Source organism: Thalassospira profundimaris WP0211 (assembly GCF_000300275.1).
Taxonomy (GTDB): domain Bacteria; phylum Pseudomonadota; class Alphaproteobacteria; order Rhodospirillales; family Thalassospiraceae; genus Thalassospira; species Thalassospira profundimaris.
Window position 1 is genome coordinate 230687 of the sequence record NZ_AMRN01000006.1, and the last position, 55026, is coordinate 285712.

Genomic DNA, 55026 nt, shown 5'->3' on the forward strand with positions numbered 1-55026 from the left:
TGATTTGATCATTGATACTCAGCGACCCCGGCAGGCCACGTTGAAGCCGCGACAGGTTGAATTCAGCTGCGTCCCGCAACGGGCGCGGCTGTGTGCCCGTTGCCGAAGACATCAGAACCGTACCGGGCGGGTTCATCGCGATCAGTGTTTCATAACCATCGCGCGCCCGATCCGGGCGGTTGGTATTTTGATAAAGAACGGACCGCCACAACATTGCATGGCCATCCTGGGGATTTTTGCGCAGTGCCTCGTCAAAATACTTTTCCGCAGATGCATAATCACCGCTGGCCAATTGTTGCAGGCCAAGGGCCGTGTAGTTGTCATCGGCAAAGGACGTTGCCTCGTCCCAGAAGTCCTGATCCAGCAGCGGCGCACAGGCCGACACCCATGAAACCATACCGATCACAGCAATACCCTTGCCGATTTTCAGCCAGTTCCCGGTCCGCTTTGCGGATACCTGCATGGCGCCAATCCCCTATTCCATAAAACCCGTTTCGGAAATCATGCTGTAGTGCCGGTTCATATTCCAGCAAAACCCGGCATGGACTTCCCCCATACAGCCTTGATTTTGCACCCTGCTTGCCAACAATTCGTTAAAGCAAATTAATCACTGTTTTTGACGCGACACTTGTCCTGCCATACGTATAGTTTCTATACATAGAATAGTGCTAAAGTGAGTGTCTCAACCATTAACCAGACCTTCAGAACATTATGATTTGATCAGACTTCGGTCTTCGGTGTATTCAACCGGCAAATAACCACTCAAAAAAACGTTTTCTCTTTCAGGGGTTTCGGCGTGATTGAACCGCAGCAATATGGCCAACAGGCCCTTCAGGAATACCTGTTGCTGGATTATGTGCAACGGCTGGAGACCCGTAAATACGGGCACCGGGCTGTACATATTCACCTGTCGCGCCTAAAACCGTTCCACCGCCGCGATTATCATATCCGCGTTGCGACCAATACCTTTGAAAGCTATGTCAAACTCTATGTCGGCCGTATCTTTGTTCTGACCAACAATGATCTGATCTTTGTCTGGAAAGACAAATCGATTGCCGATGTCGAACCGGCTGTTGATACGCTGCGCTATCTGTTCCGCGATGATCCGCTGTCACAGGACGACAGCGAGGAAACCGGTTTTTGCACCTGGTACAACCTTAATACCGAGTTCCAGGAATTCCTGTTGCTGTGTCAGCACCTTGATGAGCGCGCCAAAAAGCTTCAGAAAAGCTTGAACATGCGTAGTGCCATCCAGCGTGAAAAAGACAACAACGTTCTGAACCCGATCACGGCCGAAAACCTCGGCGAACTCGAAGAAACCATTCACACAGCCGATCTGTCCGAACATATTCGCCAGCAACCGGTCTGTGTCTTTGCCCATGGCAGTTCCAAGGAACTGCATCCGGTATTTGACGAGTTCTTTGTCTCGATCACCGATCTGCGCAACGCGCTGATGCCCAATATTGATCTGGCGTCAAACCGTTGGCTGTTCCAGCACATGACCGAGACACTCGACAAACGCATGCTGAACTATCTGTGCAAGCGGACCTTCAAGACGCATGCAAGTTCGTTCTCGATCAACCTCAATCTTGGCACCCTGACGTCGAAGGATTTTGACAAGTTTGATGAAACCGTGCGCCGCAACTGGCAGGGCAACGTGATCATCGAGCTTAATCAGGTTGATCTGTTTTCAAACCTTGAAACCTATCTCAGTGTGCGTGACGACTTTCATGAACGCGGTTATCGCATTCTGATCGACAACCTGACGGTCGAAGCCCTGTCCTTTGTTGATCGTAAACGCCTTAAGGCAGACTTCATCAAGGTCGCATGGCGCGAAGAGATGACTGATAATGTCATCCGCAAAAAATATTCGGAAATGGACAGTCTGGTGAAAAACTCCGGCCGGGAACGCGTGATCCTGTGCCGTTGTGATTCGCCCACCGCGATCAAGTTCGGCCAGTCGCTTGGCATCACCCTGTTCCAGGGGCGCTATATCGACAACATGATCGCCCGGCAGCGCCGCGCCAAGCGCGACGCCAAAAAACCCGTCAGACCTGCGCCGACAAGACCAACCGACGACAAGCCGACGCGATAACCGACCGCTGCCAGACATCCTCCTGACAAACCGGTCAGGAGCCTTGGTTTACCGGCAACCACCTTCATTTCACCCCTTGGCAACACGGGAACAAAAGCAGTACAAATAAGCATGTTGTACGCGCTGTGCCCGGATTGCCATCACAAATGGCGACTGCATCTTGACCGACCGCTCCCAAAAAGCGGTAGCGGGTCCTATGTGCCCTGCCCGGTCTGTTCCTGCAAGCGCGCCATCGCCCACCCGGAACTGCCAGAGCTTGCGATTGGTCATCTCGATTGCGATGCTTTTTATGCGTCGATTGAAAAGCGTGACCGCCCGGAATTGGTCGATCAGCCCGTTATTATTGGCGGCGGTCATCGTGGTGTTGTTGCGACATGCTGTTATGTTGCGCGCAAATATGGCGTGCGGTCCGCCATGCCTGCCTTCAAGGCACGGGAACTCTGCCCCGATGCGGTGTTTTTGAAGTCCGATATGAAAAAGTATCAGCGCGAAGGCTATCGCATTCGCGACATGATGCGCGCGCTCACCCCCGATATCGAACCGCTGTCGATTGACGAGGCCTTTATGGACCTCACCAACGCCATGGAAACCCATGGCAAATCGGCGGCAGAATGCCTGATCGACCTGCAAAACACGATTAAACGCGAAGTCGGCATCACGGTCTCGATCGGGCTTTCCTATAACAAGTTTCTTGCCAAGATCTCATCCGATCTCAACAAGCCGTTTGGCTTTTCCATGATCGGGCGGCGTGAGGCGCTTGATTTCCTGGCAGACAAGCCAGTGCGCATGATGTGGGGTGTTGGCCCCGCGATGGAGCGCAAACTGCATGCAGATGGCGTTACAACCATCGGGCAGCTGCAGGAAATGGACATCCATACCCTTCAGGGCCGTTATGGCAGCATCGGCAAGCGGTTCTTTTACTTTTCCCGCGGTGAAGACAATCGGCGTGTGGAGCAAAGCACGGAACGCAAAAGTCTGTCTTCGGAAACCACCTTCAACGAAGATATCGCAAGCCTATCCGAGCTTTCCGAGATCGCCGCCCGCCTCACCTCAAGGGTCGCCAGCGATCTGGCGCGCAAGGAAATCGCCGGGCACACCGTGATACTCAAACTGAAATCATCGGACTTCAAGCTCCGCACCCGCAACATGCGCCTGACCTATCCGACATTGCGTGAAGACGTCATTCTTGATGCTGCGCTGACGTTGCTTAAAAAGGAAATCGATGGCACGCGCTATCGGTTACTTGGCGTCGGAGTGGCCGACCTTTACGACGCCGACATGGCCGATCCGGTTGATTTGTTTGCCGGTGATATCGCCGCCATCACCGATGATGCCGCGCAGTCAGACGCAATCACACCAGAAACCCCGCGCACGGTCATCGACCTGCCCCGACCGACTGCCGAACAATTGCGCGAAAGCCTGACACGGCGTTATCGGCAGCATAAAAAGAAGATAGCACGGCAGCAGCGGTTTAGGTTCTAGCTTTTCCTCAATAGACGGTTTAGGTGCCCCAAACCCTCGACTTGAATCCCAATACCATGCGGCACATTAATCTCGCAGTCCGAAGTCTGACCTCGAAACCGTAGCCCATTCGCAACTAACTCATAAGTCCCTTCGGTTGACAGTTCACAGTCTGGGTCATTAGCCCACAGAACAATACCAGAGAGATTCCGTTGTGAGAAAAATTCTAAAACCTCTTTGATCAAATCGCATGCATCCTCAATCAATTCAGCTCCCTCAAAGCACAAGGCTTCAAATTCCTTTATTTTCCCAGAAAAAGAATGATTTGTCAGATCTCCCCACTTGGTATCCACCAAGATTTTCTTTGCATGCCATAGTTTTTGCTGACCAGATTCAAGAAATCGTTTTGCCTTCATAGGAGACCTCGACAACGCCTCCACTCCCATTACCCTATGCAATGTAAATTCTTGAATCTTCTTTCCGGAACCGCTGCCCCCTCTCTCAATTGCTTGATAGTCGACAACACGCCTTAGAACGCTTAAGCGGCCATCTCTGCTACGCGCAATCTGAAGTTGTCGCCACAAACTTGACATTCGCCTCTCAAATTCCACTGGGTATCGATCCACAAAATCCCATGTTTTGGGTGCTGCAAGAACGAGCTTTAGTGAATCGTTTATGTCTTTGAGAGCTTGAGGATACTCGACAGATAGACTCTTGAATTTTTCTTTCCGTTCAAATTGCCGGTACTCATCCTTCGCCCCATGCCATTCATCATCAGCAATATGCCTTTTCCAACAATCCTCACCAATCAACCTTAGCTTTTTGTCCTCACAATAAACTATTTTCCCGTCCATGAACTTGTTGTCGACCTCGCAATAAGAGCATCGATACCAGTTCTCTCTGGACTTACTGACTAGCTTTGGGGCACTAGCGATGAATGCGAATTTCGTCCCGTGTTCTGGTGCTTTGGCATCAATCGACAATCCATCAATGCACTTGTGCTTTTGTAAATGATGCCTTGTATGAACTCGGACTTCTTCAAGCTCTTCAGTTTTATTCAAACTGAGTTTAGCCATCCTGCACACCACCTATAATTGACGCCAGAACAATACTGTTCAATTATATAACAAGTGGTCTGCACGACAAAGAATCAACTGGCATAAACATACATTGAAGACGACCCAACTAAGTTGGCCCGCGACCAAGCATAGTGTACGCTCAAAACCACACAAACCCCATCATGACGCTGCAGGAGTTGAGTGAGAAACTTTATTATCTGGAAAAGATGGCGTCCCCTAGGGGATTCGAACCCCTGTTGCCGCCGTGAAAGGGCGGTGTCCTAGGCCTCTAGACGAAGGGGACACAGGCACAAGCATTTATGTGCGAATGTCGTGACTTTCGGTTGGTGGCGTCCCCTAGGGGATTCGAACCCCTGTTGCCGCCGTGAAAGGGCGGTGTCCTAGGCCTCTAGACGAAGGGGACACAGCGCGTTAACGAGGCCGGTTTTTAGCGATTGGGTGGGGTCAGGTCAAGCGGCTTTTTCGCCCCTGTGACGTTTTTTTTAATCCCTTGGCGTAAATGATGCCATTCCCGACCAAATACTGAAAAACCTTGGCACACTGTTTAACCAGACGGTTTATTGGCTATGGCGTCGGGTTCCAATCCAGAAACTGATCCCCGCCACAGCAAGACCACAGCCCAAAAAGACAAACATCGCCTTGTAACCGGTATCCGGGTCGGCCTCATAATGGCCGACAATCAGTCCGGCAATGCCTTGCAGGACGAACAGACCGCCAAAGGTCGCCAGATTGATCGTGGTCAGCGCCCGGCCAATCTGATGTTCGGCCACCGCCTTGCGCGATGCCGCGTAATTGAGCGTCGCACTGCTGCCAAGGAAGCCGTGCAGCAACATCAAAACCATGGCGATGCCCGTCCCCATTGGCCCGACAAAGGCCTGCATCAGGCAGGCAACCGCCCCGACCAGCACGGCAAAGACAATCAGACCACGGGTATTGTCAGGCATCATGCGCGACAGTTGCCCATAGGTCGGCGGACCAATGATCATGCCAATCGTCATGACCAGAAGGATATTACCAACCTCGACAGCGCCCAGATCAAACACGTCATGCAAATAAGGCCCGCCCCAAAGCCCTCGGACTGTCAGGATCGTCGGATAGCTGAAAAACGCCACGCCCGACAGCAACCAGACCTGCCGGTTTGACCAGACCGACACCATACCGCGCAGGACATCACCGACACTTTCGCCGCGCTGGGCATGGGTTGCATGGCCCGGCGGGTTGTCGCGGACCAGAATGAAATCAAGCACAACCGCAATCAACGCAATACCGGCAAGGCCGTAATAAACCGCCCGCCAGCCATAGGCCTCAACCAGTGTGGCAAGCGGCGTTGCCGATGCCAGAACGCCCATCAAACTGAACGAAACGATCAAACCGGATGCAGCGGCAAACTTTTCGGGTGCGGTCCAGCGCGCGGCCAGAACCAGTGCCGACATGAAGGCCGCCGAACAGCCAACGCCAATCACCGCCTGGCCCGCCATCAGGCCCAGCACGCTTTGCGCATTGGCAAAGATAAAGACACCGGCAACGGTGACCATGGTCAGAAACCCGTTGGTCAGGCGCGGCCCATACCGGTCGAGCAGCACCCCGACGGGGATCTGCATCAGAGCAAAGGCAAAATGGAAGCTACCCGATATCAGGCCAAGCTGTTCGGGCGTAACGGCAAGCTGTTCACGTAGCGGCCCGGCAAGCAGCGCCTGGGCAGAACGGAAAAACTGACTAAGCGAAAAGGCCAGCATGATCGGCATCAGAACGATCAAAAACGATCCGAGGCCATGCTTGGGCGTCGCAGAGGTGGGTGTGGGGCGCGAATTTTGTGTCATGGTGTCTTCAGGATTAGTCTGATCGAACCATAACGGCAAGCATTTGCAGCATCATAGCTGCCCTGCCCGGGGTCACGTCGCTAGACCGGCAAGGCCACATCATCAATAATCAGTTGCACACCATCACGCCCCTGCCAGCTATCACGGCGCAAATGCCCCAGAACATGCAACGGGCGCCCACCATGTTTGATCAGGGTCTGGCCCATATCATTATCAAGGCATCTGAACGCAATTGCCTTAAGCCGCCCCTGCCCGTTTGACCCGGTCAGGATACAGCGCACATGATCCTGTCCGACAACATCGGCCTTGACCGCCCGGCAATCGACAAAGGCAAATCTGGGCTCGGCATTGCCCGCACCAAAAGGCCCCAGCTTTTCAAGTGAGTCGATAAGCTCAAGTGTCGCACCCTTGGCATGAAGCGCCCCATCGACCGTGATCGTCGGGCGAATATCATTTTCGGCGATGATCTTGGCAAAGCGTTCTTCAAGGAAGGCCTCGAACGCGTCAAGCTTTTCGGGATCAAGTGTAAAGCCCGCCGCCATATGGTGCCCGCCACCATTGATCAGAAGCCCGGCCTGACGCGCCGCAATGATCGCATCGCCCAGATCAATCCCGCGCACAGAACGCGCAGACCCCTTATAGACGCCGTCAACCTTGCCCATCACAAGCGACGGCACGTGATAGCGATCCTTAAGCCTGCTTGCGACAATACCGATTACGCCCGGATGCCAGTCTTCGCCACCAACCAGCACCATGGAGCCGACCTTTGACCTGCCCTCGACCGCGCTGATGGCCTGATCAAGGACGATATCCTCGATCGCCTTGCGCTCACGGTTATATTCATCAAGTCTGCGGGCGATATCCTGCGCCTCTGCGGGGTTCTCGCCCGAAAGCAGGGTGGAGCCCAGAAAACTCTCGCCAACGCGCCCACCGGCATTCACACGCGGCCCAAGGACATAACCCAGGTGATAGGCACTGGGCACTTCGTTGACGCCGGCAATATCGGCAAGTGATGTCATGCCGACATTGGATCGGTGCTTCATCACCTTAAGGCCCTGGGTCACAAACGCCCGGTTCAATCCGCGCAACGGCACCACATCACACACCGTACCAAGCGCTACCAGATCAAGCCAGTTGCGCAAATCGGGTGCGCGAACGCCCTTCTTTTCAAGCCAGCCACGATTGCGCAATTCGCGCAGCAACGCCACACAGACCAAAAAGGCCACACCTGCTGCACAAAGATGCCCAAGCCCGCTTTCATCATCAAGCCGGTTGGGGTTCACGACCGCCACGGCAGGCGGCAATTCCGGCTCTGCTGCATGGTGGTCGACAACAATGATCTCGATCCCGGCATCGCGGGCTTCTTGCAGCGGCGCATAAGCAGTCACACCGCAATCAACCGTCAGGACCAGCTTGGCACCCTTGCGTTGCAGCTCCAGAAGGGCGGGCGCATTCGGGCCATAGCCCTCTTTCATGCGATCGGGAATATGGACAGGAACATCAACACCAATGGCGCGGAAAAACCGTTTCAACAACGCCGTACTGGTCGCGCCATCAACGTCATAATCGCCAAATACCGCAATCCCCTCGCCCGCCTCAATCGCATCGGCGATGCGCGCGGCTGCCTTGTCCATATCCTGCAAGCTGGATGGGTCAGGCATCAGGTCACGCAGTGTCGGTGACAGGAAACTTTCGGCGTCATCAAGGTCAATGCCGCGTGCGGCCATTACCCGGCCAACAATCTCGGGCACGCCGAAACGCTGGGCAATCGTGGTTGCCAGTCGCTCATCATTTGCGCGTTCCCGCCACCATTTGCCGGTGACGGATCGCTCAATGCCCATAAAGGTCTTTTCTTGTGAATGCTCTGTCATGCCCTATGGAATAGCGCAATCTCGGGCGGTCTGAAACCGGATATTTTGCCAATCGATCAAACCGCACCGAGACATGGCAATCCCTAGCCGGCCGGGTTTTCCCCGCACCATTTCAAAACGTTCTCGGCATCTGCGGCCGGATCATCGACGGGATAGAACACCTTGGTGATCTTGCCATCGTCAATGACCATGGTCAGACGCTTGAACAGGCGCATGCCATCGGCCTCGAAATCGGGCATCGCCATGGCTTCCTTGAAGCGATGATCAGCATCCGACAGCAATGCAAATGGCAGATGAAGGCGCTCGGCTGCTTCTTTTTGATAATCGGTTGTCTGGCTTGAAAGCCCGAACAGGCTTTCGACACCGACCGCGCGCAATTCCGCTGCGTGATCACGGAACGAACAGGATTGTGGCGTACAGCCCTTGGCACCGGGAATTTCGTTCCAACCTTCCGGGGACGGCACGCCGGGCTCCGCCGTGCGCGGATAGGCATAGACAACCGTGCGGCCCGACAGTGTCGACAAATCAACGGATGCGTCATTGGTTGCAGACAAACCCATCGCAGGCAGGATCTGCCCCGTCAGGCGTTCAATCACATGTGCGTCGCTTTCTGAACTCATCATGATCCTCCCAGGATACAAGAGCGGGCTTTTATCACGAACAAGGTTCGGCCCTTTGGCTTTCAAGATAAGTCTGAACCCAAGGCTTAAAAAGAAGCATCGATTTCGTATTGTGAAAAACATTTTGCTGCATCACACCATTTGCCTGCGCGGCAAAGCTGTGCAAACTGGTGCGATAACAAAAATGGATACGCGCAATGCCCCAGAAAAAAGGTCTCAGGATCGGATTATCCATCCTGTCCATACTTACTGCCCTGATGTCGATGCCAATGGTGATGTTTTCACCAATGATGTTTGACGCACCGGGATCAGATGAAAATGTCTACACCCAGTTCCTGTTTTTCAGCGTCCTGGCATTTCCGGTGCTCTGCCTGATGGGCGGCATTCTTCCGTGGATATTCAAACGCCACCCGAAATCAATCTGGCTTTATGGGCTCAGCGGCCTTGCCATCGGGCTTGTCATTCTCGCAGTCGTGCTGCTGTCGGTTCAGTGCGGCGGTGACTTCGCCTGCTGATCAGACGATGCCTTCGTCCGCCGCGATCAGAGCCAACCCGTGTGCCACCGACAGGAACGGCTGGCCGATTTCGATGCGGTCCTTGCCAAAGCGATCTTCGAACAGCTTGCGCACGGCGGGGACATAGGATGTGCCGCCGGTCATGAAGACCTTTGAGACATCACGTGCATCGACACCAGCCTGATCAAGGCAGTTTTTGGCTGCCAGTTCGATCTCGGCCATGTCGGGTGCAATCGAGGCTTCGAAATCGGCACGGGTCAGTTTTTCTTCGATCTCCACCCCGCCGTGGGCGAATTGCAAGATGGTGCTGTCTTTTTCAGAAAGCTCTGCCTTGGCCTTTGATACCGACTGATAAAGGTGGAAGCCCATTTCGTCTTCGATGATCGCCACCAGATCCTCGATATCATCGGGCTTGGTTGCGGATCGGATCAGACCTTTGATTTCGTTAATGGTTTTGGGTTGGTTCATCATCGCCAGTTCGTGCCAGCGCGAAAACGCCGTGTAATATTGCCGCGGAACCGGCAGGGTCGCGCCCATGGATTTGTATTCGGATCCAAAGCCCAAACGCGGCCAAACGGCCTTCTGGATGATGCGATAATCAAACCGGTCACCCGCAACGCCAAGACCCGTGTGCGAAAGCGGCTGCACCCCGCGAATGCCCAGTCCCGGTGTAAAGCGGATCAGCGAAAAGTCACTGGTACCACCGCCAAAGTCGGCGACCAGAACGGTTTCGGGTTTATCGAGCTCTCGCCCGTAATAATAGGATGCTGCCAATGGTTCGAACACCATGGCCTCGACATCAAAACCGGCCTGTTCATAGGCCGCACGCAAGCGCATTTCGGCAAAGTCGTTGTCCGGGTTATTCCCCGCAAAGGCGACAGGCCGCCCGGAAATCACCCGCTGTCCCAGCCAGCCAAGGCTGTGTTGCGCGAAGTGATGGATTTGCGTCAGGAACGTACCAATCAGATCTTCGATGGAATAGTTGGTCCCGAAGATATCCGTGCCGTCGAAATCCTTGGCCGCCAGATAGGATTTCATCGACTGGATCAGGCGGCAGTCTTGGCTTTCCTTAAGGTATTCCTCAATCGCGAACGGGCCGGAACAGCTTTTGGTGTGGCTTGGCGCATTTGGCGCCTTCAGATCCTGATCTTCCCAGAAATACAGAATGGTCCGATAGGTATCGAAGCTTTTGGTGCCGACCTCGAACGCGGCGGATTGCACGTTTCCTGCACTGTCTGCCACGGCAAGAACAGAGTTCGTCGTTCCGAAATCAAGGGCAATAATTTCCGACATCAGGCAGGCTCCGGCATTTGGTGTTGGTCACAGGGGGCGGAGGATGTAACGCAGTCCACCTGCCCCTGCAAGCCATTAAACGAAAAAAGGGAGTGCCGAGAATTACATCAAGGCACTCCCTTTTCGAAATTTGAGAACTGGTCGCTTATTTGTACCAGATTTTCCGGCTGAAATCGTGCACGGCGCGGACATAACGTACAGTACCGGATTGCGAACGCATCACGATGCTTTCGGTTTCCGCCCCATTGGCAAAGCGGCGCACGCCGCGCAGCATCGCGCCATCGGTCACACCGGTTGCCGCAAACATGACATTGCCCTTGGCAAGTTCGGTCAGCTTGTATTTGCGGGTCAGGTCTTCGATGCCCCATTTTTTCGCGCGCGCGATTTCGTCATCGTTGCGGAAAACAAGACGGCCCTGGAACTGACCACCGATGCAACGAAGGGCTGCCGCGGCCAGAACACCTTCCGGCGCGCCGCCGGTACCCATGTAAAGATCGATGCCCGAAGTTTTCTGAGAAGTCGCGATCACACCGGCAACATCACCATCCCCGATCAGCATGATGCGTGCACCGGCTTCACGGGTTTTGGCAATGATTTCCTGATGGCGCGGACGATCAAGAATACAGACGACCAGATCGGCAACATCGCAACCCTTGGCTTTTGCAAGGCTTTTGAGGTTTTCGGCCGGGCTGGCATCAAGGTCGACAACATCGTCCGGAAGACCACCGCCGACGGCAATCTTTTCCATATAGGTGTCCGGCGCATTCAGGAAGCCACCCTTTTCGGCCATGGCAACGACGGCCAAAGAGTTCGGGCCGCCGGTCGCGCAAATGGTCGTACCTTCAAGCGGATCAAGCGCGATATCGATTTCCGGACCTTCGCCGGAGCCAACTTCTTCGCCGATAAACAGCATCGGGGCTTCGTCGCGTTCGCCTTCGCCAATCACGACCGTGCCTTTGATATCCATGCTGTTAAGCGCATTGCGCATGGCGTCCACGGCGGCCTGATCGGCTGCCTTTTCGTCGCCGCGTCCCATCAGGCCAGAGCACGCAAGTGCCGCCGCCTCGGTTACGCGAACCGTTTCAAGCGCAAGATTTCGATCCATATCTTCTTCCTCGTATTGCTGATGTGGGGTCTGGGGGCCCCATCTCATTGTTGTCTTTTTATTTTTATGCTCGGTTTTCTGTCCAAGCTATACAACATCGCCCCGCATCATGGCAGATACGGGGCGAATATGTGTTGTTCATTTTGTTAAGATGCGAAGCTTTCAATCCGCATCAGAACCGGCGGCTGTGAATTGCTTTCAAAGGCTGCAATATCATTTACCGCACCCGACATGGCGGACTCAGTCGTTTCGTGTGCCACGATGACCACCGGCACAACGCCGCCTTCGGTTTCGGCGCGGCCATGCTGGATCATGGACGCCATCGACACCCCATGCTTGGCAAGGGTTGCGGTCACCTCGGCCATGACACCCGGGCGGTCCCAAACCATCAGGCGCAGGTAATAGGCGCCAACATGCTTTTCGAGCGACGCACGCACGTTTTTCTTAAGGCGATCTGCCGGCAGGCCAAACACCGGTGCCGCACGACCAGCCGCGATATCGACGATATCGGCAACCACCGCCGATGCGGTCGGACGTTCCCCCGCCCCGCGGCCCTGCAGGACCACCGGACCGACATAGTCGCCTTCAAGGGCCACCGCGTTAAACACGCCCTCGACCTTGGAAATCTGGGTCGCACGATCGACCATCACCGGGGATACGCGCTGCTCGATGCCCTCGGCCGTCTGTTTGGCGATACCAAGCAGCTTGATGCGATACCCAAGTTCTTCGGCAAGCTGGATATCAAGGGCCGAAACGCTTCGGATGCCTTCGACCGCAACCGCGTCAAAGTCGACTTCGACCCCAAAGGCGAGGCTTGCCAGGATCGCAAGCTTGTGCGCGGCATCAATGCCATCGACATCAAAGGTCGGATCGGCTTCGGCATAGCCAAGTTTCTGTGCCTCTGCCAGAACGTCGGCAAAGTCACGGCCCTGTTCACGCATGGTGGTCAGGATATAGTTACACGTGCCATTCAAAATGCCGGTCACGCGCGAAATCTCGTTACCAGCCAGACCTTCGCGCAGCGCCTTGATCACCGGAATACCGCCAGCAACCGCCGCCTCATAGGCGATGGTGACATTATTGGCATCGGCAATCCGTGCAAGTTCCGCCCCCTTAAGCGCAATCAGTGCCTTGTTGGCGGTCACAACGTGCTTGCCGTTTTCAAGAGCGGCCTTGCAGGTGTCATAGGCAATGCCATCTGATCCGCCGATCAGTTCGACAAGGATGTCGATATCCTTGTCCGCTGCAAGATCACGGGCATCATCATACCAGGTCAGGCCTTCGGTGGAAAAACCACGATCGCGAGTTCGATCACGCGCCGATACCGCTGTGACGACAATCTGGCGACCCGAACGGTCTGTCAGAAGGTCGCGATGTTCACTCAGCAGTTTAACGGTTCCGGCACCGACCGTACCCAGGCCTGCCACACCGATTTTGACGACGTCTTTCACGATAACTCCTTGTCGCGTGGTTACATCTTTGGCTTCGCCCGTGATCAAAAAAGATCACTGCGCCCTGATAACAGAACGCCCGGGACATGTCCCGGGCGAAACACAGAATGCTTTATGAGATATCAGACGGATTTCTTCAACAGTTCACGTGCAGATTCTGCATCGGGGCACTTGGCAAAGAACTGTTTGATGTTGCGATTGGCCTGACGAATGCGGTGCTTGTTTTCCACAAGCGCGATACGCACATGGCGATCACCATACTCGCCAAAGCCAAGACCCGGTGCCACGGCAACACCTGCTTCCTGCATAAGCAGCTTGGAAAAATCAAGCGATCCCAGTTCGGCAAAGGCATCGGGGATCGGTGCCCAGGCAAACATGGTTGCCGCCGGGCTTGGGATTTCCCAACCAGCACTTTGCGCCCCTTCGATGAAGATATCGCGGCGTTCGCGGTACAGGTTCCGGAATTCCTCGACACAGTCCTGCGGGCCGTTAAGGGCGGCGGTTGCCGCGACCTGAACCGGGGTAAAGGCACCGTAATCAAGGTATGACTTGATGCGGGTAAGTGCGTTGATCAGCTTTTTGTTGCCGGTGGCAAACCCGATCCGCCAGCCCGCCATCGAATAGGTTTTCGACAGCGAATAGAATTCAACGGCGATATCCTTTGCACCCTTGCACTGCAGGATCGAGGGCGGCGGATTGCCATCAAAATAGATCTCGGAATAGGCAATGTCCGACAGCACATAGATTTCATGCTTGCGGCAGAAATCGACAACTTCCTGATAGAATGCCAGATCCACCACAAGGGCGGTCGGGTTGGCCGGGAAGTTAAGTACCACCGCACTTGGTTTCGGGACCGAGTGTTTCACCGCGCGATGAAGCTGATCCATAAAGCTTTCGGTATTGAACGTCCCCTGATCATCGTGACCAATCGGGATATGGCGCAATGCGGCCCCGGCAATGATGAAGCCGAATGCATGGATCGGATAGGACGGGTTGGGCACCAAAAAGATATCGCCGGGGCTTGTGATCGCCGCAGCCAGGTTTGCCAAACCTTCCTTGGAACCAAGGGTCACAACGGTTTCGTTTTCGGGATCAATATCGACACCAAAGCGACGGCCGTAATAGGCCGCCAATGCCTTGCGCAGGCCGGGAATGCCGCGCGACATCGAATAACCATGGGTGCGCGGGTTCTGGACCGTCTCAACCAGCTTGTCGACGATATGCTGTGGGGTCGCCGGGTCCGGGTTGCCCATGCCGAAATCGATAATGTCCTCCCCCGCTCGCCGCGCCGCCGCCTTCATCGCATTTACTTCTGCGAATACATAAGGCGGTAGACGTTTTATGCGGTGGAAGTCCTGCGACATTATCCTGTTTCCTCGTCAAATCACTGAAATTCGAATTTTATGCGAAAAGCATATCCTCGATTTCTCGAAAGTTGCGTTTAGACCCGATATTTAGGCCATTAATAGCGTACAATTCGAAGGATGTACCTTTTCTTGAAATCATACTCAACGAATTAATGCGCGGAAAATACGCATAAATGCGATTTACGGCGGGGAAAGGACCGGGTGACGTCGGCCTGACGGCAAAAACCCGACCATTTCGGCACGCCCGACGCTCCAAACACAAAAAAAAACGCGGAAGGATTTCTCCCTCCGCGTTTTGCTGTTTGGTTCTGAACTGTTCTGATCGACGTGATCAGTAATCCAGATAAATCTCGACACGGCGGTTGCCGGCTTCGCCCGCCGGAACGCCTTCGTAGTAGCGCGGATCGGCCGAGCCATCCGCACCGACAAAGATCGCATTCGGATTGACGCCAAGCTCAATCAGGCGCGACACGACGGCCGCCGCACGGCCCTCGGATACGCGGCGGTTAACCGCCAGGTGCTGCTCAAGCGACATGTTGCCTGTACGCATCGACGCATGACCAATCACGCGGATAAAGCCGCTGGTCTGCTGCCAGGTTGCGGCAACCTGTTCAAGCACGTTGTAATCGGCACCACCAAGGTTGGTCGAACCGTGCGCGAACTGGATCTGTGCGATCTGCACTTCACTGACAGCCGGGCCAGCCTGATCAATCGACTGCACGCCAAGACGCGATGCCAGCGCATCGTTGCTGACCGTCATGTCATAAGATGCGGAGTCGCCATACATCGGCTCCGCCCCGCCCAACTGGCTTTCATCGACGATCACCGAACCATTGTCGGAATACATCGAATAATCAAATTCCTGCGTCTGCACTGGCGCCGGTTCATTGGCAAAGACGCCCTGACCTTCGGCCAGACGACGCTGATACTGATCCATGACCGGATCACCAGACGATACAGGAGCACCCGCACCCGTCTGTTGTGCAGACTGCCCACTTTGCGCTGCCTGTGCTGCCTCATAGGCTGCGAGCTGCTGGGCCCGGGCATCTTCACCCTGTGCCGCAGTCGGTGCTGCAGGCGGGGCTTCCGGTGTCGGAACCGGGCCACTGGAAGGTGATTTTGCATTCCATTCGTCGGCAATCTTGGAGCCGCTTGGCGCAGAGGTGACCGCGCTCGTGGTGGCAGTTGCGGCCGCGGAACTGCCGGTATCGGCCATCGAACTGCTGGAAACCGGTGTTGTCGGTGCCGGATTGATCGCGGGTTGCGACGCCGGTGCTGCCGGTGCGGCTTGCAGCGCGTTCACAGGCGGGCTGCTTTGACGGCGGCCACCCTGCTCATACTGGGCATTCTGGCGGTCTGCGGCCAGGCCGGCAACCAGTGCATCACGTTCTGCATCGCCGGTGACAACCGGTTTGGCGGGCGTGTCGGAAAGGTTCGGGTATTCGCCATCCTCACCCGGAATGGCTTCGTCGGATTTGACAGCGCGCTCTTCATCTTCGCCATCAAACATGTCACCGACGGATTTGCCCCACTCGACCGGATTGATCGCATCGGGAACCGAAGAACAGGCGCCAAGTGTCAGCACCACAGCCAGGGCCGAGCCCGTCTGCAGCAATACCCGCAGCTTCCCCCTTGCAGTCTCCTGCCAAGCCCCCTGCCCGGTGGTCGATTTCAGAACGCCCATTTCTTTTCGCTGCTCCAAATTCAGTTGGACGACGTCTGCATTAAATCAATCCGCAAAAACGTCACCTTATAATTCTTGTACTACCCCTAAACGACGCGCTAGGCTAAGGCCATGATAAGCTTGGGATCAAGCAAAGTTTCAACCCGGAACGTCAATCGGATACCCGGAACATAGAACGTCAAAAGTCTTGCGATATTGCAAAGACGCAAAAATGTTCTGAAGTTACCTTGTATCCGCGGCGGTATCATAAGGGAATGCCCCATGAGCGATCAACAGGCCATCGAAACTGAAAACAAACATCCGGATCCCGAAAAGCTCTCTGCCGCTATGGCAGAGATTGCTGAGAAAAGTCAACGACTTGTGTCTGAATTCCTGGCAAAGCAGGCAGAAGATCCGGAAATATCCGACCCGGACCCGCTTAATATCGGCTCTGCCTTTGCCGAATTGACCACGCACATGATGCAAAACCCGGTCAGGCTGGTCGAAGCCCAGATGGAGCTTTGGCAGCAATATTATACGCTGTGGCACAACACCACCCTGCGTATGATGGGCGAAGAAGCCGAACCGGTTGTCTCCCCGCAAAAGGGGGATCGTCGATTCCGCGACGAGGCGTGGGAAAACAATGAACTGTTTGATTTCATCAAGCAGTCATATTTGCTGTCTTCTCAATGGATGCAAAATGTTGTCCACGATGTGGACGGGCTTGACGATAAAACCGCCCAGAAAGTCGAATTTTACACCCGCCAATTCGTCGATGCGATTTCGCCGACCAACTTCCTGATGACCAATCCGGAAGTCATACGGACCACAATCGAATCTGGTGGTGAAAACCTGCTTAAGGGGTTGCAAAACCTTCTGGAAGACCTTGAACGCGGCAAGGGCAAACTGCAAATCCGCATGACCGATCTTGATGCCTTCAAGGTTGGCGAAAACGTCGCCACCACCGAAGGATCAGTGGTCGGCAAAACGCCGTTAATGGAACTTCTGCAATATAAGCCAAGCACCGACAAGGTTGCAAAACGCCCGCTTGTGATCGTTCCACCGTGGATCAACAAATACTACATTCTTGATCTGCGCCCGGAAAACTCCTTCATCAAATGGGCGGTTGATCAGGGCCACACGGTGTTTGTCCTGTCCTGGGTTAACCCGGACAGCGAACTTGCCGAAAAATCGTTTGAAGACTACGCCAAGGAAGGCGTTCTTGCCGCCCTTGACATGATCGAACAGGCCACCGGCGAGAAAGAAGTCAACGCCATCGGCTATTGCCTTGGCGGTACGCTTCTGGCCTCGACACTGGCTTATATGGCCAAAACCGGGGATGACCGGGTTAAATCCGCGACCTTCCTGACCACGCTGACCGATTTTGAAAAGTCGGGCGAACTTTCGGTCTTTGTTGATGACGAACAGATCAAAAGCCTTGAACACAAGATGTCCAAAGAGGGCTACCTTGATGGGCGCGATATGTCGATGTCGTTTAACATGCTGCGCGCCAATGATCTGATCTGGTCGTTTGTTGTATCCAACTACATGCTGGGCAAGGATCCGTTCCCGTTTGATCTTCTGTATTGGAACTCCGATTCCACCCGCATGCCCAAGGCAATGCACAGCTTCTATTTGCGCAATATGTATAACAAGAACCTGTTGCGTGAACCGGGCGGCATCAAGATCTTTGGCGAACCGATTGATCTGCGTGACATCAAAATCCCGGTCTATTTCCTTTCCACCCGCGAAGACCATATCGCACCGTGGCAGGCAACCTATGCCGGGACGCAGTTGATGTCCGGTCAGGTCAAATTCGTCCTCTCTGCATCGGGCCATATTGCCGGTGTGGTCAACCCGCCGGCGGCCAAGAAATACTGCTATTGGACCTATAACCGCAATCCGGCCAATCCCGAAGACTGGATGGCCAAGGCCGCCCAGCATGAAGGATCCTGGTGGACCGATTGGCAAAACTGGGTCGGCCGTCGTGCCGGTGGCAAGGTCGATGCCCGCAAACCCGGCGATGGCAAACTTAAGGTCATTGGCCCGGCCCCCGGCGAATATGTCAAAGTGAGCTTGTCCTGATCTGATCGCAGACCACCCTGACACATTTTCACGGTCTGCCATCGCGGCAGACCGTTTTCTTTTATCCGAATAGATCCAAGGGAATAATGATGGCCCACACAATCGGCTTTCTTGGCGCTGGCCGCATGGCATCGGCGATGATCAAACGCCTGCTTTCAAAGGGATATGACATCAAGGTCTGGAACAGAAATAAAACCAAACTTGAACCGCTTGTTACCCTTGGCGCAGTCGCCTGCGACACACCGGCAATGGCCGCCAAAGATGTCGATACCGTGATTTCATTTATGTCTGATGACGCAGCAGCACGATCTGTTTGGCTGGGCGATGATGGTGCGCTGGCCGCCATGAGCAAAGACAGCATTGCGATTGAATGCTCCACCCTGTCGCACGCCTTTGTGCTTGAACTTTCAAAAACAATCGAGGCTGCGGGTGTTCGATATGTTGATAGCCCGGTAACGGGCATTCCCGCCGATGTTGAGGCGGGCAACACCATCTTTTTGATCGGAGCCGCGCCTGAAACCCTTGACCGCATCACCCCGATCCTCAATGACACCGGCAAAAAGACCATTCATTTCGGCCCGATCGAATCCGGCACGGTTTACAAGCTGATGCACAACTTGCTCGGCGCTGTTCACATTGCCGCCGCCGCCGAATTGGTTGCGGTCGCGCAAAAGGCAGGGCTCGATGGTCAAACAGTTGCAGATACCTTTGCCATTGGCGCAAATGCCAGTGGCTCCGGCCTTATGACCGTTCCCGGTATGGTCAGTGGCAATCATCACGAAAACATCCACTTCACCAATGCCTTGCGCGCCAAGGACGCATCCTATGCCCTTGCGCTTGTAAAGGCCCTCGGCATGTCGACACCCGTTGGCCAAAGTGCGTATGACGTCTTTGAAAAGGCAACAAAGTCCGGCCTTGGCGACCTGGCGCAAAGTGCGGTGATTGAAACGCTGAAAGCCTAGTTTGCTTTGGCCGCCTGCTGCTGTTCCAAAAGCGGTTCATAGCGCGTGTCGGTCAATGTCTTGAGGAAGGCGACAATGGCATCGATGCGCTTTTCATCAAGGGCATCGCCCTGCTCAAGCTCTTTAAGTGAAATGGTTTCGGCCACTTCCGGCTCGCCCCACGGCTTGTCGGTTTCCGGGTTGGTCTGATTGATCTCGGACTTGCTGTTATATTTGTTATAGAAGCGAACCACCGTCTCAAGATCGGCAAAGACCCCGTTATGCATATAGGGCCCTGTCACCGCGACATTGCGCAGTGACGGGGTTTTGTATTTGCCGCGATAGGCCGGGTCGTCGATGGCGGCGTTATCGAGCAACCCGTTATCGGTAAATCCGACATCCTTGCGGACCGCATCGCGCGTTACGACATTGCGCGGCACGCCGATATTGTGGAATTCGTAATTGGTGAAGGTCTCGCCTTCGGCTGTCGGGCTGGTTTTCATCATGTGGCAGGTATTGCAATTGGTAAATTGCTGCGAAAAGAACAGGACACGGCCCAATTCTTCCTCGGGCGTCATTTTGTATTCGCCGCGCAGGAAGCGGTCATATTTGCTATCGAACGGTGCGAACTCATCACCTTCTTCAAACGCGGCAATCGCCTTTGTCATCGCGCCATATGCATCATCCGCATCCGACCAGACATCATCACCGAACAACGCCTTGAAGCCTGCGACATAGTCGTCGTCCTCGCGCAGACGCGCAACCACACTGGCCTTGTCCGGCATCCCCATCTCAATCGGATTGAGCGGCGGGCCACCGGCCTGCTCGGCCAGATCCATCGCCCGCCCATCCCAGAACTGGCCCCCAACCGCAACACCATCTTCGCGCACATGAAATGGCGGGGAGAATTTGGCATAGCTTGCGGTCGGCGCATTACGATCGCCAAGGCTTTCGCCATCATCGCCCAATGAAAACGCCCCGCTTGCAACATCAACCCGCGGATCACGGAACCCCGTTGATGGATCGTGACAGGTGGCGCAGGACATGGTGCGATTGGCTGAAAGGTTGGTATCGAAATAAAGTGCCTCACCCAGGCTGGCCAGATTGTCAAAGGGTGACTGCGCCACGGCGGCCGTCGCAACTTCCGACACCCTTGCCGTGTTGCGATGTCCTGCATCGGCAAGCCGATGCAGCATCGCCGACGCATCTTCCGCCAAGGCGGAACTGGCCGCAAAGCAGCCCACAAGGGCGAAAACAGAGGTTAGATGCAGTGACGAACGAAGATTGTGGGGCATCGAAAACACTTTGATTTGGTCAATTATCGGATGAGGGTCAAGCAATCGCTCAATCGCGAACGCTTTTCATTTACACCCACACAATTGCTCCTTGCCTTGATCAAAGTCAATGGCTGGCTGCCTTTGGTTTCCTTCACATTCGTTTATTCAAACGCGCATCGACCAAAACCGGCATCCCAGGACATCAGTCCAGATGATCGCTGACCCGCGTGCATTGCTGATGGATATTATGCCAGGTCCTCGGGGACTGATTTGACATATTCCTGCGCCAGATCGGCATAGCGATCTGCCGACACCTTGAAGAACTCGATTTCTTCCTGCGTCAGATTCCGCACCTTGCGCGCCGGAACACCGGCCCAAAGTTCGCCGGCTGGAATGCGTTTCCCCGGTGCCAAAAGCGCATTGGCACCCAGCATCCCGCCCTGCTCAATCACGCAACCATCCATCACGGTTGCACCCATGCCGACAAAGCTTCGATCTTCAAGCGTGCAGGCATGAATGATCGCCGAATGGCCAATGGTGACGTCATCGCCGATATAGGTGCCGAACTTGCCCTTGGCGACATGCACCATGGTCAGGTCCTGAATATTTGTACGCGATCCAATACGGATTTCATGTACATCGCCACGAATGACACAGCCAAACCAGATGCCGGTTTCAGCCCCGATTTCAACATCACCAATGATCGTCGCATTGGGGGCAATGAAGGCGGTTTCATCAATGGTGGGCTTCACCCCGCGATAGGACAAACGCATGCTATGGGACCTTTCACAAACTGGCATTCAATGAGTTGCCCTCAGTTTAAAGTTGATCCGGCCGACATGAAAGCCCGCTTTGGCAAAATTCGGCCATTGCCCGATAAGCTTAGCCGATAACGAAAAAGGCGGAACCAGATGGCTCCGCCTTTAACTTATTGTTCGCCGGTTCGCTTACGGGAAAAGCGGCTCGATCTCAAGCCCCATGGTTTCGGGCAAGCCCAGCATGACGTTCATGTTCTGAACCGCCTGACCGGATGCGCCTTTGACAAGGTTGTCTTCGACCGCAACAATAATCACACGGCCCGGCACACGATCCTTGACCACGCCCATCAGGACATAGTTGGATCCACGCACATGTCGGGTCTGCGGCGTGACACCGAATGGCAGAACGCGCACAAACGGCTCATCGGCAAACCGCTTTTCAAGGGCGGCCTGAATGTCCTCGGCCGTGGTGCCGTTGGTCATTTTGACGTAGATGCTTTCAAGGATACCGCGGCTCATCGGCATCAGGTGCGGTGAAAAGTTCACCACAACATCACTGCCGCACGCCCAGGCAAGGCCCTGCTCGATCTCTGGCGCATGGCGGTGCCCACCGGTGCCATAGGCATGAATGCCTTCGGTGACTTCGGCATAAAGCGTCATTTCCTTGGGCGAACGGCCGGCACCCGTCACACCGGATTTGGCATCAATGATGATGTCTTCAGCATGGACAAGCTTGCCTTCCAGAAGCGGCGTCAGTGCAAGCTGCACCGGTGTCGGATAACAGCCCGGATTGGCAACAACGCGTGCCTTTTTGATCTTTTCACGGTGCAGTTCGGTCAGGCCATAAACCACTTCTTTCTGCAGGTCCTGTGCGGCATGTTCCGCGCCATACCATTCCTTGTAGGTCGCCGGATCAAACAGGCGGAAGTCGGCCGACAGATCGACGACCTTTACATGCTCAGGCAGACCGGCAATGACTTCCTGTGTCGTGCCATGCGGCAGCGCACAGAAAATCAGATCGACGGTCGACCAGTCAGCCTCGGCTATCGAGATCATGGTCGGCAGTTTGATGTGGGCAAGATGGGGGAAAACTTCCCCGAACGGACGTCCGGCACGTCGGTCTGCGGTCAACAGGGTAATTTCCGAAGCTTCGTGATGCGCAAGAATGCGAACCAGTTCCGCCCCGGTATAGCCACTGGCACCGAGAATTCCGACTTTGACCTTAACGTCGCTCATTTCAATTCCTACTCCATATTTAGCACCTGCTCGAAAACAGGCATTGATAACGCCCGGATGTTGGCAAACAAGCCCCGCAGATGCAAGCAATTAGGAGGAAAATACCCCTTTACGATTTGCAATATTCCCATGCGCTTTGGTCATGGTTGCAAATCATTGCACCCTATTTCTTCCGCGCACGGCGTACGGTATCGGGACAGGCGCGCGCATCCTCGGGCAAAACGGTATAGAATTTCTCGATCTTCTCGTATGCCGTGGGGCTTGCAACGGGATAGCTTGCAACGTAGCGCGCGTCAGACAGCCCAAAGTCACTGGCCTTTAGCCCGGATCGTTGTAGCCACATGCGCCGATGAGCATCCGACACAACGACATCCGGGTCATCAACCAGAAAAATTGCATCGCGCGCCAGCCGGTCATTGTATTTGTGATGCGTTGGCAACCATGCGGCCAGTTGTTTGCGCAGCTCACCCGGGCTTGGCACATTGCGCGTGCGGGTGACGAATTTTGTCATGCGATCAACAAGGTCGCTGATATCGCCGGGTGGCACCGATCCATGCGTTGCACGGTCAATGAAAAAGGCCAGATCAATCTCGGTCGGATCGCGATTTATCACCGGTTTCAGGGCGTTATACAATTTGAAAAATCGCGCTATTTTACCCCCATCGGCATTGGCCGCGTCATATACCCGGTGGTAGGCCGCCTGCACCTCATACCGCGCGCCATAGTCGGCAAAGCGTTTTTCGAAGGCAGTACGCTTACGCTCATTGACCCAAATCGCGCAAAGTATATCAAACGCCGCGTCATTGTTGCCAAGTGCCAGGCGATGCATATCCTCGGTAAACGGGCCAAAGACGTTTTGCAGCAATCCGGGATTGGCGCGCTCGGCGGCAAACAGAATTTGCTGGATTTCCGCCCCTGCCCCGGCAGTTGCCCCGCGTGGTCCCCATGTCAGATAGGCGCGCGGGTCATTGGTATGGCAATAAGGATCACCTTCCAGAAAGGTCTTGCCGCTGCGGGGATTTCTCGACTGACAGAAATTGAACTGGATGACGTCGTAGTCCGTGCCCTCCAACGCAAAGGTCAGGTGGTTAGCCCGCGTGATCGCATCAGGTGGTGGCAGCTGGGCTGGCATCAATAACCGCCAAACCCCGACCGTGATTGCCCCGTAACTTTCGGCCCCGACTGCAGCCCGAACAGCCGCATTTAGGCAAGGTTGCAGATCAATGATCGCCTGCCGCGTCTTCGTCCCGACAACCCCGTCCGGCGCGCCATAGCTACCGGCCGATTTGCCCGCACAGTTTGCCGCCTGCGCAAAAAGCCGTTCCTGAAACACCGCCGCCGCGCCATATCGCCCCAAGGTCAGCGCCCGGTTTTCAAACCGGTACAGGACCTGTGACAGGTTCTCAGCTGTTGCCGGAAGCACAGCCCCAAAGGCAATGATGCAGACAAGCGCAAACATGGCACCGGCACGGCACGCTGCAACGTTGATACGCGTGTGTGCTCGGAGCATGTCGGTAAGCCTTAGTGAGTGAATTCCAGAAGGGGTTTGGTGAATTCGACCTGCGGATATTTGATGAGGCTGTTTAACGCGCGGCGCTGCAATGCCTTGCGTTTGGTCGTGTCGGCAACCAAGTCACACACCGCATCCACCAAACCGGCATAGGGCACATCGATGACCCCTTTGCGGAAACGATCCTCAATCACTGTTTCCGGGTTTACTTCCGCGACGACCGCCTTGGCATTGGTCAAAAGGTAGGAGACACGGACGATTTCAAAAATCTGGCTCTCATAGAAGTGGTGGTTCAGGATGACTTTTGACCGCGCGATCCACTGATCACGTTCCTTGCCATAAACCCCCATCAGGACCTTCAGGTTAAGCCCCTTGGCTTCAATCTGGTTTAGGATGTCGCGCCGGCGCTCATTAATCGACCCATAGAACAGAACGTCAATATCCTGTTCGACAGTAATATCGATCCGCTGCAGTTCTTTCTGGAAGCCAATCGGCAAGTAGCGGACCTTTTCAGCCCCCAGCGCCTTGATGACCTCGATATTGGCCGGGCTGTAGTCCCAGATTTCAAGACCAGACTCAAACCAGCCTGTCAGTTGCTCCCGCCATTTCTCTCCAACACCTGTGAGCTGCTCGGTATTAAGGATAATTGTTCCCTCTGGCACGGCGCGCAGAGCCGAAACATCAAGCAAATGCGCCCCGACAATCACGTTCACGCCACCTTGCACAAACTGATTGGTCTGGATCTGCGCCGGATGCCCCGCCTCGCGGATCGAATACATCAAAAGCTCGGCCAACTCCGCAAACGCCAGTGAATGAATGTAACCCGGAGGCTGGACGATGCAGACATTGTAGAGTTTCTCAGTATTCATAACCAAAAATCTTTTCTGTTTAAATTGTTAGCTTTAGCTGGCTGTGCGCTTGAGATATCCATCCGGCGCAACACTAATCAGAATCTTGTCTGAGATGGCCTGGTCGATTTCAAACTCGGGGTGAGTTTTCAAATATTCCCAAACCGCTGTTTTCGGATTGTCCCCAACACCCCAAGGGCGATCAGGAAATGCATCATTTGAGAGATCTTCAACCACTGTATCAAAGACGACGCAGTAACTCTCGACACTAACCAGCGGCGCGTAAAGTTTTAGTTCTGATAAAACATGGTCATGGGTATGGTTGCTGTCGAGCACAACCAGAATTTTCGAATAGTTTGCAGTGACCTTCTTTACCTTGGAGAAGATTTCATCCGAAATACTGGATCCTTCCAGCATTTCAATCCTTGGATACATGGGATGTGCTTCGATGGCCTTACGGTTATGGGCACGAATATCAATATCAACGCCCAGAACTTTTCGCTTTGGCTTGGAAGGATCAAGCATCTCACCGTTCAGTACTGCTTCCGACATTTCCAAAAGCGCCAACATTGAAGCGCTAAAAATCAAGGACCCGCCGTGTGCAATGCCGGTTTCAATGATCAAATCCGGCTTCACCGTCCAAATCAACTCCTGCAGGGCACATATATCCTGCGGATACTGTATGATCGGCCTTCCAAGCCATTCAAAATTATAAGAATATCGTTCCGATATAGACTCCCGCATAAACACATCAGCAGCATTTTTCAACGTATTGGATTTTTCCATTTTTGCGGACCCGCCTCTATTTTCTGGTATCTGTTTCAATAAGGTTGAACCTATCCGATGTTATCCGGCGAATTTCATCAGTGTAATTAGAGTTCATCACATAGACATCAGACCCTTGCTGTAGTGACGCCATCGCTTCATCCGGAGAAATCACCGGCACACCAGTTACGGGCAGGTATTTTCCCTGCTTCGCCGGGTTAATATCAACCGCTGCCTTCACATTGTATCCAGCACGCATCATCAATAATGCAAAGATAACGCCTTTTGATGCACCACCCCAAATAACGATATTTTTTTCAGGGTGTGTTGGAATATTCAAAAAATCTTCAGGAAAGGGCAGTCGCTCATCTGAACCTATTTCAGGTGTTCCAAGCGAAGCCAGGTCTGCAACGACATAAAGATACTGCCCACCGAAAAGTCGCCCCTTCTCCAGGATGCGGCCAAATATTCGGTCAAAATCGCTTAGACGGAAATAATTAACATGCTCATAGAAAATATCGAACCAAACCTTGTTTTCGCAAATCCAGTCAAAACACGGAACTTCGATATAAATGAGCCCCTTTCCACCGTTCGCGACCTTAAGCTGTTCAAGAAACGAAACGGGGTCAGGAATATGTTCCAATACATGTCTCAGAATCAGCCCATTGGATGGTGCCATAACTCCTGGCTCGAAGTATCGTTTCTTAATTTTTGGGTTGCTTCCTTCGTAAGTTGGATCAACCCCTGTAATCGTCGCTCCTTTGGATGACAGGAGCTCCAGAAAAAGGCCTTTCCCGCAACCAACTTCCACAAGATCGGACAATTGCATTGTCCGCTGGATGATCTCAGAGACAACTTCAAGGTGATCCTTGAAGAAAGTGCTATGCCCCTGCTCATTATCGTAGTTCGCGTCGTAGTCGATAATTGACGGATCAAATGCGATATTGCGGACTAAACCCGTTTGGAGGTCTTCGACAACTTCTATATCACCCGTGACACAACTTATTGCATCACTTTGGCTTGCATAAACACGGTTCTGAAGTACTGGAAACGACTTCTGCCGATACAACACATTGACACCTGAGCTTGAAGTCATAAAGTCGTTACTCCCCAACAACATAGGGCGGATCAATCACGTTGTCTTCGCGCGCGCCAAAGCGCAGAAGATCACGTCGCCCAAACTCGTCCGCAACTTTTTCCGCAAGTTCTCTAACAGTCGTTGCCTTCCTGCTGCATATGTTAACCGGTCCCTGAACATCTCCCAGTGCGACCTCGACAATTTCTCGTGCTGCATCGGAGACATCCATAAAATCCCGAACCTGGGTACCCGATGTCAGTGCAACCGGCTCTCCTTTCCGGATTTGGTTTCGGATATGCGAAACCAATCGTCGTTCGTCTTCACCTTCTCCGTAGAGATAAAATAGACGGCACCAGGCAAACTCAACTGCTTTCCCTTTCAGGTTTGAAGAATTCAGGAAAAACTGTGACAGTGCCAAGTATAGTGCCGCCTTGGCAGCCCCGTAAGGTGAATTGGGCCTAAGCGGCGTGGTCACCGGCAGAACCTTTTGGGAAAGGTCATATTCAAAGCATGTTCCAATTCCGACGAACCTACTGACATTCGAGGCTTCGCAAGCTTGCGCCAGCTTTAAGGTCCCAGACAAACAATCAAGATTACGTGCTGATGTTTGGTATTTTCCCGGTTCAGCATACCACGCCAAATGGATAACGGTATCAACACCCTCCAGATGCCGCTGCCACCATTCGACACTTTCTTTAAACACGTCGGTGGTGGAAACTATAACTGGCGCAAACTGATTGCTGTCAATGACCGTCAAATCAGTCTGCTGACGGGCAACAAGCTTTAATTTGATATCCTTCTCACACAGCGATCTCAGCACGTGTTGCCCGACAAATCCCGTTGCACCTGTAACAAGGACCGACCGCGTCATACAATTTCCAGTTCAGGAACGGCAATTACAAACTTGGTATTGTGTTTGGTCAAGTAACCAAGCTGTTCGCGTATTTCAGGCAGCAAGTTCCAAGGCAGTACAAGTACATAATCAGGTGCATTTTCCTTAAGCACTTCTGGTGCAAAGATCGGGATATGGCTTCCGGGCAGATATTTCCCCTGTTTTGAGGCAGCGGCATCACAAACCAAGGGCAACAAATCCTTTTTGACACCCGCATAGTTCAAAAGCGGATTGCCCTTTGCCGCGGCCCCGTAAGCGGCGACGGACTTCCCCTGCTTTTTGCAATTGATCAAGAACATCAGCAGGTCATCTTTGATCTTATCAGCGCGTGCCTGAAAACTCTCATATGTGTGCGGCTTACGAAGTCCCATCTTTTCTTCTTGCGACAGGACTTCGGAAACAAATGACGTTGTTTCGATATCTGCATCCTTATGACAGCCATAGACCCGAAGACTGCCACCATGAGTTGTCAGTTCCTCTACGTCATAAATTCGCAACCCCGCATCGTTAAAAATCTTTCCAACAGTGTAGAGAGACAAGTAAGAGAAATGCTCGTGATAAATTGTATCAAACTGACACAGCTTGATAAGCTGCATCAGATGCGGAAACTCAAGCGTAATGGTGCCTGAAGGCTTGAGCATTACTGCCAAACCTCGCGCGAAATCATTGATGTCGGGAACGTGGGCAAACACGTTATTGCCGATCACCAGATCCGCCTTCCCATGACTGGCCGATAGTTTTTCGGCAACAGCCTGACCGAAAAATTCACGCACAACTGGAACGCCCAATAGTTCTGCCGCCCGTGCGGTATCATCTGTCGGTTCCACACCAAGACACGGAATTCGCTGCATCACGAAATTTTTCAGGAGATATCCATCATTTGATGCAACCTCGACAACAAAGCTTTCTTCGTCGAGGTCCAAGTCACGGGTTACCTTGTCACAATACTTTGCAGCATGCGCGAGCCAGCTTTTCGATGTACTGGAAAAATAGGCGTAGTCGGAAGTAAAAAGATCAGTTTCCTTCGTATAATCCTCTGTCTGCACCAACCAGCAATGATCACAAACCTGAACCCGCAGCGGATAGCAAACTTCCGGATCCGAAAGATGTTCACGAATGACATAACTATTAGATGGCGGCGCAAAGCCTAAATCAAGAAATCCGCGCCTCAGTGATGCATTGCAGTGCCGACAGTTCATAGCTTGATCCCTGAAAAATGTTCATCAATCATGGGATGCCCTTTGTCTCGCTTAGACAAATTCGCGCAAGGCAATGGCCATTTTATTCTTAATTCAGGATCATCCGGACTCAGGCCATCTTCAGACGCAGGGTGGTATGGGGCTGAATGCAAATATATCAATTCAACGTCATCCGTCAGCGTTTGAAATCCGTGTGCAAATCCTTCCGGGATTAGTATTGCTTCCCCGCGTTCTGACGATATCTTTTCGCCGTGCCACTGAAGGAAAGTGCTGGAATCTCGGCGGATATCGACAACCACATCCCAAATCTCCCCGTGAAGGCAAGTTACCAATTTTTTTTCGGAATATGGAGGACGTTGAAAATGGAGCCCCCGCACTGTGCCCTTTTCCGACGTCAGGGTATGGTTGATTTGCGCGATAGAAGTATCCCAGCCAGCTTTTTCAAACTCGTCACTGCAATATAAGCGGCTTAAAAAACCCCGCTCGTCCCCCCTGAACGAACGCACAATCTTGCTGACCCCCGCCAAAGGCAGGTTATGTATTTCAAACCTGCTCATAATAGGGGAAGCCTTTTGTCAAAATCATCAATATCGGCAAGGCAAAGTTTACGGGCATCAGCCCCATCCAAAAATTTGCGGTACCACTTCATGGTTCGCTCAATGGACTCTTGCAAACTCCAGACCGGTTTGACTCCAAGTTGAATTCGACTTTTTGAGCTATCAAGGCGCAGCGTTTTTGCTTCGTGCAAAGCGTCCTGCGCAGCACCGAAAACAACCTTTCCACCACCAAACTTGCTGGCTGCCAATTCGGCAACAAATCGAACGTCGTCAGTCCCTTCATGACTGGGACCGAAATTATATGCCCCGGCAAGCGAAGCTTCATTAAACGAGCGCTCAGCCAAGGTCAGATACCCGTAAAGTGGCTCAACCACATGCTGCCATGGCCTTACAGCATTTGGGTTACGAACCTCTAGTGTGCGTCCTGATGACCATGCCCGAACGGCGTCGGGCAACAACCTGTCTTCCGACCAGTCACCGCCGCCAATCACATTTCCGGCCCTGGCAGATGAGATACTCACGCCCTTCTCTGCAAAGAAGGAATCACGAAACGATGAGATCACATGTTCGCTTGCAGCTTTGCTCGCACTGTATGGATCGTGACCACCAAGCGCTTCGTTCTCTCGATACGGCCAGAGCCATTCCTGATTCTTGTATACCTTATCCGTGGTAATCATGACCGCGCATTTAAGCTCGCTGCACTCCCTGAGGGCATTTAGCAAATGCGCCGTTCCCATGAAATTTGTATCAAAAGTCAAAAGTGGATCGCGGTAACTAGCCCTTACCAACGGCTGAGCAGCCAAATGGAAAACGATCTCGGGATTGATGGCCTTAACGTGTTGCGCCAAAGCATCACGGTCACAAATATCGCAAAACACACTGCTGTTTATCACTGACCCGACATTGGCTGCATCAAACAAGTTCGGATTGCTATCGGGGCTCAGGCTAATCCCATAGACATCAGCCTGCATTTCAGCCAACCAGAGGCTCAGCCAGCCCCCTTTGAAGCCGGAATGTCCTGTTAGAAGAACTCTCTTTCCTTTCCAAAAGGATGAATTTTGCATTTTTGGAGCGCCTAATCCCAAATCTTCCAAGGGGCGGAACCCGTTTCCCACAAACGCTCGAGCATGTTCTTGTCTCGTAAGGTATCCATGGGCTGCCAAAAACCGTTATGTTCGAATGCTTCAAGCTGCCCGTCCTTGGCCAACCCGGCTAGTGGTTCCGCTTCCCAACTGGTTTCATCACCTTCAATTCGTTCAAGCACTTTTGGCGACAGAATGAAGAACCCACCATTGATATAGCCACCATCACCGCGTGGTTTTTCCGAAAACCCTGTTACATGCGTTCCGGATCGCTCCAATGCTCCGTAGCGTCCCGGTGGCTGAACTGCTGTTACCGACGCTAGTTTCCCATGTTTCTTATGAAAATCTATGCTAGCGGTGACATCAAGATCGCAAACACCATCGCCATACGTGAAGCAAAATGCATCCTCGTCCTGAACATAGTCTCGCACACGTTTAAGGCGCCCCCCGGTCATGGTTGCCTCACCGGTATCAACCAAGGTGACACGCCACGGCTCTGCCTTGCGTTGATGGACTTCCATCTTGTTAGATTGCATGTCAAACGTGACATCAGACATGTGAAGGAAGTAGTTCGCGAAATACTCTTTGACCAAGTACCCTTTGTAACCACAGCAGATAACGAAATCATTGACGCCGTGTGTGGAGTACACTTTCATTATATGCCAAAGGATCGGCTTACCGCCTATTTCAATCATGGGCTTCGGTTTAAGGTGCGTTTCCTCAGAAATACGCGTCCCCAACCCACCAGCAAGTATAACTGCTTTCACCACCCCTCCTTACGATCATAGACGTCGTAGACAATGACGTGCTTGGCAAGCTATCAGGTTACCAGTTTTAACCAGCCTAAAAGAACGCTGATTTTAGGATTCTCCACATAACTCGTTACGATAAAGATAAGGCCCATCCGAACCAAATATTTAGCCGCTACAAGTGATCAGCGAAAACAGTTACTGAGGTCGACAATAGTCACGTATCTCAAGCGTTAGCGCCCAGGAAGATAAATATCCCCCTCTGAGACAGTATGCATCGTTCCCATAAAGCTCATCGGTATGTTTCCTTTGTTGGTATTGCTCAGATGCATCAACAAAAAGTAACTACCCAATCTTTCAGAACAAAAGGCAACAGCACGCTTCTGCACAGGATTGTTAGGGGCTTTAACTTTGAACTGATCGACAAACGCTAAATTACATCTGAAGACCTTTTCAGCAGCCACCTTCCACCAGTCGGTCTTGAAAGTGCCCAATTCAATTCCCCCTGGTATCAGGAACTTGAAATTGGAAAACTGAAGCGTCTCTTTGGGATTAAGCACACCTGTTTCAAGCGTACAAATCAGATACTTATAGAAATCCTCAAGATGGTGGACAGAAGCGTAGTGGTTGATGATGCTACCCAAGTTAAGAAGAGACGGGAAAAAGAAATCTGATGCATCTGAAACAACCGGAGCAACTTCTTCCCCCTTGTTAACCGAGTACATGCCGGGATAGTTTTTCGTTGGCTCGCCATATTTTGTCTGGCTCACGAATTTTCGATATTGCCAGATGGTGGTCTTTTCAGGAGCTTTTTCACCTTGCTCAAGTAATAGCTGCAATATCACATAGGCCCCAAGGGAACCTGCGAGGTAATTGTGAACATGTTCGGGATTTTCACAGAAATCATATCCATGAATGATTTCAAACTCATCTGACTTGGGAGCTTTCTCTGAATTCAGCCAGATGACTTTGGCCCCTTCAGGCAACCGGTAAAGCGGCATTTCGCTATTACAAATGACGTATACTGACATCCGGTTCCCCTAAATACACCGTAAGATCCAGATTTAATTGTATATATGGGGAACCTATATCAGTCCACCATACTCTCTGATTGCATTTCGGCATACGCAGGAATTTCGGCGGTTCTGATTGTTGCCCAATCTTGATGCACCGCCAATATCGCCAGCCGATACCGCCCAATCTTCTTAAACCCAAGCACTTCATACGCCTTTGCGGCCGCTTCGCTGTCGGTTGACAGAATAGCACGTTTAACGCCCCTCGCCCGCACCGCGAGAAGTGTTTTGGCCACCAGAATACGGGCATAACCGTTGGAGCGTTCCTCGGGCGGGGTCCAGACGGGGCCTACTTGCACCATGTCGGGCAAGGTTGCGTTGAAGCCTGAAAGCGACACCGCCTTGCCATCGACGATCAGGCCCCACATGGTCCGGGCATCCAGCGCATGGACAAGGCGTGAGGCGATTTTGCTGTCAAGGCTGGGGGTGTCTTCCGCGCCGAGCGCCTCGATCTCGTAGGCACGCAACCAGCGCAGCAATGTATTGCGGTCAATCTTTTCCGCATCAACCATCTGAAAATCATCGGCGCGGGCGTTTTGCGGCACGATCAGTTTGGCAAGATCAAGCTCGTAAAGCACGTCCGATGCATTGATCGCATAGACCGCATCTTCAAGCCCCAGCTGGCAGAGCATATCCTGCGCCTGATCTGATTGACCAAACACACCTGCAACCGGTTTCAGCGGGTCTGCAACAAACGCAGCCGTCAGGGACTTTGGGATTGCCTTCTGATCGCCGGCCTCGACAAAGACATTGCCATTGCCAAATTGCGCGACAATCGCGCTAATGCTGCCATCCGGGGCCACTTCCCCGAACCAGTTGCCAGAAAGCGGGTGGCGACGTCGTTCAATACCGGCAGTTCGCAGGTTCCCGCGCAGCACCATGCAGGTCGCTGCATGGTCGGCAAGGAATGCGATTGCGGCATCAAAATCGGCGTCGTGCAGCTTTCTGTACTGCATATCGGGGGTCCCTTTCTTTGGGCTTCAGGTAAGTGCCAAACTTTCAAATTGGCATAAAAAAAGACCGCTCCATTAGCGGCCCTTCACATATCGCAAGGTTATCCAATAGAGGTTCAAACAGTTATGTTTTGAAAACTCGTCGCATCGTTCCAACCATCGGATCACACCTTAAATTCAAAAAATTATCGCGTCAGAGATTTGTTAATATCACAACCTTCCGAATTTTCGATCCCTCTTTTTAAAATTCTTTGATGACAACAACATCGGTCTGAATCCGACATCCGAAAACAATGACTCAAAAGCTGATTTTCAATTCGGTTTGCGACAACCTCGGAAAGTGGTATTACCAATACAAGGCACATTTTATTCGGAGTTGACCTCATGCCAGTGATTACCTGCGTCGAAGACCTGAAACGCATCTATAAACGGCGCACACCGCGCATGTTTTACGATTACGCAGAATCCGGAAGCTGGACTGAGCAGACATTCCGTGAAAACACCACCGATTTTCAGGAAATCCACCTGCGTCAGCGGGTCGCAATCGACATGGCCGGGCGCACCACCAAAAGCCAGATGATTGGTCAGGATGTGTCCATGCCCGTCGCCCTTGCCCCGGTCGGACTGACAGGCATGCAAAGCGCTGATGGCGAGATCAAGGCTGCGCGTGCGGCAGAGAAATTCGGCGTGCCCTACACGCTGTCGACCATGTCGATCTGCTCGATCGAGGATGTCGCCGAAAACACCTCCAAGCCATTCTGGCTGCAGGTTTACACACTGAAAGACGACGACTTCATGAAGCGCCTGTTTGACCGCGCCAAAGCCGCCAAATGCTCAGCCGCGGTCATCACGGTCGATCTTCAGATGCTGGGCCAGCGCCACAAGGATCTGAAAAACGGCCTGTCCGCCCCGCCCAAGCTGACTTTCAAATCGGTTACCAACATGATGACCAAGGTCCAATGGGGCCTTGGCATGCTCGGCACCAAGCGGCGCTTCTTTGGCAACATTGTCGGCCATGCCAAGGGTGTTGCCGACGCGTCATCGCTGAGCACCTGGACCGCCGAAGCGTTCGATGTATCCCTTGATTGGGATCGCATTCGCGAATTCCGCAAGATGTGGGACGGGCCGCTGATCATCAAGGGGATCATTGATCCGCGCGATGCGCTCGAGGCGCTGAATGTCGGCGCAGATGCCATCATCGTTTCCAACCACGGCGGACGCCAGCTTGATGGCGCCCTGTCCTCTATTCGGGCACTGCCGGCGATCATGGATGCGGTTGGTGACAAGATCGAAGTCCATCTTGATAGCGGCATCCGTTCTGGCCAGGACGTGCTGAAGGCCTTGGCACTTGGTGCAAAGGGCACCTATATCGGCCGTGCTTATGTCTATGGCCTTGGTTCGATGGGCGAAGCCGGTGTGACCAAGGCGCTTGAGCTCATCCAAAAGGAGCTTGAAGTCTCGATGGCGCTGTGTGGACGTACGGACGTCACAAAAGTCGATCGCGACATCCTGATGATCCCGCGCGATTTCTCGGACCGCTGGCAATAAGCAACAGACTTGATACGAAACAAAAAGCGGCGTCTTTCTGAATGAAGACGCCGCTTTTTTATTGGCTTACGCAAAAAGAAAAAGCGCCACCCGAGGGTGACGCTTTTCCAAACAGTATCGCGAGCCTTGTGCCCGAAAACGACTTAACGTTTCGAGAACTGGAAGCTACGACGAGCTTTGGCGCGACCGTATTTTTTACGTTCAACAGCACGCGAGTCACGGGTGAGGAACCCACCAGCTTTAAGTGACGGACGCAGTGCCGGCTCGAACATGGTCAGTGCACGGGAGATACCGTGACGAACGGCACCGGCCTGACCGGAAAGACCGCCACCGGAAACGGTGCAGACAACGTCGAACTGATCTTTGCGATTGGTTACGCCGAACGGCTGGTTGATCACCATGCGCAGAACCGGGCGTGCGAAGTAGTCTTCGAACTCACGGCCATTGACGGTGACTTTACCCGAGCCCGGTTTGATCCAGACGCGTGCAATTGCGTTCTTACGACGGCCGGTTGCATAGGAACGGCCCTGTGCGTCGATCTTCGGCTCCGGCAGGGTGCCTTCTGCAGCAGCAGCAACTTCGCCGCCCTGTGCCAGATCCTTGAGATCTTCAAGAGTTTTGGTGTCGGCCATTATTTGCCACTCCGCTTATTCTTTTCGTTCATAGCCGCTACGTCGAGGACTTCCGGCTTCTGAGCTTCATGCGGATGCTCGGTACCAGCATAGACGTGCAGTTTGGAAAGAACCTGGCTGCGCAGCGGGCCACGGCTCATCATACGCTCAACAGCTTTGATGATGACGCGTTCCGGATGCTCACCGTTCAGGAGCTTGTCCATGGTGCGTTCTTTGATGCCGCCCGGGTAACCGGTGTGCCAGTAGAACTTCTTGTTCTGAAGTTTACGGCCAGTCAGTTTGACTTTTTCGGCATTGACGATGACGATGTGATCGCCACAATCCATGTGCGGGGTAAACATCGCTTTGTGTTTACCACGAAGACGGTTGGCAACAACGGCTGCAAGGCGGCCAAGGACGACGTCTTCTGCGTCGACCACGAACCATTTGCGCTCGATGTCGCTCGGTGTCGCAGTGAAGGTTTTCATTATTTCTATACTCGAAAACTGGGTTCCACGGAGGGAATGTTCCCTCGTTGAAAGTCGGCGCATTATGCCAGCATCCAACAGGAAAACAACAGGAATATTTCGCATTAAATCAATGGCTTAGCTATAGCGGTATTATTTTACCACACCAATTTGGCCTATTTTTCGGCCGGTGGCATGGCATAAGTCCCGATCACATGCGCACAAAGGCTGTCATCAACGGCAGATCGAATATGGCATTCGGCAATCAAAAGCCGCCTGCCCGCCTTCAGGATTTTGGCCTCTGCAATCAGATCACCGGGCTTTGCCCCGGACAGGAAATGCACTGTCGCCTCGGTTGTTACCGCCAGATCCGCCTTGGGGACGACAAGCCATGCCACGGCATACAGTGCAATATCGGCCAGCGCAAAGATCGCAGGCCCGGTCACCACATTGCCCGGACGCAGATAGCGTTCCTTGAATGGCAGGCGCAGGATTGCGGTATCGCCTGAAAGGCTTTCGGTCCTGACATCCATATCGCCGACAAACGGCACCTTCTCGCGCATGATGGCATCAAAGTCGGCTGGCGTTACGCCGGTCCGGGTCACGGAACTGTTCATGGCTTGGATGGCCTCCCTCTGGAGCTGCTTTGACGCAGCATTTTTGTTTCAGGGAGATAGCCTGACATAACGTTTACGTTAACGTCAACAGTTTGCGCATATACAGACTGCTTTTAGAGGACATCAGATCCCCAACCACTAGCGGGTCAAAATCCCGGCCACATCGGTATAGATCGCCACCACGACACACAGGATCACGATTGCCGCAATCGCCGTTGCGCCGAGCCCAGGCAAATTTTCACGCATCCACTCACCGGGCGACATACCCGGCCCCGGATCAGATTTTTGCCTGAAACGGGCGTGAACCGGCCCACGCGAAAGATCACGCAGCGGTTTGTCGACTTCGTCGTTGGATGCCCAGTGAAAGCGGTTCTCTGGCAAGTAAACAGGCTGACGGCCTTCCTGACCGGTTTCGTCATACATCATGGCGACTTCACAGCATCGATTGCTGCCTCCTGCAACAGGGTGAACTGTCATTTCGCCCTGATCCCGGCATCATTTCCATCATGCCATGATCACGGCGGCCCCGCCTCGGATGATTTCGCTCTGTCTTCCCCGTACCTTGTTCTTATCGTTGCGCAACGTACAAGGCCCAGACGGCCCTGACGTCACACCACCGAATTCCTCACTGATACATGGGGATTAAGGCAATCGTTCGGCAATAGTTTGTTATCTGTGTTATCTGCCGAGAATTGCCGAAAATTCGTTGACCGTCAGAACCAGCACATAGCCCACAGCCACCGCAGCAATCATGTAGGCTGCCAACCGCGCGATCATCTTGTTAAAGCCCAAGGGTTCACCCGGCTGTTTACGCCCCTTCGATGATTGCCCTTTTGCAGATCCCGCCGACTTTCCCTGCTTTTGCAAAATCGCCTGACGCTTGGCATCAAGGTCTTCATGCAGGGCCCAGTTGTCTTCGCTATCTGGCAGATTGATGCGGGACTTTCGGACCTCGGCCTCTTTCAGGTCGTCTACCCGGCCTGCAATATCATTGCCAACATTACTGCCCTGGCTATCCTTTTCCCGAGTCCGATCAAGCAATGTCTTACCGCCATTCAGGCTATCGACATAGTCGTCATAGGCGCTGCGTTCCTTGTCGATGGCAGCCCTTTGGGCAGCTTCATGGGCGGCACGATCCTGCGGTCGCACGAGTTGTCCGCCCGCTGCGCCGGCCGCGTCTGATGCACCAGATTTCAGCTGGCTATCGTCTGGCAGGAACATCGAAACAAGCCCGCTTGCCTTGTCCGGGACATAGACATGGCGATTAGGTTTGACCTTTGCCGCGGCAGCAGCAACCGAACTTTTGACATCGGAGAGCTTTTCACTCTTAACCGGCATGGTTGGCTTTGGCCCGATCATGGCAGGCGGACGCAGATCCTCCTCGATGACAGGATCGGGTGCATCACCTGCGTCCTCGTCTTCAGGATTGATCTTGGGCTTGGGCATCAGAAAGGCTGGAATATCAAAACCGTTCTGTAAAAGACGTGCACGGGCCTCTGCGCGATATCTTTCAAGATCGCGTTCCATCATGTCCTTGCTGTCAAACCGCTTGATGGGCGTTTCACGCACGGGTTTTGTCAGCCGCACAGACTCACGGACTGTCCGGGTCGGAACAAAACGCCCCGGTGCCCGCCCCCGCCGATTTGGGAAATCTTTACTCATGCACAACCACTTGCCGAATTAATTTTTATTGATCAGGCAAAGACAGAATAACATTCGGCACATCCCCAGGGTTTTATTATTGGCACAGGCCGCTAACCCTTTGCGTGTAATTCTACTACGGTATACCGTGTTTTAAAAATCAAAAAACGTCAAACACATACAGCCATCCGGGAGGCCCGCCATGACCGTTTCCACAACCGAGCCAGAGCTCGTCACACGCACAGACAATGACGGCTTTGTCACCCTGACGATGAACAACCCCAAACGCCGTAATGCCCTGTCGGGTGCGATGATGACGGCCCTTAAGGACGCGTTTGACAAGATCGCCAAGGAGACCACCGTCAGATGTGTCATTCTGGCAGCAGAGGGTCCTGTCTTTTGTGCCGGCCACGACCTTAAGGAAATGAATGGCATTACCGAATGTGATCAGCATGCCAGCCTGTTTACGCAATGCAGCGACCTGATGATGACGATTGTCAGTCTGCCGCAACCCGTCATCGCGCGTGTGCGCGGCATGGCAACAGCAGCCGGTTGCCAGCTTGTCGCCAGTTGCGATCTGTCTGTTGCCGCCAACAGCGCCAAGTTCGCCACCCCGGGGGTCAATATCGGCTTGTTCTGCTCTACCCCGATGGTCGCACTTAGCCGCAACATTGCCCGCAAACATGCCATGCGGATGCTTCTGACCGGCGATCCGATTAATGCCGAAACCGCCTTTTCCATGGGACTGGTGTCAGACGTGGTCGGGGATGAGGAACTTGAAGAACACACCAATGCCCTGGCCGCCGGGATTGCCGCCCGGTCGGGCATGACGGTCCGGCTTGGCAAACAGGCATTTTACAAACAGCTCGAAATGCCGCTGTCGCAGGCCTATTCCTATGCATCCGACGTCATGACCGCGAATATGCAAAAACATGACGCCCGCGAAGGGATCGGCGCCTTTATCGAAAAGCGCCATCCGAGCTGGCGCCACGAATAGACTGCCCTATATCGGGTAGATTACCTTATGATGGTATTTGCAAACCCTTCGGAATGACGCATTCTGTCAACAGGTACCTTTTTCGGAGTACGCCCCATGTCGTTTGAAATCTGGCTTGCCTTTGCTTTTGCTTGCGCTGTGGTTCTGGCCATTCCCGGCCCGACCATCATGCTTGTCGTCAGCTATGCCTTGGGCAAGGGCAAACAAACTGCATGGGCAACGGTTCCGGGGGTGGCACTGGGCGATCTCACCGCAATGACGATCTCGCTCGCCGGGGCTGGTGCGTTACTCGCGGCCTCAGCAGAGGCTTTTACCGTGCTAAAACTCGTTGGGGCGGCCTATTTGATCTATCTTGGCATCAAGATGTGGCGCGAAAAGCCCGAAGCCCTGCATGACAACCCGGATGCCAAACGCAACCGTCCGTCGCGCATGTTCCTGCAGGCCTATATCGTCACCGCCCTGAACCCCAAGGGCATCGTTTTCTTCATCGCGTTTGTGCCGCAGTTCGTGACAGCCGGTGATCCACTTTTACCTCAGTTCACGATTATGACCGCAACGTTCGTCATATTGGCTGCGATCAACGTTGCGATCTGGGCGGTAATGGCAAGTGCGCTGCGTGAACGGTTCCGCCACCCATCCGCCCTGCGTCGCCTGACACGCATCGGTGGCGGGGTGATGATTGGTGCTGGATTACTGACTGCCCTCACCCGCCGCGCAGCGGGCTGAGCGGCCCTCCCCGCCCAAAAGACCGTCGCCTCCTCCAATCGTCAAAAATTTGCTTCAGGCAATTGTTTGGAGGTTTTCCTATATTTACCGCAATATTATAACCTTTAGATATATAAATACCCGTATTTTTTGGTATTCACATAAACTCAAAGTTGAGTTTAGATGATCTCCGCAAGTCTTCAGAAGAATGAATATTTATAATTCTTCTAAGAAAAACAATAGATAGGCGGGGAAGTGTGGACATGCTGAAATCTTTGAAAATAGGTCCGCGACTAAGTATCGCGATGATCTTTATAACCTTTGCGACGGCATTGGTGATCGGGCTTATCAATCTTTCCATTGAACGTGACATTGTCGCAGGTGCTGAACAACGCGAACTGCGCGTCAATTTCGAAAAGTTGCGAAGTGCGCTGGATATGGAAGCCGCCCGTGCGCTCGCGATGGCGGATTTTGCCGCAACCATCCCCGCCGCCCAGAAAGCCATGGCGGAAGATGACCGTGATACGCTGGCTGACATTTTCGGCCCCGGCTTCGCCGAACTCAAAGAAAACCATGGTGTGCGTCAGTTCCAGTTCCATAAGGCTCCGGCGATCTCGTTCCTTAGGGTTCATAAGCTCGATAAATTCGGCGACGATCTGTCTTCGTTCCGCAAGACAGTGGTCGAAACCAATACAAAACAACAACCCATCAGCGGCCTGGAAGTCGGTGTTGCCGGTCTTGGCATGCGCGGTGTCACGCCTGTTTTCAACGATGGGACGCATGTCGGCTCGGTCGAATTTGGATTATCCTTTGGTCCGGCCTTCTTTGAAAACTTCAAGGCACACTCCAACACCGATGCCGCCCTTCTGATTGACCGTGACGGCACCTTTGAAGTCTTTGCCTCAACCTTCCCCGAAGGCTTCCTTGATATCGCATCGCCCACACTTGCCGCGGCACGTGACGGCGAACAGATCCTTGCACCTAAGGATGCCGAGGGCACCGAACTGGCCCTGATGGCGCGCCCGATCACGGATTTCAGCGGCCAGAACCTTGGCATTGTCGTCATGGGCATTGATCGCAGTTTCTTTGCAAGTGCCATCAACGACGCCACCACCCTGTCACTGGGCGTAAGTGTTGTAACCCTTCTGGTCGCACTTCTGATCGCCTTTAGCGTCAACCGGTCGATCTCTCATCCGATCCGGGCCATGACCGCAGCCATGAACAAGATCGCTGGCGGCGAACTCGATACCGAAGTCCCGGCAAAAGACCAAAAGGACGAGATCGGCGAAATGGCCAGCGCGGTCACCATTTTCCAGACCAACGCACAGCGCATGAAAAGCCTTGAGGCCGAACAACAAGAACTGCGTCGGAGAAACGAGGAAGAGAAAAAGACTCTCGGCCGCAAGCTTGCCGACGAGTTTGAAAATACGGTCGGTGCCATCATCGACGGCCTTGAAAACGCGGCACGCGACATGGATGACGCATCGCGCGTCATGTCCGGCACGGCTGATGAAACGACCCAACAGGCAAAGATCGGCATGGATGCCGCGCAAAATGCCTCGAACAACGTTGCGACCGTTGCGGCCTCGTCCGAGGAACTGTCTGCCTCCATCACGGAGATCAGCCGTCAGGCCAACCATTCAAGCGAGGTGGCCGCCAATGTCTCGAACAAGGCAACCAGCACGCGCGAAACAGTGGATGGCCTTGTTGAGGCCTCTGCACGTATCGGCGATGTCATCGCCCTGATCAACGACATCGCGGCCCAGACCAACCTTCTGGCCCTGAATGCCACGATCGAGGCCGCCCGTGCTGGCGAAGCTGGCAAGGGCTTTGCGGTTGTCGCCAACGAGGTCAAAAACCTCGCATCCCAAACCAGTCGCGCGACACAGGAAATTTCCGAGCAAATCGAAAGCATCCAGAACGCGACGAAGCTGTCCTCGACCGCAATCAACGAGATCACCGATATTGTCGGTGAACTTAATGAAAGCGCATCCGCCATCGCGGCGGCGGTCGAAGAACAGGGCGCTGCGACTCAGGAGATTTCCGGCAGTGTTGAAAATGCTTCTGTCGGGACCAGCGGTGTGACCGAAAGTATCAGCTTGGTCAGCGCGGCCGCTGTACGGTCGACCGAAAGTGCCGATACGGTTCTGAAATCGGCCCATGAACTGATGGAATACTCGGTCAATCTGCGTCGCGAAACCAACAACTTCCTGAGCAAGATTCGCTCGGAATAATCACACCAAGCCGGTCCACTGTCAGTCAGCCGACGGTGCACCGGAATTTCACGAAACCGCAGACATAGCGGGTTATGCCACTTAACGCGATGACGCCTCGGCGGTGACGCTGTTATTGCCAACGAGCCGGGCAATCCAGATCCGTACCGGTTTATCTCGCCCGAACAAAGAAATCACACTGATCGCGACACCAGCCAACACCACATTCCATGCCGGACGCAACGGCCACATCCATTCAAGATTGGCTGCAACCACGCGATCGGCCGGAATACCGGTCGCCAAGGCATACCAGGCATATTCAATTCCGGCTGTTGCCAACCCGGCAACAGCCGCAATGACAGACAAAGTCACAGCTGATCTAAGCGACCATCCCCGCCAATGCGCAAAGCGATACAGCATCAGGCCGACAAACATCCCGGCCATCAGGGTTGCTTCACTGACATCGACCTTGGACTGCAAAAAGAAATGCACCACGCCCAGCACCGCAATCGGATAGACCAGTTTATGCAGGCGCCCCCACTTGGCCCCCAGTCTGCGCATCGCTGATTTGGTGGACGTCGCGGTCAAAACCGCCAACCCAATCAGGGCAACAAACCCGATTGTCAGATAAATCCGCAAAACGATCTCGCTGGCAATGCGGCCAAGATCAAGGTTCTGGCTGATCGCATACAGGCCAAAATGGATCATCACATAGCAAAAGGCAGCCACACCAATTTGGCGGCGCACCTGTACCAGTTTTGAAAATCGGGTAATTCGGCGAAGCGGTGTGACCAGAAGCGTGATCAGTAATATCCGGATGGTCCATTCACCGCTTTCCAGAATGGCTTCCTTGACCGGGATGGTTGCCCCGCCCTCGGCAATGACCGGCCACAACAACACGATGCCGGGTACAAGAAGTGCGACAAAGACAGCCAGTTTGAAAAAGGAAAACCGCCCGGATGGATCAAGCCATGGATACATACAAAATAACCCTGTCAGGTTTCGCCGATCCCCCAGTCAAAAAGCATTTGATGGTCGCCGTCACTTAAATTGCCATCAACTTTCCGCGAGGGCAGCCATTCGCACGCCCATGATATGCTTAGTGACGCATATCAACGTTGCAGGAAGCCACCACTCATATAACATTCATACACAGTGATCACCCGAAGTGGATGAACCCAAATGGCCGAATTTCAAAATCCCACCGATCCGGAAATCAAAACGCTTCTGGAAACGACAAAGACCATCGCGCTTGTGGGCGCCAGCCCCAAGCCGGAACGCCCGTCAAACCGGGTCATGAAGTTCCTGCTTGATCAGGGATACAGAGTTATTCCGGTCAATCCCGGTCAGGAAGGCGGCACCATTCACGGTCAGACTGTTGTGGCACAACTTTCCGATATCGCCGATCCGGTCGATATGGTCGATATTTTCCGTAACAGCGAAGACGCGGCTGGCGTCGTCGATGACGCCATTGCAATCGGTGCAAAGTCGGTCTGGATGCAGCTTGGCGTGATCAATCCAGAGGCTTGTGCGAAGGCCAAGGCAAACGGCATGACCGCGGTCATGGATCGCTGCCCGGCAATTGAACTGCCGCGCCTGTCGTAAAACACAGGTCCGAAAGGACGCCATCGCATTACAACAACAAAAAAGGCACCGGATCATCCGGTGCCTTTGTCGTTTCAAAACATCTTTGAAAAGCTTAGCTGAGCCCGCACTGCGCAATCAGATCCGGAACAAGGCCCTGGTTGCCGATAAAGACCGGCTGCACGGCACTGGTCACGGTGTATGCCGTGGTTTGCTCATCAACAATCGTGTCGAAGTGACCGGCTGTTTCAAGCACCAGCGACATCACGCCATCCGGCTTGATGCGAAGGGCTGCAAATCCATTGGCGTATTCGGTGCGTGCGCATTCACGACCCAAAATAACATCGAAACGATTGATCAGGGCATAACGCGGATTTTCAACCAGATCGTCACGACCGGAAACCTCACTCGGCTTCACACCGTATTTCGGCACATATTTCGCAAAGTTCGTTTGCGACTGGACGATGTAACCATCCGGGAAATAAACCGCGACATCCTCTGCCAGCAGGATACGATCCCCGATGACCTGGCCTGAACGCAGAAGTTCCTTGATTCGCGTGCCCGGAATTTCACCAGAGAACGCATTGAAACGCAGGGTCTTTCCGTCGCCGCGCAAGTCAGCGAAATAACGTTCAAACGGAACGACCGGTGTTTTGTCTGCCGCGCGCGCAGTCGGCAAGACCGACATGGTTGCAACTGCCAGTGTGGCAACTGCAAGAGCAACGCCCCCCGAGCGCCGCGAAAAGACCGTCTTGATGGCCTTCAGCATTTGTCCCCGCCTCTCACTTAAATCAGGAATACAATCCAGAGATTATTCACATTAATCCCAAATTCAACACCTGTTTCCGCGAAAAATCGCCAGATCGTCAAAACCACATAGAAAAACAACGAGGTGGCATAATGCCACCTCGTTGCCAAAGATTTGGTAAATGTCGGTGATTAGTCGACAGAAATCGTCACACGACGGTTACGCGGCTCGCGAACACCATCCGGAGTCGGGATCAGAAGATCGCCTTCACCAACAGCATCCTGCGAAACCATGTCGCCTTTCACACCGCGACCGGTCAGCTCGCTAAGGGCTGCTGCGGCACGACGCTCGGACAGACGCAGGTTGTAGGCTGCCGGACCGGCGGCATCAGCGTGACCAACGACGGTGATGTCACCCATCGAGGATGCCCACTGCTCAGCAGCTGCATCAAGAACACGCTCGGAAACCGGGGTGATCGCAACGCTGTCAAAATCGAAGAAGATGGTAAACAAACGCGGCTCAGCAGCTGCAACCGGGGCTACAACAACGGCCGGTTGTTCTGCACGCAGCTCAGACATTGCGGCTTCGAAATCTTTCCAGCACTGGCTGATCAGCTCGGTCTGCCAACCTTCTTCGCTTTCCTCGATCCAGCAGTCAAAGCGAGACTGTGCAACGGCCGCAGTGGCCGGCATCGCATCGCGTTTGCCATCATCAAGCAGGGCCAGAAGTTCGTCACGGACGGCGCGTTTCTGTGCAATTTCCTCATCAGAGAAGCGCCAGTTTGCCGGATCTTCCGGAAGAACGATGGTGTTACCGCTTACGCGACCGGCTTTCTTCGCAAAGAAGTCGGCATCGAAGAAGTCATACCATTCGTCAGCTTCGCGCTGTGCGTATGCAAGATATTCGGCCTTGAGCGCTTTACCGAAGTCAGTGGTCGGCTCTTCGGACGAGAGCGCAGACGAGACCGAGCTGCTGTAGGTGAACGGGTTACCGCCGTAAGGTACCGCGGTGCCGCTGTTGTCCACACTGCTACATGCACTTAGAAGCGCAACGCCACCAAGAGCACAAAGAATTTTCGGATTGATCTGCATGTCTTACCCCTGTCATTAAGGTTGTTCTTCAGCTAATACTTTACACCAATGATGGTGGAATTATGGTCTTAAACGAACAGAATTCTGGTTTGTTCCAGTCATTTGTAAAAAATGGTGTTGGCGTCCTACTTTTCAAGCACACTCAAAACTGTAATGTTAATCCTCTCATACAGAAGTATGGTTAGCAATCAACACAATTATGACACGAAGCGGACGAGGTTCAAATGATCGAAACCGATGTAGCGACCATCACAGAAATGCTTAAAGGATTTGCACTGGGCTTTGGCCTCGATTTGCTTGGCGCTGTGCTGATACTCATTGTTGGCTGGTGGGTCGCCGGCCGGGCGGCTGCATTGGTCCGCCATTCCCTAAAGAGTACAAAGTTTGTTGATGCGACTTTAAAGCCGCTTGCATCAAGCATTGTACGTTACGTGATTTTGATTTTCGTAATCGTCGCCGTTCTGTCGAACTTCGGCGTTGAAACAACCAGCATCATCGCCGTTCTCGGTGCCGCTGGTCTGGCAATCGGTCTTGCCCTGCAGGGTACACTATCAAATATTGCCGCCGGTGTCATGATTCTTATCCTGCGTCCGCTCAAAATTGATGAATTTATCGAAGCTGGTTCGATTTCAGGCACCGTTGTTGAAATAACATTGTTTACCACCTTGCTCAAAACGCCGGATGGTGTGTTTATTTCTGCGCCGAACTCGCAAATCTGGAATAGCGCGATCAAAAACTATTCGCGCAACCCAACCCGCCGCCTCGATATCAAGGTTGGCATTGCCTATGATGACGACGTTGATGCGGCCCTCGAATTTCTTAAAAACCTTGTCGCATCCGATGAACGCGTACTGAAGGATCCGGAACCGATGAGCTTTGTCGCCACCCTTGGCGAAAGCTCGGTCGATCTGACCGCACGCGGCTGGGTTGCGACCAGTGAATTCTGGCCGACCTTCTTCGATCTGACCCGTAAATCGAAAACGGAACTCGAAGCGGCTGGTTTCTCTATTCCGTTCCCGCAGCGCGACCTGCACGTCATCGAAAGTGCAGAAACCGCAAGCACCGCAAAATCCATTGCAAAGCCGGCCACCAAACCTGCGGCAAAAACCGCGGCGAAGAAACCGGCAACCCGTTCACGGTCGACAGCATCGAAAACGACGGCCAAGACCACGGCTGCGAAAAAGCCGACAGCATCCAAAAGCTGATCTGCTTATTCACAAAACCGCATTTCGAAAGAGGCCCAGACGGGCCTCTTTTTTTGTTTGGGCGACGAGTGCCACAACGTACACCACGTCAACTTCCTCGCACGTAGTAGTCCGCTGTTACCCGCCCCGCTTGTATCAGGCGTATAGTTCCCTGCCCTTGCCCAAAAGCGGCAAATGAAAACAAGCGGGAGGATAAAACATGTCTGCGAAAAAAATTCTGATGATCACCGGCGACTATGCAGAAGATTACGAAACCATGGTGCCGTTTCAGACATTGCTTGCGGTTGGACATCATGTCGACGCCGTTTGCCCGGACAAGAATGCCGGCGATACGGTTGCAACGGCCATCCATGATTTCGAAGGTGATCAGACCTATAGCGAAAAGCGCGGCCACAACTTTGCGCTGAATGCCGATTTTGCAACGGCGCGAGCCGAAAACTATGACGCGCTTGTCATCCCCGGCGGCCGTGCACCGGAATATCTGCGCCTGAACGAAGATGTCATTCGTATGGTGCGTGATTTCCATGCCGCCAACAAACCGATCGCTGCTGTCTGCCATGGTGCGCAACTTCTTGCAGCCGCCGATATCATCAAGGGTCGCAAGGTTTCCGCCTATCCGGCCTGCGCACCGGAAGTCAAACTTGGCGGCGGCACCTATGCCGACATCGCCATTGATGATGCCTGCATCGACGGTAATCTGGTAACCGCACCGGCTTGGCCGGCACATCCGAAATGGATGGCGGCTTTCCTCAAGGTTCTTGGCACTGAAATCAATTTGTAATGTATCGGCGCCCAAACGGTGATTGCGTTTGGGCGCCATTTGATCGACCATTGCGCCAAACAAAAAGAAAACCGCTGCACATCTCGTAACAGCGGCACAAACAGGAAAGGGCGTTCAAATGTGTCAGATTTATTCTGGAACTGACCCGGAACTTTATCAGTCTGTCAGCCGGTCTGTGCGGATCAATGGTGTTGTTACAAGCCTGCGCCTGGAGCTGCGTTTCTGGCAGATTCTTGATGAAATCGCCGCGGGTGAAGGTTTCAGCACCCCGCAGTTTCTCGGTAAAATCCACGACGAGGTCGTCGCCCAACGTGGTGACATCCCGAATTTCGCATCGCTTGTGCGCGTGATTTGTACCGTATATCTGGAAAAACAGGCTGGCCTGCATGTTCATGTCCCGGCAAATACCGCGACATCACAGATGCTGAGCTAACCACACGCCAAGCGCATCGGCAGCAAAGCTCAGGGCCTGAACCCTAGTTAAGCCAGGAAGAAAGTTCGCGCGTGCTGAAGCCGCCGCTGGTCATGATGCTGGGCGTCGCATTGCGCTTCAAGGTCGGCTCGACCGGTTTGATGATGCTGTTGCGGCGATGCATGCCCGCAGCCGCCCCGAAATCGATCTGTGACCGCCCGACAAGATCGGCCGCAGTGATCCGCGGCCCGGATGCATCCGCATTGCCCGATGCATTGATCGGCTTTTGCTGGGCATGTGGCAGCTGCTGTTTCTGCTTTGCCTCGTAGATCCAGCGCAATTCCTGCTTCAGGGTCTGGTACTCCGGCGTATCGGGTGCCGAATTGACTTCATTGACGATCTGAAGTTTTACCATCTGCGGGAAACGATCAAGGCGTTCCAGCAGCATGAATTTCACACTTGGACGTACCGCATCAGAACGCATCAGTTTCATCACCAGACGGCGATAAATATCAATCCTAAGGTTGCCATTTGATGCCAGTTCGATGAATTCCTCGACAAACTCGCGCGCGGCCATCTTGCCATCCAGCAATGCGCGCAGGTTATCCCCCATCGCCCGGCGATAGGCTTCGCGGATCTCCACAACGTGATTTGAGGCGCGCGTACGTACAAGATGGAATGCTTCGGGGCTGAATGCGTTCTTGGTCAGAAGTTTGGCGCAATCGGCCACCAGTTCATGCTTGGTTGCCTCGGAAACGACTTCAAAGACCCCGGTGATCAGTTCCTTGCATTTGGCATGCGGCCCCATACGGATCGCGGCAGCCAAGGCCATCGGGCTTTCAGGGTCCCTGGTTGCGATCACGGCAAGGGCCAGCGGATCGTCATATTGCATCAGGGCAAGGTCGTTGCTCAGCAAATGTTCCGGCATCAACAGGCGCTGCTGTTTGGCCGCCCCGGTCACGGTAAGCGGCTCGCCGGACAGATAGCTTTCCTTGATGGTAAGGGCATGTTTCAGCCCGTCATAAGAGATGCCGTGATTGCTGCTCATGGCACTCAGTCCTCTTTGAGACCTTTGGACCGCCTGTCAGAGACGAGCCCCTCGAGCCCGCCACTGTTGCGCCCGCTGCGCGGTCGAAGTGCCTGACCGCGCGACATGGTCCTGCCGGTTGGCTTTGCCGTCTGTGAAGACGCCGGCGCAGGTTCGCTTTCTTTTTCGACCTTCATGCGCGAAGCCACCGGCTTCATGTCGCTAAAGAAATCGATGTACCAGTCCATATCCGCAGCTGCCATTGCAAAACGACCACCGGCCGCCGGGCTTTCGATTGCCGATTCCGGAATGCCGTTGCTGATCTGCAAAACGACGGCCGCAGGTGCGGTCATCCCTGCCCGCCATGCAAGGGCGGTGATCGCCCGGGCACTGCCGGAATCAAGGATTTTGGAAACGGCATTGGCACGAATTTGCGCGTAATGGGCAAGTGCCTGCACCACCAGCGCATCATCATTGCGCGACAGGGCATCAAGCACATACTGGTCAATCGTCATCTTGGCATCTGTTGCCTCGACGACATCGTTGTCGACCATTTCATTGTCTGCGATCTCGACATCCATGTCTCTATCACGCGACGGCATCAGCATCCGGTTTTCAAAACGGGCCTTTTCAATCCGTTGACGGACCGACTGGCGCAACGCACGGGCAACTTCGGTCCGCATCCGGCCCTGCTCGACCAGCGTGTCAAACAGGGACGCCATGATGAAATGGGCAATGCGGCGCTGGGCCTGACGTGAAATGCGATTCTGACCACCGAGGATATCGTTCTCCGGCGCCTTTGGCTTTGTGGTCTTTTCAACAAAATGCGGCGTCATCGGCACGACGTTTCGCGGCGCGTCATCAGATGACAGCAACCGGTTCAACAAACCGCCCTTTTCCTTTTCCGCCTGCTGCTCGATCAGACGGGCCTTGGCAGCGGCCTCGAGCTCGGCGCGTTCACGTTCGGCTGCGGTTTGAATGAATTCGCCGCGCCCACGCATGATATCAAGGAAATCGGAATCGCTGAGAAGCTCGATATAATCGGCAATCGATACCCGGCCAATCGCCTGAATATCCTGACGCAAACGGTTGGCAGCCTGACGGGTCATATAAGGCGTATGGCCCAGTTCCTGTTCGATCAGCGCAATCACCTGCGGGCGATAACAGTCGCCCATATTTGCAATCGCCGAAACGAACTCGTCAACCATTTCCAGTCGTTCAGACGGGCTCAAATCTGTCAGATGCCGACGCAGACGGCGCGCCACATCCATGCGCACGTCGCTGTCAAAATCAGGTACATCCTCGGCATCGTCGAGCGTGTCCAATTCAGACGAAAGACGGGCTGCGTGTTCAAGGGCCGATGCATCGGCGTTATTTTCGGAAACATGTCTGCGGGGAATCGCGCGACCCTGCACGCGACCTGTATCAGATCCAAACGTTTCAGGTGCGATGGTGCGAACAGTGTCGGCCAGATCACGCAGCTTGGCCGAGGCTTTATCATCAAGCCCCCCATCGCCCGCATTTTTCTGCCGATTGAACATCCAACTCAGCATTATCGCAGTAATTCCCCTGGTCCCGTGCCTGGCGGCGTATCGGTATCGGCCTTGCGATACCTTATTTTTGTGTTTTGTCAGAACAGCTTAACCCAAACTGACAGTGTTACACAACCAGACAAGGCGTCTAATTTTCATAACCCGATCTCAAGGGCACATATCAATAGACAGAGCCTTGATTACAGAATGACTATCGGCGCAAAGACTCAAAAAAACATTAACGTTACAGGGGTCTATGCCCCCTCCTGCCCGTCGCCATCGAAAAACCTGCACGGCGACGGAATTCTTGCTGTCCGCGCAAATGAAAACGGGCGCCCCAAAAGGACGCCCGTCATCGAAAATCGTTTCACGCAATCACTTGCGTTAATTATTGCCGACCCATGCAATGCGCAGAATATTGGTCGCACCTGGTGTTCCGAACGGCACACCGGCGGTGATAACAAGCGAATCACCCGGTCCTGCAAATTCTTCACGCTTTGCCACTTCGGTGGCGATTCCGACCATTTCGGCAAAGTTGGTCGCATCACGGGTAAAGACCGGATGCACACCCCAGCACAGGGCCAGACGACGTGCGGTCTGAATCCGCGGTGTCAGGCCAAGAATTGGCACTTCCGGACGTTCACGTGCAGCACGGAATGCCGTCGACCCGGACGAGGTATAGTTAACAACGGCCTTCGCACCGATGGTGGTCGCCACCTGACGGGCGGCTGCACTGATCGCATCCGGGGCGTTATGCTCCGGATCCGGACGGTTGGCGTCACGCATACGGTAATAAAGATCGTCCTGCTCCACACGGCGCAAGATACGGTCCATGATCGAAACGGTTTCAAGCGGATATTTACCAACCGCACTTTCGGCTGACAGCATCACGGCATCGGCACCGTCATAGATCGCAGTCGCAACGTCGGATGCTTCGGCACGGGTCGGTGCCGGATTGGACACCATCGAGTCAAGCATCTGGGTTGCAACGATCACCGGCTTGCCAGCTTCGCGGCACGCTTTGATGATACGTTTCTGCAAGATCGGCACATCTTCCGGTGGGCATTCGACACCAAGGTCACCACGGGCAACCATGATCATGTCCGACAGATCGACAATCTCATCAAGGTGATCAATCGCCTGCGGCTTTTCCAGTTTGGAAACGATGGCTGCACGGCCCTGAATGATCTTGCGGGCCTCGGCAACGTCTTCGGGGCGCTGCACAAACGAAAGCGCCACGAAATCAACGCCCATCTCAAGACCGTAATCCAGATCGGCACGGTCCTTCTCGGTCAGCGGCGAGAGCGGCAACATCACATCCGGAAGGTTGACACCCTTGCGGTTGGAAAGCGGCCCACCGGTAATGACGGTACATTCGGCCGACTTGTCGTCGCATTTCTCGACACGCATGCGAAGCTTGCCATCATCAAGCAGCAGGTTCGCACCCGGCTTGATAGCTGCATAAACTTCCGGATGCGGAAGCGACACGCGCGTGTTGTCACCCGGCTTCTTGTCCATATCGAATTTGAACGTATCACCGGCGGTGAGTTCAACTTCACCGTCGGCAAAGGTACCAACACGAATTTTCGGACCTTGAAGATCCATCAAAATACCGATCGGGCGGCCGAGTTTTTCTTCGACGACACGGATCGCTTCAAAACGGGCCAGATGTTCTGAGTGTTCCCCATGCGAGAAGTTCAGGCGGAACACATCCACACCTGTCTGCACAATTTTCTCGAGGATTTCTGGCTTTGAACTTGCCGGCCCCAGGGTCGCGATGATCTTCGCCTTACGTTGACGGCGCATCGGCTACTACCTCTTGTTATTCGGTTTACACGTGAGCCTTCCCGCTTCGGCCTGCATCTGCGGCGAGACGAAAAGGCGTCCTGATCTTTTCTGGGGGTAACCCCTTAATAATCAATCAGCCCCTATTTGAACAGGGACTTTTCATTAAATGCCTTTACAAAAATGTGATTTTTCGCTGGACAATTACAAGAAGCACCTTCTTTAAAGAACGCGTACTGGTGAAACCTGCCGGTCAAAAACGAATGCCCAACAGACCAATTTTACGGCGCAGACAGGACCCTTTTCATGAGCAAATGGCACCACCGCTTTCTTGGACTTGCAGCCCATATTGCAGACTGGTCAAAAGACCGCAGCACCCAGGTCGGTGCAGTTGTCATCGGTCCGAAAAAAGAAATTCGTGCTGTCGGCTATAACGGGTTTCCGCGCGGGGTCGATGACGAAGTCGAAAGCCGCCATCAGCGTCCGGAAAAATACGCCTATACCGAACATGCCGAACGTAATGCGATTTATAATGCCAGTTACACCGGCACATCACTTGACGGCTGCGCCCTATATGTAACGCACTTTCCGTGCTGCGATTGCGCGCGCGCCATTATCCAGGCAGGCATCGCCGAGGTCTATGTCGACAAGTCAAAACTAACCCCGGACTTTCTTGAACGCTGGGAACAGGATATGAAGATATCCACCGAAATGTTCGAGGAGTCCGGTGTTGCCGTTAAGGTGATTGATGACGACGGCGTCACCAAGCCCATGAAATAAAAAAGATCTTCCTCTTTACTATTAAAAAAAAGGCCCAATATTGGGTGTGTTCAAACCGGACGCGAGCATCAAAAACAAAAAGACGTAAACGTCGTTTGTTCTAACTTTTCAACTGGCTTGGGGTCAGTATTTGTCAGATTTTCGGGCCGAACACAGAGTGGTTTGGCCTTGCTGGAAACCAGACAAAGGTATAAGGGTTTATACATCAGCAACTGGTTAGATTTGCTGCTGTATCCCCCTGAACAGCGACGCATTTCGTGATGATGCTCAGGAACCGAGGCCGGATGAACGCGAAAATAGACTTTAGTAAGATTAGTTTTCTGATCGTTGACGGGGACAAGATTTCAGCTCAGGTGGTCTATGACACGCTCGCCTATCTCGGAGCCAGTCATATACAGCGTGTAAAATCGCCGAATAATGCCTTTGACGTACTACGCACCGAAAAAATTGATATCGTGATTTGTGAATGGCGCTTGCGCGGTATGGATGGCCTTGAATTCCTCGATGTCATGCGCAATTCGACCAATTCGCCAAACCGGTTCATTCCGGTGATTATGCTGACCGCACATTCCGAGATGCGTTATGTGACGACGGCACGTGACCTTGGGATTACTGAATTTCTTGCCAAACCCTTTAACGCCAAGGCACTTTACAGCCGTCTGGTTTCGGTCATCGCCCGACCAAGACGTTTCATTAACACTGGAACGTATTTTGGCCCGGACCGACGTCGCAGACAGGTCCAGTTTGATGGTCCTGATCGTAGGAGCCTTGACGAATGACCCATTATGACTGGGGAAGCGGAGCCATCGTGAAGCCGGAAGAACCTAAGAAAAAGAAGAATGTGCAGATCATCCCTGCGCAGACCGATCTGAAACGCAAAGCTGTCAACTTCATCAAGGGATTTGACATCAACCTGTCACCTGAACAGCTTGAAGAGCTCGAACAGGTTGTGCAGCGCAGCTCCGAGACCTTTGTCCGTGACATCGGCAAGGACCTGATGGAATGCCGCAAGCTGGTAATCAACGCCCTGCGCGACAAGCCCAAGCGGCCAGAAGCCATCATCGCGGCAAATGACCTCGCCTATTCGGTCAAGGCCTTGGGCGGCACCTTCCAGTATCCCCTGATGACCCAGATCGCAAAATCGATGGAAATCTTCGTTGCCGACCGCACCACGGCCAACGAAAAACAGCTGCTGGTGATCCAGCTCCATATCGACTCGCTTTATGTCATTCTGGCCGGCCGCGTGACCGGTTTTGGCTCAACCGTCGAACAGGCAACTGTCGCGGCCCTGACCAAACTGACCGAACGCTACGCAGAACCGCGCGAATAGCCCACACCTCTTGACCGCAGACGATCTCGCTCAATGGGCAGCATTTCACAATGCAGTCTCAGGTAGTGCTTATGCGCGCCCAGCAATCCCGCATATCCCCCTCACCTGCCCGCCTTACCAAAGCCCGACAGGTGAACTTTAACGTGCCCGATGCAGGGTCGGTTTCTACCGCCGGAAGAACGCGGTTAAAAATTGAAAAATCATGGCAAAAAGCGCTTGCACCACCTGTGACCGGCTGCTAAAAACCGCGCCACGCACCATGCGGGTGTAGCTCAGTTGGTTAGAGCGCCGGCCTGTCACGCCGGACGCCGCGAGTTCAAGTCTCGTCCCTCGCGCCATTCCCTCCCTGATTGGGAATGACGTACAAAATAAGCGCCGCGATCTTTTCGCTGGCGCTTTTTTGTTTTTCACTCGCTTTTTACACATCTGCCCCACCCCGGATCGACCGCTTTTCGCTGCGAAACAGGTGTCGCATCGAGACTGCCAAGGACGATCAGCCAGGTAAAATTCCGGTCCGTCTTTTTTTTGCAAAAAAGCCCTTGCCAGACCGAACCACCCCTTATATAAACCGCGCCACGCCATGCGGGTGTAGCTCAGTTGGTTAGAGCG

Annotated in this window: 51 protein-coding genes and 3 tRNA genes (1 of these 54 running past the window's edge); 17 read left to right on the forward strand and 37 right to left on the reverse strand. The window is 53.6% G+C overall.

Annotated features, from left to right (window positions below):
- Positions 1–463 carry the beginning of an SPOR domain-containing protein gene (locus TH2_RS13110; RefSeq protein WP_008890916.1) on the reverse strand. The gene continues 947 nt to the left of window position 1, outside the view, so 463 of the gene's 1410 nt are visible here — the first part of the coding sequence; the start codon lies at positions 461–463; its stop codon lies off the left edge, out of view.
- Between the two features lie 333 nt (positions 464–796).
- Between TH2_RS13110 and TH2_RS13115 the strand changes: the two genes are divergently transcribed.
- Positions 797–2095 carry an EAL domain-containing protein gene (locus tag TH2_RS13115; RefSeq protein ID WP_008890917.1) on the forward strand — a complete coding sequence of 433 codons (1299 nt, stop codon included), beginning with the start codon at positions 797–799 and terminating at the stop codon, positions 2093–2095.
- Positions 2096–2206: 111 nt separating this feature from the next.
- On the forward strand, positions 2207–3577 hold the full coding sequence (locus TH2_RS13120) for a DNA polymerase IV (protein ID WP_008890918.1): 1371 nt from the start codon (positions 2207–2209) through the stop codon (positions 3575–3577).
- Here TH2_RS13120 and TH2_RS13125 read toward each other — a convergent pair.
- From TH2_RS13125 to TH2_RS13150, 6 genes are all read right to left on the reverse strand, one after another.
- Complete coding sequence (locus tag TH2_RS13125) at positions 3574–4632, reverse strand: hypothetical protein (RefSeq protein ID WP_008890919.1); 1059 nt, start codon at positions 4630–4632, stop codon at positions 3574–3576. The two genes, TH2_RS13120 and TH2_RS13125, sit on opposite strands and share 4 nt — an antisense overlap.
- A 210-nt stretch (positions 4633–4842) precedes the next feature.
- Positions 4843–4918 (reverse strand) — tRNA-Glu (locus TH2_RS13130).
- A gap of 44 nt (positions 4919–4962) precedes the next feature.
- Positions 4963–5038 (reverse strand) — tRNA-Glu (locus TH2_RS13135).
- A gap of 154 nt (positions 5039–5192) precedes the next feature.
- Positions 5193–6455, reverse strand: a complete 1263-nt coding sequence (locus tag TH2_RS13140) for an MFS transporter (protein ID WP_008890920.1) — start codon at positions 6453–6455, stop codon at positions 5193–5195.
- Positions 6456–6535: 80 nt separating this feature from the next.
- A complete protein-coding gene (recJ, locus tag TH2_RS13145) occupies positions 6536–8296 on the reverse strand; it encodes a single-stranded-DNA-specific exonuclease RecJ (RefSeq protein WP_008890921.1) in 1761 nt (586 codons plus the stop codon).
- A gap of 113 nt (positions 8297–8409) precedes the next feature.
- Positions 8410–8949: a peroxiredoxin gene (locus tag TH2_RS13150; RefSeq protein ID WP_238538703.1), complete on the reverse strand. Its 540-nt coding sequence runs from the start codon at positions 8947–8949 to the stop codon at positions 8410–8412.
- 194 nt (positions 8950–9143) lie between these two features.
- Between TH2_RS13150 and TH2_RS13155 the strand changes: the two genes are divergently transcribed.
- Positions 9144–9461 (forward strand): hypothetical protein, encoded by a 318-nt coding sequence (locus TH2_RS13155; protein ID WP_040823789.1) that lies wholly within the window; start codon positions 9144–9146, stop codon positions 9459–9461.
- Here TH2_RS13155 and TH2_RS13160 read toward each other — a convergent pair whose 3' ends face one another.
- The 5 genes from TH2_RS13160 to TH2_RS13180 all read right to left on the reverse strand — a co-directional run bounded on the left by TH2_RS13160 (position 9462) and on the right by TH2_RS13180 (position 16361).
- Positions 9462–10754 (reverse strand): Hsp70 family protein, encoded by a 1293-nt coding sequence (locus TH2_RS13160; protein WP_008890925.1) that lies wholly within the window; start codon positions 10752–10754, stop codon positions 9462–9464.
- A gap of 145 nt (positions 10755–10899) precedes the next feature.
- Positions 10900–11859, reverse strand: coding sequence for a class II fructose-bisphosphatase (glpX, locus tag TH2_RS13165; RefSeq protein ID WP_008890926.1), 960 nt, complete (start codon positions 11857–11859; stop codon positions 10900–10902).
- A 146-nt stretch (positions 11860–12005) separates the two neighbouring features.
- Positions 12006–13310, reverse strand: coding sequence for a homoserine dehydrogenase (locus TH2_RS13170; RefSeq protein ID WP_008890927.1), 1305 nt, complete (start codon positions 13308–13310; stop codon positions 12006–12008).
- 122 nt (positions 13311–13432) lie between these two features.
- Positions 13433–14674 carry an LL-diaminopimelate aminotransferase gene (locus TH2_RS13175; protein WP_040823791.1) on the reverse strand — a complete coding sequence of 414 codons (1242 nt, stop codon included), beginning with the start codon at positions 14672–14674 and terminating at the stop codon, positions 13433–13435.
- A 334-nt stretch (positions 14675–15008) separates the two neighbouring features.
- Positions 15009–16361, reverse strand: coding sequence for an OmpA family protein (locus tag TH2_RS13180; RefSeq protein ID WP_008890929.1), 1353 nt, complete (start codon positions 16359–16361; stop codon positions 15009–15011).
- Between the two features lie 261 nt (positions 16362–16622).
- Between TH2_RS13180 and TH2_RS13185 the strand changes: the two genes are divergently transcribed.
- Together TH2_RS13185 and TH2_RS13190 are read left to right on the forward strand one after the other, a co-directional pair.
- The gene (locus tag TH2_RS13185) at positions 16623–18425 is read left to right on the forward strand and encodes a PHA/PHB synthase family protein (protein WP_008890930.1); all 1803 of its coding nucleotides are present in this window, start codon (positions 16623–16625) and stop codon (positions 18423–18425) included.
- Between the two features lie 89 nt (positions 18426–18514).
- Positions 18515–19387: an NAD(P)-dependent oxidoreductase gene (locus TH2_RS13190; RefSeq protein ID WP_008890931.1), complete on the forward strand. Its 873-nt coding sequence runs from the start codon at positions 18515–18517 to the stop codon at positions 19385–19387.
- On the opposite strand, the gene TH2_RS13195 is transcribed toward TH2_RS13190, so the two are convergent.
- From TH2_RS13195 to TH2_RS13260, 14 genes are all read right to left on the reverse strand, one after another.
- Positions 19384–20661 carry a cytochrome-c peroxidase gene (locus tag TH2_RS13195; RefSeq protein ID WP_008890932.1) on the reverse strand — a complete coding sequence of 426 codons (1278 nt, stop codon included), beginning with the start codon at positions 20659–20661 and terminating at the stop codon, positions 19384–19386. The two genes, TH2_RS13190 and TH2_RS13195, sit on opposite strands and share 4 nt — an antisense overlap.
- Before the next feature lie 227 nt (positions 20662–20888).
- The gene (locus tag TH2_RS13200; RefSeq protein WP_008890933.1) at positions 20889–21416 is read right to left on the reverse strand and encodes a gamma carbonic anhydrase family protein; all 528 of its coding nucleotides are present in this window, start codon (positions 21414–21416) and stop codon (positions 20889–20891) included.
- Positions 21417–21590: 174 nt separating this feature from the next.
- Positions 21591–22637: an N-acetyl-gamma-glutamyl-phosphate reductase gene (argC, locus tag TH2_RS13205; protein ID WP_008890934.1), complete on the reverse strand. Its 1047-nt coding sequence runs from the start codon at positions 22635–22637 to the stop codon at positions 21591–21593.
- A 163-nt stretch (positions 22638–22800) separates the two neighbouring features.
- Entirely contained in the window at positions 22801–24147 is a 1347-nt protein-coding gene (locus TH2_RS13210; protein ID WP_008890935.1) for a hypothetical protein, read from the reverse strand.
- A gap of 11 nt (positions 24148–24158) precedes the next feature.
- Positions 24159–25016, reverse strand: a complete 858-nt coding sequence (locus TH2_RS13215; protein WP_008890936.1) for a CgeB family protein — start codon at positions 25014–25016, stop codon at positions 24159–24161.
- A gap of 33 nt (positions 25017–25049) precedes the next feature.
- A complete protein-coding gene (locus tag TH2_RS13220) occupies positions 25050–25781 on the reverse strand; it encodes a cephalosporin hydroxylase family protein (protein WP_008890937.1) in 732 nt (243 codons plus the stop codon).
- Between the two features lie 16 nt (positions 25782–25797).
- Positions 25798–26856 (reverse strand): class I SAM-dependent methyltransferase, encoded by a 1059-nt coding sequence (locus TH2_RS13225; RefSeq protein ID WP_008890938.1) that lies wholly within the window; start codon positions 26854–26856, stop codon positions 25798–25800.
- Between the two features lie 7 nt (positions 26857–26863).
- Positions 26864–27709: an NAD-dependent epimerase/dehydratase family protein gene (locus tag TH2_RS13230; protein ID WP_008890939.1), complete on the reverse strand. Its 846-nt coding sequence runs from the start codon at positions 27707–27709 to the stop codon at positions 26864–26866.
- Positions 27706–28929 (reverse strand): class I SAM-dependent methyltransferase, encoded by a 1224-nt coding sequence (locus TH2_RS13235; RefSeq protein ID WP_008890940.1) that lies wholly within the window; start codon positions 28927–28929, stop codon positions 27706–27708. The genes TH2_RS13230 and TH2_RS13235 overlap by 4 nt, the downstream gene beginning before the upstream one ends.
- Positions 28926–29486 carry a dTDP-4-dehydrorhamnose 3,5-epimerase family protein gene (locus TH2_RS13240; protein WP_008890941.1) on the reverse strand — a complete coding sequence of 187 codons (561 nt, stop codon included), beginning with the start codon at positions 29484–29486 and terminating at the stop codon, positions 28926–28928. The genes TH2_RS13235 and TH2_RS13240 overlap by 4 nt, the downstream gene beginning before the upstream one ends.
- Positions 29483–30550 (reverse strand): CDP-glucose 4,6-dehydratase, encoded by a 1068-nt coding sequence (gene rfbG, locus TH2_RS13245; protein ID WP_008890942.1) that lies wholly within the window; start codon positions 30548–30550, stop codon positions 29483–29485. The genes TH2_RS13240 and rfbG overlap by 4 nt, the downstream gene beginning before the upstream one ends.
- Positions 30551–30561: 11 nt before the next feature.
- Positions 30562–31335 carry a glucose-1-phosphate cytidylyltransferase gene (rfbF, locus tag TH2_RS13250; RefSeq protein WP_008890943.1) on the reverse strand — a complete coding sequence of 258 codons (774 nt, stop codon included), beginning with the start codon at positions 31333–31335 and terminating at the stop codon, positions 30562–30564.
- A 215-nt stretch (positions 31336–31550) separates the two neighbouring features.
- Positions 31551–32348: a hypothetical protein gene (locus TH2_RS13255; protein ID WP_008890944.1), complete on the reverse strand. Its 798-nt coding sequence runs from the start codon at positions 32346–32348 to the stop codon at positions 31551–31553.
- A gap of 59 nt (positions 32349–32407) precedes the next feature.
- Entirely contained in the window at positions 32408–33346 is a 939-nt protein-coding gene (locus TH2_RS13260; protein WP_008890945.1) for a GNAT family N-acetyltransferase, read from the reverse strand.
- 381 nt (positions 33347–33727) lie between these two features.
- Between TH2_RS13260 and TH2_RS13265 the strand changes: the two genes are divergently transcribed.
- The gene (locus TH2_RS13265; protein WP_008890946.1) at positions 33728–34891 is read left to right on the forward strand and encodes an alpha-hydroxy acid oxidase; all 1164 of its coding nucleotides are present in this window, start codon (positions 33728–33730) and stop codon (positions 34889–34891) included.
- Between the two features lie 143 nt (positions 34892–35034).
- Here TH2_RS13265 and rpsI read toward each other — a convergent pair whose 3' ends face one another.
- The 5 genes from rpsI to TH2_RS13290 form a co-directional block, all read right to left on the reverse strand.
- On the reverse strand, positions 35035–35523 hold the full coding sequence (rpsI, locus tag TH2_RS13270) for a 30S ribosomal protein S9 (RefSeq protein WP_008890947.1): 489 nt from the start codon (positions 35521–35523) through the stop codon (positions 35035–35037).
- Positions 35523–35990: a 50S ribosomal protein L13 gene (gene rplM, locus TH2_RS13275; protein WP_008890948.1), complete on the reverse strand. Its 468-nt coding sequence runs from the start codon at positions 35988–35990 to the stop codon at positions 35523–35525. The genes rpsI and rplM overlap by 1 nt, the downstream gene beginning before the upstream one ends.
- A 155-nt stretch (positions 35991–36145) precedes the next feature.
- The gene (locus tag TH2_RS13280; protein WP_008890949.1) at positions 36146–36586 is read right to left on the reverse strand and encodes a PaaI family thioesterase; all 441 of its coding nucleotides are present in this window, start codon (positions 36584–36586) and stop codon (positions 36146–36148) included.
- Positions 36587–36724: 138 nt separating this feature from the next.
- Entirely contained in the window at positions 36725–37063 is a 339-nt protein-coding gene (locus tag TH2_RS13285; RefSeq protein ID WP_147419473.1) for a hypothetical protein, read from the reverse strand.
- Positions 37064–37264: 201 nt separating this feature from the next.
- Positions 37265–38248 (reverse strand): hypothetical protein, encoded by a 984-nt coding sequence (locus tag TH2_RS13290; RefSeq protein ID WP_157194102.1) that lies wholly within the window; start codon positions 38246–38248, stop codon positions 37265–37267.
- A gap of 181 nt (positions 38249–38429) precedes the next feature.
- Here TH2_RS13290 and TH2_RS13295 point away from each other — a divergent pair, with 181 nt between their 5' ends.
- The 3 genes from TH2_RS13295 (at position 38430) to TH2_RS13305 (ending at position 42163) form a co-directional block, all read left to right on the forward strand.
- A complete protein-coding gene (locus TH2_RS13295) occupies positions 38430–39224 on the forward strand; it encodes an enoyl-CoA hydratase (RefSeq protein WP_008890952.1) in 795 nt (264 codons plus the stop codon).
- Between the two features lie 96 nt (positions 39225–39320).
- Positions 39321–39950 carry a LysE family translocator gene (locus TH2_RS13300; RefSeq protein ID WP_008890953.1) on the forward strand — a complete coding sequence of 210 codons (630 nt, stop codon included), beginning with the start codon at positions 39321–39323 and terminating at the stop codon, positions 39948–39950.
- 242 nt (positions 39951–40192) lie between these two features.
- Positions 40193–42163: a methyl-accepting chemotaxis protein gene (locus tag TH2_RS13305; RefSeq protein ID WP_040823799.1), complete on the forward strand. Its 1971-nt coding sequence runs from the start codon at positions 40193–40195 to the stop codon at positions 42161–42163.
- A gap of 81 nt (positions 42164–42244) precedes the next feature.
- Here the strand turns inward: TH2_RS13305 and TH2_RS13310 are convergent, their stop codons facing one another.
- On the reverse strand, positions 42245–43123 hold the full coding sequence (locus tag TH2_RS13310; protein ID WP_008890955.1) for a protein-methionine-sulfoxide reductase heme-binding subunit MsrQ: 879 nt from the start codon (positions 43121–43123) through the stop codon (positions 42245–42247).
- A gap of 201 nt (positions 43124–43324) precedes the next feature.
- Here TH2_RS13310 and TH2_RS13315 point away from each other — a divergent pair, with 201 nt between their 5' ends.
- The gene (locus tag TH2_RS13315) at positions 43325–43747 is read left to right on the forward strand and encodes a CoA-binding protein (RefSeq protein WP_008890956.1); all 423 of its coding nucleotides are present in this window, start codon (positions 43325–43327) and stop codon (positions 43745–43747) included.
- Between the two features lie 94 nt (positions 43748–43841).
- Here TH2_RS13315 and TH2_RS13320 read toward each other — a convergent pair whose 3' ends face one another.
- Both TH2_RS13320 and TH2_RS13325 read right to left on the reverse strand, forming a co-directional pair.
- Positions 43842–44495 carry a hypothetical protein gene (locus TH2_RS13320; protein WP_008890957.1) on the reverse strand — a complete coding sequence of 218 codons (654 nt, stop codon included), beginning with the start codon at positions 44493–44495 and terminating at the stop codon, positions 43842–43844.
- 170 nt (positions 44496–44665) lie between these two features.
- Complete coding sequence (locus TH2_RS13325) at positions 44666–45565, reverse strand: OmpA family protein (protein WP_008890958.1); 900 nt, start codon at positions 45563–45565, stop codon at positions 44666–44668.
- A gap of 224 nt (positions 45566–45789) precedes the next feature.
- Here TH2_RS13325 and TH2_RS13330 point away from each other — a divergent pair, with 224 nt between their 5' ends.
- From TH2_RS13330 to TH2_RS13340, 3 genes are all read left to right on the forward strand, one after another.
- Entirely contained in the window at positions 45790–46770 is a 981-nt protein-coding gene (locus TH2_RS13330) for a mechanosensitive ion channel family protein (RefSeq protein ID WP_008890959.1), read from the forward strand.
- 199 nt (positions 46771–46969) lie between these two features.
- A complete protein-coding gene (locus TH2_RS13335; RefSeq protein WP_008890960.1) occupies positions 46970–47551 on the forward strand; it encodes a DJ-1/PfpI family protein in 582 nt (193 codons plus the stop codon).
- Between the two features lie 118 nt (positions 47552–47669).
- Entirely contained in the window at positions 47670–47984 is a 315-nt protein-coding gene (locus tag TH2_RS13340) for a ribbon-helix-helix domain-containing protein (protein WP_008890961.1), read from the forward strand.
- A gap of 43 nt (positions 47985–48027) precedes the next feature.
- On the opposite strand, the gene TH2_RS13345 is transcribed toward TH2_RS13340, so the two are convergent.
- The 3 genes from TH2_RS13345 to pyk all read right to left on the reverse strand — a co-directional run bounded on the left by TH2_RS13345 (position 48028) and on the right by pyk (position 52328).
- Positions 48028–49011: a hypothetical protein gene (locus TH2_RS13345; protein WP_008890962.1), complete on the reverse strand. Its 984-nt coding sequence runs from the start codon at positions 49009–49011 to the stop codon at positions 48028–48030.
- A 5-nt stretch (positions 49012–49016) separates the two neighbouring features.
- Positions 49017–50543 (reverse strand): DUF2336 domain-containing protein, encoded by a 1527-nt coding sequence (locus TH2_RS13350; protein WP_008890963.1) that lies wholly within the window; start codon positions 50541–50543, stop codon positions 49017–49019.
- Positions 50544–50906: 363 nt separating this feature from the next.
- A complete protein-coding gene (pyk, locus tag TH2_RS13355) occupies positions 50907–52328 on the reverse strand; it encodes a pyruvate kinase (protein WP_008890964.1) in 1422 nt (473 codons plus the stop codon).
- A gap of 285 nt (positions 52329–52613) precedes the next feature.
- On the opposite strand from pyk, the gene TH2_RS13360 reads away from it, so the two are divergent.
- The 4 genes from TH2_RS13360 to TH2_RS13375 all read left to right on the forward strand — a co-directional run bounded on the left by TH2_RS13360 (position 52614) and on the right by TH2_RS13375 (position 54755).
- Entirely contained in the window at positions 52614–53087 is a 474-nt protein-coding gene (locus tag TH2_RS13360; protein WP_008890965.1) for a deoxycytidylate deaminase, read from the forward strand.
- Positions 53088–53371: 284 nt separating this feature from the next.
- Positions 53372–53866, forward strand: coding sequence for a response regulator (locus TH2_RS13365; RefSeq protein WP_008890966.1), 495 nt, complete (start codon positions 53372–53374; stop codon positions 53864–53866).
- Positions 53863–54417, forward strand: coding sequence for a hypothetical protein (locus TH2_RS13370; RefSeq protein ID WP_008890967.1), 555 nt, complete (start codon positions 53863–53865; stop codon positions 54415–54417). The genes TH2_RS13365 and TH2_RS13370 overlap by 4 nt, the downstream gene beginning before the upstream one ends.
- A gap of 261 nt (positions 54418–54678) precedes the next feature.
- Positions 54679–54755 (forward strand) — tRNA-Asp (locus tag TH2_RS13375).
- Positions 54756–55026: the final 271 nt, after the last annotated feature.

What these genes read in the sequence shown, in the direction of transcription:
- TH2_RS13305 (WP_040823799.1), top strand. Translation starts at nt 40,193, where the DNA reads ATGCTGAAATCTTTGAAAATAGGTCCGCGACTAAGTATCGCGATGATC.
- TH2_RS13240 (WP_008890941.1), bottom strand. Translation starts at nt 29,486, where the DNA reads ATGAGCAGGTTTGAAATACATAACCTGCCTTTGGCGGGGGTCAGCAAG.
- TH2_RS13180 (WP_008890929.1), bottom strand. Translation starts at nt 16,361, where the DNA reads ATGGGCGTTCTGAAATCGACCACCGGGCAGGGGGCTTGGCAGGAGACT.
- TH2_RS13370 (WP_008890967.1), top strand. Translation starts at nt 53,863, where the DNA reads ATGACCCATTATGACTGGGGAAGCGGAGCCATCGTGAAGCCGGAAGAA.
- TH2_RS13230 (WP_008890939.1), bottom strand. Translation starts at nt 27,709, where the DNA reads ATGACGCGGTCGGTCCTTGTTACAGGTGCAACGGGATTTGTCGGGCAA.
- TH2_RS13140 (WP_008890920.1), bottom strand. Translation starts at nt 6,455, where the DNA reads ATGACACAAAATTCGCGCCCCACACCCACCTCTGCGACGCCCAAGCAT.
- TH2_RS13160 (WP_008890925.1), bottom strand. Translation starts at nt 10,754, where the DNA reads ATGTCGGAAATTATTGCCCTTGATTTCGGAACGACGAACTCTGTTCTT.
- TH2_RS13360 (WP_008890965.1), top strand. Translation starts at nt 52,614, where the DNA reads ATGAGCAAATGGCACCACCGCTTTCTTGGACTTGCAGCCCATATTGCA.
- TH2_RS13320 (WP_008890957.1), bottom strand. Translation starts at nt 44,495, where the DNA reads ATGCTGAAGGCCATCAAGACGGTCTTTTCGCGGCGCTCGGGGGGCGTT.
- TH2_RS13120 (WP_008890918.1), top strand. Translation starts at nt 2,207, where the DNA reads ATGTTGTACGCGCTGTGCCCGGATTGCCATCACAAATGGCGACTGCAT.
- TH2_RS13200 (WP_008890933.1), bottom strand. Translation starts at nt 21,416, where the DNA reads ATGCGTTTGTCCTATCGCGGGGTGAAGCCCACCATTGATGAAACCGCC.
- TH2_RS13280 (WP_008890949.1), bottom strand. Translation starts at nt 36,586, where the DNA reads ATGAACAGTTCCGTGACCCGGACCGGCGTAACGCCAGCCGACTTTGAT.
- TH2_RS13175 (WP_040823791.1), bottom strand. Translation starts at nt 14,674, where the DNA reads ATGTCGCAGGACTTCCACCGCATAAAACGTCTACCGCCTTATGTATTC.
- TH2_RS13255 (WP_008890944.1), bottom strand. Translation starts at nt 32,348, where the DNA reads ATGTCAGTATACGTCATTTGTAATAGCGAAATGCCGCTTTACCGGTTG.
- TH2_RS13330 (WP_008890959.1), top strand. Translation starts at nt 45,790, where the DNA reads ATGATCGAAACCGATGTAGCGACCATCACAGAAATGCTTAAAGGATTT.
- pyk (WP_008890964.1), bottom strand. Translation starts at nt 52,328, where the DNA reads ATGCGCCGTCAACGTAAGGCGAAGATCATCGCGACCCTGGGGCCGGCA.
- TH2_RS13310 (WP_008890955.1), bottom strand. Translation starts at nt 43,123, where the DNA reads ATGTATCCATGGCTTGATCCATCCGGGCGGTTTTCCTTTTTCAAACTG.
- TH2_RS13300 (WP_008890953.1), top strand. Translation starts at nt 39,321, where the DNA reads ATGTCGTTTGAAATCTGGCTTGCCTTTGCTTTTGCTTGCGCTGTGGTT.
- TH2_RS13335 (WP_008890960.1), top strand. Translation starts at nt 46,970, where the DNA reads ATGTCTGCGAAAAAAATTCTGATGATCACCGGCGACTATGCAGAAGAT.
- TH2_RS13350 (WP_008890963.1), bottom strand. Translation starts at nt 50,543, where the DNA reads ATGCTGAGTTGGATGTTCAATCGGCAGAAAAATGCGGGCGATGGGGGG.
- argC (WP_008890934.1), bottom strand. Translation starts at nt 22,637, where the DNA reads ATGAGCGACGTTAAGGTCAAAGTCGGAATTCTCGGTGCCAGTGGCTAT.
- TH2_RS13345 (WP_008890962.1), bottom strand. Translation starts at nt 49,011, where the DNA reads ATGAGCAGCAATCACGGCATCTCTTATGACGGGCTGAAACATGCCCTT.
- TH2_RS13365 (WP_008890966.1), top strand. Translation starts at nt 53,372, where the DNA reads ATGAACGCGAAAATAGACTTTAGTAAGATTAGTTTTCTGATCGTTGAC.
- TH2_RS13315 (WP_008890956.1), top strand. Translation starts at nt 43,325, where the DNA reads ATGGCCGAATTTCAAAATCCCACCGATCCGGAAATCAAAACGCTTCTG.
- rpsI (WP_008890947.1), bottom strand. Translation starts at nt 35,523, where the DNA reads ATGGCCGACACCAAAACTCTTGAAGATCTCAAGGATCTGGCACAGGGC.
- TH2_RS13220 (WP_008890937.1), bottom strand. Translation starts at nt 25,781, where the DNA reads ATGGAAAAATCCAATACGTTGAAAAATGCTGCTGATGTGTTTATGCGG.
- TH2_RS13195 (WP_008890932.1), bottom strand. Translation starts at nt 20,661, where the DNA reads ATGCCCCACAATCTTCGTTCGTCACTGCATCTAACCTCTGTTTTCGCC.
- recJ (WP_008890921.1), bottom strand. Translation starts at nt 8,296, where the DNA reads ATGGGCATTGAGCGATCCGTCACCGGCAAATGGTGGCGGGAACGCGCA.
- rfbG (WP_008890942.1), bottom strand. Translation starts at nt 30,550, where the DNA reads ATGCAAAATTCATCCTTTTGGAAAGGAAAGAGAGTTCTTCTAACAGGA.
- rplM (WP_008890948.1), bottom strand. Translation starts at nt 35,990, where the DNA reads ATGAAAACCTTCACTGCGACACCGAGCGACATCGAGCGCAAATGGTTC.
- TH2_RS13190 (WP_008890931.1), top strand. Translation starts at nt 18,515, where the DNA reads ATGGCCCACACAATCGGCTTTCTTGGCGCTGGCCGCATGGCATCGGCG.
- TH2_RS13260 (WP_008890945.1), bottom strand. Translation starts at nt 33,346, where the DNA reads ATGCAGTACAGAAAGCTGCACGACGCCGATTTTGATGCCGCAATCGCA.
- TH2_RS13290 (WP_157194102.1), bottom strand. Translation starts at nt 38,248, where the DNA reads ATGAGTAAAGATTTCCCAAATCGGCGGGGGCGGGCACCGGGGCGTTTT.
- TH2_RS13210 (WP_008890935.1), bottom strand. Translation starts at nt 24,147, where the DNA reads ATGCTCCGAGCACACACGCGTATCAACGTTGCAGCGTGCCGTGCCGGT.
- glpX (WP_008890926.1), bottom strand. Translation starts at nt 11,859, where the DNA reads ATGGATCGAAATCTTGCGCTTGAAACGGTTCGCGTAACCGAGGCGGCG.
- TH2_RS13235 (WP_008890940.1), bottom strand. Translation starts at nt 28,929, where the DNA reads ATGAACTGTCGGCACTGCAATGCATCACTGAGGCGCGGATTTCTTGAT.
- TH2_RS13265 (WP_008890946.1), top strand. Translation starts at nt 33,728, where the DNA reads ATGCCAGTGATTACCTGCGTCGAAGACCTGAAACGCATCTATAAACGG.
- TH2_RS13285 (WP_147419473.1), bottom strand. Translation starts at nt 37,063, where the DNA reads ATGACAGTTCACCCTGTTGCAGGAGGCAGCAATCGATGCTGTGAAGTC.
- TH2_RS13215 (WP_008890936.1), bottom strand. Translation starts at nt 25,016, where the DNA reads ATGAATACTGAGAAACTCTACAATGTCTGCATCGTCCAGCCTCCGGGT.
- TH2_RS13340 (WP_008890961.1), top strand. Translation starts at nt 47,670, where the DNA reads ATGTGTCAGATTTATTCTGGAACTGACCCGGAACTTTATCAGTCTGTC.
- TH2_RS13125 (WP_008890919.1), bottom strand. Translation starts at nt 4,632, where the DNA reads ATGGCTAAACTCAGTTTGAATAAAACTGAAGAGCTTGAAGAAGTCCGA.
- TH2_RS13225 (WP_008890938.1), bottom strand. Translation starts at nt 26,856, where the DNA reads ATGACTTCAAGCTCAGGTGTCAATGTGTTGTATCGGCAGAAGTCGTTT.
- TH2_RS13325 (WP_008890958.1), bottom strand. Translation starts at nt 45,565, where the DNA reads ATGCAGATCAATCCGAAAATTCTTTGTGCTCTTGGTGGCGTTGCGCTT.
- TH2_RS13185 (WP_008890930.1), top strand. Translation starts at nt 16,623, where the DNA reads ATGAGCGATCAACAGGCCATCGAAACTGAAAACAAACATCCGGATCCC.
- TH2_RS13155 (WP_040823789.1), top strand. Translation starts at nt 9,144, where the DNA reads ATGCCCCAGAAAAAAGGTCTCAGGATCGGATTATCCATCCTGTCCATA.
- TH2_RS13295 (WP_008890952.1), top strand. Translation starts at nt 38,430, where the DNA reads ATGACCGTTTCCACAACCGAGCCAGAGCTCGTCACACGCACAGACAAT.
- TH2_RS13150 (WP_238538703.1), bottom strand. Translation starts at nt 8,949, where the DNA reads ATGATGAGTTCAGAAAGCGACGCACATGTGATTGAACGCCTGACGGGG.